Here is a 44700-nt window from a genome sequence, read left to right as displayed (position 1 = left end):
CTCGCTGATTCGTTACAGTGCTGCCGGCTGCGCTTCGCAGCGCGACCTGGCTGGCACCGTCTTAAGAAATTGACTGCGGTTTCCGCAATCTAGCTTCTTCTTGGGCTTGCTATTTGGTTTTCAAAGACCGAGCCGCTTGTCTTGCCGGCGACTTCTTGCTACCATTCTCTTCGTTGCTGCCTCGCCGTCTTTTCTACCCGGCGGGGTGTCAGCTTCTATTTCAGTTCGGCGTCTTCTGTCAAGCTGCTGTTTTCGCCGTCCTGCTGGCTTCCGGACTCTTCAGCGCCGCCCAGTGGCTTCCGCTGATTTCCTCCAGAGGGGCGCGGCTTCTACCGCTTGGCCGCCCTCCCTGTCAACCGCTGCTTCGTTGACTCCCTCGACTCATCCGCCCTTTCTTCCGGGCTTCTTCGTCGGGGCGCGGCTTCTACCACCACCGCGTCTCCTGTCAACTCGCTGCGTTGACTGCCGTATTCCGTATTTTCTTACCGACCCACTCAAAGCGGATCCGCGCCAATGCGCGGGCTTCTTCGTGAGATTCAGGGCTTCTACCACCACCGCCCCTGGGATCAACTTTCTGAGTCGAGCCCTCTATTCCTGCTGCTGCTCCGTCGAGGTGCTTGGATCAGCCACCCGTCCGGAGGGGCGCGGCTTCTACCACCGCCGCGTCCAGGGTCAACAATCCTCATCGACCCTTTTATTCTGCTGTCAGCTCCCCGCCCGGATCTGCGTCGGGCGGGGCGCGGCTTCTATCCCTGCGACGCGCGACCTGTCAACCACCGTTCCGTTCGCTCCCACACATTCGTAGGCAGCGGATCCATCAGGCTCAGCCGCCGGCGACTTCTTGGAGTGACGCTTCCACTCCGGACAGCAGCTCCTCGAGCGCCTCGTCAGAGATAGTCAGTGCCGGCGCGATGTACACGGTGTCTCCCATGGGCCGCAGGTAGAGCCCTCGGCGACGCGCGGCCTCGTACACTCGCCACCCTCCCCGAGCGAGGTAACCACCACCGCCCAGGTCCACCGCGCCTACCATTCCCACGGCGCGGGGGCGAACCAGGCCCGGAATCGAGGCGGCCATCCGCTCGAAGGCGGCTTTCACGCGGGGGGCCTTTCGAGCCACCTGCCCCATCACATCCTCGTCCCGGTAGACGGCCAGCACTTCCCGGGCGATGGCGGCGCCCAACGGGTTCCCACAGTACGAGTGCCCGTAATACAGCGCCCGGTTCGACGCCCCGAGGAAGCCGGAGAAGACGCGCTCCGAGGCCAGGGTGGCGCCAAACGGCAGGATTCCTCCCGAGAGGGCCTTCGCCAGACACAGCATGTCCGGCACCACGCCCGCCAGGTCCACCGCGAAGCGTGCGCCCGTGCGCCCCAGCCCCGTGAAGACCTCGTCGGCGATGAGGAAGGTATCCACCTCGCTCGTGGCCTCACGTACCGCCCGGACGAAGTCTGGCGAGTACATCACCATGCCCGCCGCGCCCTGCAGCACCGGCTCCAAAATGACGCCCGCAATCACCTCCGGGTGCGCCCGCAGGGTGGACTGGACTTGCTCGAAGGCGCGCGCCCAGCCCCCCTCCTCCGCTGGAGAGGGGACGTGCACCACGTCGAAGAGCAGCGGGCCGAAGACCTCCCGGAACAGGGGAACGCCCCCCACGCTGGTGGCGCCCATCGTCTCGCCGTGGAATGCCCCCGACAGCGTGATGAAGCGGGTGCGGCGCGGCTGGCCATTCTGCGCCCAGTACTGGGCCGCCATCTTGATGGCCACCTCCACCGCCGTGCTGCCGTTGTCGGAATAGAAGACGCGGGACAGCCGCTCGGATGAGGGAAGGCCGGGGCGGTCCGAGCCGGGGGCGATGGCCGCCAGCTCCGACGCCAGCAAGGCCGCCGGCTCGTGGGTGATGCCCGCCAGGGAGACGTGTGGGAGTGCGGCGGCCTGCTCGGCGAGCGCGCGCATCAAGCGCGGGTGACGGTGGCCCAGCGTGGACACCCACCAGGAGCCGTTGGCGTCCAGATAGCGCGTGCCGTCCGCGTCATGGAGGTACGCCCCTTCCGAGCGCACCACCACCAGCGGATCCGTCTCCGCGATGTAGGCCTCCATCGCCGTGTAGGGATGCCAGACGTGCGCCTTGTCCAATCCGACGATGTCCGCCCGCTTCACGCGTGTACTCCTCTCCTGGAGCTCCGTACCCCTCCGTACCGGAAGAGTGGGCCGCGCCGCCGCGCGTCATGTCATGCCACGGCGCGTTCTACTGATGGCCCCCTGAAGCGGAGCGAGCGGGCGTGTCGCCCCGTGGGGCAGGGCCGCCGCTCTTCCGCCCCGCGTGACGCTGCCATGACATGCCCGGTGTTAGCCCGGTTCAGTCACTGACCAGGGAACTCGAATGGCCGTCCTCATCTTCTTCGTCTCGCACTGGCTGCTCTGCGTGTTCTTCCAGAGCTTCTTCCAGCACCGGTACGCGGCCCACCGCATGTACACCATGGGGCCGAAGACGGAGCGGGTGATGCACCTGCTCACCTACCTGGTGCAGGGCTCGTCCTACCTGTCACCCAAGGCGTACGCCATCCTCCACCGTGAGCACCATGCCTTCTCCGACACAGAGAAGGACCCGCACTCGCCCCACTTCTTCAAGGATGTGGCGCGGATGATGTGGCACACCAAGGCGCGCTACGACGACTACGCGGCCGGCCGCGGTCAACCCGAGGCCCGCTTCCTGGGCGGCTACCCGGAGTGGCCGCTCGTGGACACCACGCTGCGCACCTCATGGTTCGCCACCCTGGGCTGGGTGGCCTTCTACTCCGCCTTCTACGTGATGTTCGCCACCTCGCCCTGGCAGTTCCTGCTGCTGCCCCTGCACTTCCTCATGGGCCCGGTGCACGGCGCCATCGTCAACTGGTGCGGCCACAAGTACGGCTACCGGAACTTCGACAGCACCGACAAGTCGCGCAACTCCCTGCCCATGGACTTCCTCTGCATGGGGGAGCTCTTCCAGAACAACCACCATAAGTACGGCAGCAGCCCCAACTTCGCGGCGCGGAAGTTCGAGCTGGACCCCACGTGGCAGGTGATGCGCGTGCTCGCCCTGCTGCGCATCATCCACATCGCCACCCCGCAGCGCGCAGTCTGGCCGGAGGCCCGCGAGGCCGCACGCACCGGGGGCGCTGCTCGGGCCGCCTGACGGGCAGGCCAGCAACACACGGCGGGCACGTGCGGGGCGCGTTAAGAGTGCCCCCGTGCCCGCCGATACCCCGCTCCGTCTCCGCATCCTCGAAGCAGTGACTGATGCCCCGGCCGAAGGCTGGGACGCGCTCGTGGGCCCTGACGCCCCGCCCTTTGTCCGGCACGCCTGGCTGGCGGCCATGGAGGAGAGCGGGAGCGCCACCGAGGAGACGGGCTGGGCGCCGCATCACCTCACGCTGTGGCGTGGCCCCAAGCTGGTGGCCGCCGCGCCCGCGTACCTCAAGTTCCACAGCATGGGTGAGTACATCTACGACTTCGGCTGGGCGGATGCCGCCGCCCGCCTCGGAGTCGAGTACTACCCGAAGCTCGTCGTGGGCGGGCCGCTGTCCCCCGCCACCGTCCCCCGCTTCCTCATCGCCCCGGGCGAGGACGTCCCCGCGCTGCGCCGGGCCCTGCTTGCCGCCGCCGCCGGGAGCGCCCAGGAGGCGGGCTGCTCCTCCGTTCACGTCCTGTATCCCACGGGGGACGAGGCGGACTTCCTGGAGGCCGAGGGGCTCGCCCGGCGCATCACCCTTCAGTTCCACTGGAAGAACCCGGGCTACGGCAGCTACGACGACTACCTGGCGCGCTTTGACTCCAAGCGCCGCAACCAGCTCAAGCGCGAGCGCGGGGCCGCGGCCACCCAGGGCATCTCCCTGCGTACGGTGCGCGGCGAGGGGCTCTCCCAGGCGCACGCCCGGCGTGCCTACGGCTTCTACACCTCCACCTGCGAGCGTCACGCCTGGGGGCAGATTCAGCTCACCCCCGACTTCTTCGCGCGGGTCTTTCGCACGATGCCGGGCTCGGTGGAGTTGGTGGAGGCGGTGCGCGGCCAGCAGGTCATCGCCGGCGCCTTCAACCTGGCCACCCCGGAGCGCCTCTATGGCCGCTACTGGGGCGCCTTCGAGGAGCACCCCTTCCTCCACTTCCACGTCTGCCTGTACCACTCCGTGGAGGACTGCATCCGGACCGGCCGCAAGGTGTTCGAGCCCGGCGCTGGGGGTGAACACAAGGTGTCTCGGGGCTTCGAGCCCACCGCCGTACACAGCGCCCACCTCATCTTCGACAAGACACTGGACGGCGCGGTACGGGGCTTCCTCCGCCGGGAGCACGCACGGCTGGCGCCCGCCGTGGAGGAGGCCGAGCGCATCTGCGGGCTGAAACCCTGGCCCCTGGCCGCCTCCCCGGGCACCCAAGGGGCCACCGGCACCTGAACGCCCCCCGGACTGTCAGCCTGAAGAGGCCTCTCCGCGACTTGAAGTTGTGAAACCGGGGTGAGCCTCTAGAGTGTCATCGCCATGAAAGCCCCGGAGACGGACGAAGACTTCATCCAGTGGTACGAGGACTGCTGGGCGGACCGCGACGAAGTCGAGTATCCGAAGATGTTCGGCGCCATTGACGAAGGCGTCTTCACGCTCGACCAGACAGATGCCATCCAAGCGTGGATGGAGAGTGAGCTGGCCCAGGTCCAGGAAGCGGACCCCAACTGGGGTCCCATGGGCGTGCGCGTCTCCCCGCCCAGCGAGAGCTACCCCTACTGGACCTATGTCACCAGCGGACTGTCCAACCCCTTCACCGTGGCGCCCGGCGAGGACATCCCCGACGGCGCGCCCAGCGGGCTGGGCTACGAGATGGTCATCCACTCGCCCGAAGAGGCGAAGTGGCCGGTGTTCCGGCTGCTGGACATGATGGCCTACAACCTCGTGTCCCTGCGCGCCTTCGCCATGGGCCACCGCTACCCGGTGGAAGGCTCCCTGGACGGTGGCGAGTCCAAGCTGAGCGGCTTCGTGTTCGTCCGGGACCCGTCCCGGCCCGACCACTTCGTGCTCCCCAGCGGCAAGGTGCAACTGCTCACCCTGGTGGGCGCCACCCGCAACGAGATGGCCTTCGCCCGCTCCAACGGCATGGACAAGCTGATGGCCAAGCTGGTGGCAGCAGGCTCCGGCTACATCACCCAGCCCGACCGGGAAGAAGTGAAGTTGTAGTCACACCGCTTCCGAGTCGCGCGCCGGCCGCCCTTCTCAGGGACCGGCGCGCGGCGGGGCGTCCTCCACCAGCGCGTGCAGGACGCCCAGCTCGAACGGCTTTTCGATGCGCGGCACCGGCACCGACTGGAGGAAGGTCCGTGCTCGCTCGGAGAAGCCTCCGCCCGTCATGAAGACGAAGCGCGCGAGCAGCTCCGGCTGACGCGAGGACAGCGCGTCGTACACGTCCATCCCCGTCAGGTCCCCCATCATCAAGTCACAGAAGATGCGGTCGAAGTCCGCGTCGCGCGCCAGCGTGTCCAACGCCTCGCGCCCGCTGTGGACCACCACCACCTCGTGACGCACGCCGAGGATGCGGCCCAGCACCGAGGCGAGCAGCGGCTCGTCATCCACCACCAGCACCCGCTTCCGTCCGGGAAGGTCCGTGTCCTCCGCCACCCGCACGGCTGGCGCGTCCGCGTCGGTGGTGGGCAGCCGCACCTGGAAGACACTGCCCAGGCCCGGCGCGCTCGATGCCGACAGCTCGCCTCCCATGCCTCGCACCAGGCCCAGGCTGGTGGACAGGCCGAGTCCAGCGCCCTCCCCCAGGGGACGGGTGGTGAAGAAGGGCTCGAAGGCGCGCTCCAGGACCTCGGGCGCCATGCCGTGGCCGTTGTCCGCCACCTCCACCACCACCGTCGCGCCGTCCCTCCAGGTGGAGAGCGTCACCTGGTAGCGCGCCACGTCCCCTTCCGGGATGGCCTGCGCGGCGTTGACGAGCAGTTGGAGGAACACCTGCCCCAGCCGCGTCTCGTGCGCCATCACCGTGGGCACCGGGCCCAGGCGCTTCTCGACGCGGGCCCGGTGGCGCAGGTGCGGCATCGCCATGGAGAGGCCGAACTCCAGCGCCGCGTGCACGTCCACGGGCGACAGTTGCGGCTCCTCCGCTCGAGCGAAGATCTGCAAATCACGGACGGTGGTGCGGATGCGCTCGGCGCCTTCCTTCGCCTCGCGCAGGGCCTCCATCGCCTCGCCCAGCGCGCGGGCCAATGATTCACGCACCGCGCCCTGCGTTGCGAGGGGCTCGAGCTGCTCCAGCGCGAACTGCAGGTTCCCCACGACGTAGGAGAGCGGGTTGTTGATTTCGTGCCCCACGCCCGCCGCGAGCTGTCCCGCCATGGCCAGCTTCTCCGACTGCACCAGTCGCTCACGCGCGGCCATGAGTTCGCGGGTGCGCTCGTGGACCAGGGCCTCGGCTTCCAGGCGGCCCGAGTGCTCGCGCGACAGAAGCACGTCCCGCTCCGCCTCCGCCTGCTTCCTGGCGGTGACGTCCCGCCCGAAAATGGACACGTTGCCGTTGGCGCCCCAGGCGTGCACCTCATGCCAGCGTCCAGGCGTGGCGCGCCATTCGAAGATGGTGTGGCCCGCGCCGCTCGCGACCCGGCGCAGCTCCCGCTCCATCCGCGTGCCCAGCAACTCCGGGCACGCCTGCCACAGAATCTGCCGGAAGAGCTGCTCCTGCGAACGCCCGCTGAGGGCCGCGGCCTCGTGGTTCACGAAGGTGATTCGCCAGTCCGCATCCAACGTGAAGAACGCGTCGGGTGTGGCCTCCAGCATGCTCCGCACCCAGTCCAGGGTTTCGCGGACGCTCTCCTCCAACCGCAGGGCGCTGGTGATGTCACGCAGGCGCAGCAGGACACCGTCCCGGAGCGGCACCGCCGTTCCCTGAAGCCACACGTCCCCTTCCTGGAAGCTGTCCGCAGCCGGCCGGCCCGCCTCCACCACGTTCCGGAGCAGGTCCACCCGGGAGGCCAGACCCGAGCCCGGCATCAGCTCGCGCAGCCGCCGGCCTCTCAGCAACTCCGGAGCGGCGTGCCCCAGTGCGCGCGCACCCGCGGGATTCGCCCAGGCCCACTGGAAGTCGACGAGCGCTCCCGCCGCGTCCCGCACGGCGTGCAACACCATGCAGCCCTCAGGCTGGTGCCGCTCCGCTTCCTCGAGCGCCACCAGCAGCACATCCATGTCGGGCGCCGGAGCCGCCTGGAATCGGTCGTTCAGAATGGCTCCATGTCGACACGAATACGTGGCCGTCACAAGTACACGCGGCAAACATGTATCAGTATCAGTTCCCATGTGTCTGTCGGCCAACCGCCGCTTGACCTGGCTCGCGCGCGCAGGGGACGCCCGGGCGGCTAGGCTCCTCGGCCGCCCATGACGCCCACCCTCATCACCGCCGTCCACTTCGAGCCGCTGCACCTCCCGCTCACCGAGCCCTTCGCCATCGCCACCGGCGCGCAGTACGCCGCGGAGAACGTCCTGGTGCGACTCACCCTGGCGGACGGCTCCGAGGGCCTGGGCGAGGCCGCCCCCTTCCCCGCCGTCAGTGGAGAAACACAGGCCAGTACGCTGGCCGCCCTGGAACAGGTGCGCGCGGGGCTGGTGGGACGAGACGCTCGCGCGTGGCGGCCCGCCTCCGAGGCGCTGGGGGATTCACTCGCGCTGGCGCCCTCCGCCCGGTGCGCCGTGGAGACGGCGCTGCTCGATGCGCTGGCTCGGCACTACGGCGTTCCGTTGTACGTGATGCTGGGCGGCGCGCAGTCCGCGCTGGACATCGACATGACGGTCACCGCGGGAGACGTGGCCCATGCGCGAAAATCCGCGCAGGCAATCCTGGCGCGGGGCATCACCACGCTGAAGGTGAAGGTCGGGGCGCTGCCGCCCGTCGAGGACGCGGCACGACTGGTGGCCATTCATGAAGTCGCGCCCCAGGCCCGGCTCTTCGCGGATGCCAACGGTGGCTATGACGTGGCCGAGGCGCTCGCCTTCTTGAAAGAACTGGCGCGCGCGGACGTCCCCCTGGCCCTCTTCGAACAACCCGTGCCCGCGCATGATGTGGCCGGTATGGCGGAGCTCACGCGCCGCTCGCGCGTGCCGGTGTGCGCGGATGAGTCGGCGCGCTCGGCGAAGGACGTGCTGCGACTCATCCGGGAAGGCGCCGCGCACGCCATCAACATCAAGACGATGAAGTGCGGCGTCGTCGAGGCACTGACGATGTGGAGCCTCGCTCGCGCAGCGGGCCTGGAGCTCATGGTGGGCGGCATGGTGGAGAGCGTGCTGGCCATGTCCGCCTCGGCGCACCTGGCCGCCGGCTTGGGGGGCTTCACCTACGCCGACCTGGATACACCGCTGTTCATCGCGAGCCACCCCTTCCAAGGCGGCGCCCGATACGCGGGCGCACGGCTGGAGTTGCCAACGGATGCACCCGGGCACGGCGTCACGCTGGCCTGAGCCGCGCTCCGCCGCACGGGCTGCGGTCCTGCGAACCCGGCCCGCTGCCTCCACCCGCCGGGCCGTCGTTGCCATGAATGGTGGCGATGTGAATCTGGTTCCAGCCCGTATGCGAATGTGACGCGTTGGCCGCGGGCACATCGTGGAAACCAACGAAGGCGGCGGTGGCCATCCAACCAGCCAGCACCCAACGCGGAAAGCGCTGGCGGGGGGCGAGCGACTGTTCATCCATGGGGCGTCTCCTGAGGGGTGCGCTGCGGGTGTCCCGAATGGGACGCGGCGAGGCATTGCAGCGGCTGTGCCGCGTGCCTCCGCCCCGGAGCGCCACGCCACCGCGTGGCCGGAACCGGTCACCTGACGCATGGAATGACCATGAAGTGGTCACCCGCGAGCGGACTGTGAGGCTTAGCGGGCCGCTCCTCGTGGGGCATTCGCGCTAGGGTAGGCGCATGACCCTGGCCGTCTGCGTGCGGTGTGGCAACTCGAAGGTGGGCGCGTTCACCCCCTGCACGGGTTGCGGACTGGCCCCCGCCGCCCACGGCACCGAACGGGAACTCCAGGCACGCAGCCTGCTGCTCACGGAGCGCTACCTGCCTGGGGGTGAGTTGGAGGAGATAGGCCGGAAGATTCGCAAGGGCGAGCCCGTAACCTACGACGCAGGGCTGCTCGCGCAGATTACCGAGGACCTCCGGACACAGAAGCTGCCCATCGTCTCGAAGTCATCCCCTGGGTGCTCCGTCGCCTTGTGGGCCGTGGTGGGCGTGCTCCTCGTGCTCGCCGTGGGCTTCCTGCTCATGTCGCGGCTGCGAGGCCCCTGAGCGCACTGGGACAGCGTCGGCCGCAGGGGCCGGTTAGTGAAGCAGTTCCGTGCTGGCCGCATCCACCTCACCGCTCCGGTTGTTCCTCGTCTCGGAGGACCCGCTCGCCCGGGGGGCGCTCGCCCGGGCGCTGGGGGACCAGACAGGCGTGCACTTCGAGGTGGCGGCCGGGACGCAGGTGGACCTGGAGTCCCAACCCGGCGAGCCACCCGACGCGGTGCTGTGGGACACGGGCCTGCGCCCGTCCAACATGGAGGGTCCCGACCTGGGCGCGCCGGTGCTCGCGCTGGTGGTGGATGAAGCCGCGGGCGAGGCAGCCCTGGGCGCGGGGGCGCGGGGCCTGCTGTTCCGGGACGCGGAGCCCTCCGCCCTGGTCGCCGCGCTGCTCTCCGTGGCACGGGGACTGACCGTGTTCGACCCCGCGCTCGCGGAGCTGCGCGCCACGCCGCGTGCCTCGCTACCGGCCCAGGCCACCGCGCCGGACGCGCTCACGCCGCGGGAGCGCGAGGTGCTCGGGTTGCTCGCGGAGGGGCTGTCCAACAAGGCCATCGCGGACCGGCTGGACATCAGCGAGCACACCGCCAAGTTCCATGTAAATGCCGTGCTCGCCAAGCTGGGCGTCCAGCGGCGCACGGAGGCCGTGGTCCGCGCGGCGAAGCTGGGCCTGGTCACCCTGTAGGCATCGGGCCGCCACGCGACGGTGCTACGTCGCGTTTCCCCTGGGTGATAGGCTCCGGCGCGCATGGCCAACCAGGACTGGGTGACGCGCCTGCTCACCGGGCGCGCGACGGCGGACAAGCAGCTCAATGTCCACCTCTCCGAGCGCGACGGCGGCAGCCTCCACGACAAGATGCGGCAGGCGTATTGGTGGATCACCAACAACGCCGTCATCTGTCCCTACTACGACCTGGAGTTCGGCTCGTCCGCGTCCCTCAAGACGCCTGCGGGTGACGAGCTCCACCTCCCCGAGGACACCAGCTACAGCTCGTTCGTCCTCATCCCCCTGCTCACCCTCTTCACCTGCCGGCGCGCGCTGCTGGTGGGCGGACCGGGACGCGGGAAGACGACGTCCGCCATCCTCATGGCCCTGCTGTCCGGCATGGGCCGCGACGAGGTCCACCGCGGCATCCAGCGCGGGCACCCGCAGCTCTCCATCGCGGACCTGCTGGGCGCGCCGCTGCCCTCCGACATGCTCAAGGCGGAGGACCTGTCCGCGGTGAAGGTGAGCTGGCGCAAGTGGATTGGCCAGCGCGTCAAAATCATCGACGAGTACAACCGCATCCCCACCAAGACGCAGTCCGCGCTCCTGTCCCTCATGGCGGAGGGCTACGCGGAGATGATGGACCAGTACGTCTACGCGGGCCGCTCGTCCTGGTTCCTCACCGCCAACGACGACCAGGGCGGCGGCACCTTCCAGGTCATCGAGGCGCTGAAGGACCGCATCGACGTGGTGGTGCGCGCGGTGCCCTTCAACTCGGGCTTCATGGACCAGCTCCTCCAGCGCCTGGAGGCCGACAAGTCCCCCGAGGAGCTGCTGCCCAAGGAAATCGTCTTCACGCCTGGCGAGTTGGAGCGCGCCTACGCCGCCATCCTGGAAGTGGAGGTGCCCAAGGACGTGTTGGAGCGCATCGCCTTCTTCCTGGGGCAACTGGACTTCTGCCGCATGGCCTCGCCGCGCTTCGAGTTCAAGCACAAGGACACGCTCAAGCTGGCCGGGCAGACGGTGGCCGCGGTGTGCAACGAGCAGTGCCCGCTGGACAAGAAGGTCCACCTCTGCACGCAGACGGAGAACGGCGTCAGCGTGCGCGCGTACCAGACCATCCTCCACTTCGCGAAGGCCATGGCCTTCTTCCGCGGCCACAGCGCCGTGGAGCTGGAGGACTTCCGGCAGATTGCCCCCTGGGTGCTGCACGAGAAGCTGGTGCCCAACCCGCGCAGCGCCTTCTTCGAGGTGAAGGGCCACCGCATGCTCCTCCAGGACCGCGTGGCCTGGCTGCGGAACATGTTCGACATGGCCATGGGCCACTACGACACGCACGCGCCCATCCGGCGCAAGGTGACGACGCTGCGCCATGAGCTGGACAAGGGCCTGTCCGGCGTGGACCTGCGCACCACCGAGAAGCGCATGAATCAGGTGACGGTGCTCATGAAGGAGCTGCTCACACGGCACGAGCTGTCCGGCCCCGTCTACGAGGACGTCATCCACCTCAAGTCCCTGTACAGCCGCTACCGGAACTACGCGACGTGGCTGAAGGAGAACCCGGGCGGTCGCCCATGAGCACCTTCACCGACGAGCTGGAAGCCAATGCCCGCGCCCGGTTCGTGCGCTGGGACTCCGCCCTGTGGCGCGAGCTCACCGGCGGCGCAGCGCAGCGGCTGGGACAAGCCCTGTTCGAGGCGGGGACACCAGCGGCGCAGGGCGAGGAGCTCTTGCGCGCCTACCTCCAGTTGGGCGCGGAGGCCATTGGCCTGGGCTACCTGTACCCCACGAGCGCGGGCCGGCAGAACTTCTTCACCCTCGCCTGGTCGGACCTGATTCCCCGCCTGCTGGCCGCCGTGCCCTCGGCGGAGCGCTCGCAGGTGTTCGCCCAGTTGTGGAACCTGGGGGAGAACCTGGAGTCCGCGCCGCCCTGGGTGCAGCGCATCTTCTGGCGCGTGGGCCGGGAGCTGACGTCGCTCCAGGACATCGAGGCGCGGCTGCGTGAGACCTCCTCCGTGGCCCTGGAGCCGCCCGACGCGCCGCTGGCCGCGCGGGCCCAGGCGCACTGGGTGGACCTGTCGAAGGAGGACAGCCGCTTCCTCCCCGGCCCGATTCACTTCCTGTCCCCCACCGTGGTGTGCGTGCATGACCGGCACCGGCAGGCCGTGGCGGGCCGCGACGCGGCCACGCAGGGCATCTGGCTGGCGGAGACGCCCGTCCGCCTGGGCGCCATGGGCTGCCGCGAGGTGCCGGAGCAGACCCACGTGGAGAGTCCCCACCTGGACGAGGCACTGCGGGAGGACCCGCGCGCGGACGCGTGGTTCGCCACCCTGTCCAATGACTGGCGGGTGGTGGCCACGCTGCACACCTCCCAGCACGTGCTGGTGTTCGTCCCGGAATGAGTCCGTCTCAGAAGCACATCACCCCTGAGGACGTGGCCACGGGCTGGCGCGACGCGCTGGCCCTGTGGGACGTGCGCGTGCAGCTCAGCCCACCCGAGCCGCACGTGGACTTCCACCCCGACGCCAGCCACGCCCAGGAGCCGCTCGCATACATCGACCTGGTGAAGCGCCAGGTCTTCGTCAACTTCAAGCTCCTGGAGGCCATGGAGGCCACGGGCAGCCTCACGGCGGTGCTGGCGCATGAAATCGGCCACCACGCGCGCTTCCCGCACACGCTGGGCTGGGACGCGGAGCTGCGCGTGCAGGAGCAGCGGCTGGTTCCCGGCCTGAAGCAATCCCTCACCAACCTCTTCTATGACTTGCAGGTGAACGAGGTGGTGGGCCGCACGTACGCGGAGGCGCTGTGCGCGGTGTACCGGGGCTTCCAGCGCGTGCAGGGCGGCGAGATGTCGCCGCTGTTCTTCTTCTACCTGGCCATCTACGAGGAGCTGTGGGGCCTGCCCCCTGGGAATCTGGTTCCCGCCGCGCAGCTCGAGCCGATGGAGCAGCGCTACCCCGGTGTTCGCGCCGAGGCGCGCATGTTCGCGCAGACCTTCTACGCGCTGCCCAGCGGCAAGCTCCAGTTCCTCTACTTCTGCGCCACCTTCATCCGCTACATCGAGAAGCCCGCGGACCTGGAGTTCAGCCTGCCGCTGGGCGGGGACGTCTCCGTGCCGGACGTGGACGACCTGGATGCCGCCATCCACGGCAGCAGTCGCTGGGACGACGCGCTGGACGAAGCGGAGGAGCGGGGCTGGCTGGCCCCCTTGAGCACCCGCTCGAAGGAGAAGGACGAGCTGGACTCCATCCACCGCGTCACCGAACACCTGCCCGGCAAGCAGGGCGGAAGGCTGCGACAGGCCCTGGTGGCGAAGCACTATCGGCGGCTGGTGGACCAGCACATCCTGAAGCTCCCCACGACGCCGTCCCAGCCGGAGCCCTACCTGCGCACCACGCCCCAGGCGTGGGAGTACGGCGATGACCCGTCCAGCATCGACTGGACGTTGACGGTGCTGTCCCAGGGCCACCTGGCCGCGGTGTCACCACTGCGCCGCGAGCTGGAGGCGGACCTGCCGCCCCCGTCCGAGCTGGGCGCGCCGTCCGTGGAAATCTACCTGGACACCAGCGGCTCCATGCCCAATCCGGAGCTGAGCCTCAACGCAATGACGCTCGCGGCCCAGGTGCTGTCCGCCTCCGCGCTGCGGAAGAAGGCCACGGTGCGCGGCATCGTGTACTCGCACGGCAACCCGCAGGTGTCGCCGTGGATGTACGACGAGGAGAAGGCGCGCGACTTCCTGCTGAGCTACATCGGCGGAGGCACGCAGTTCCCCTTCGACGTGATGGACGCGCTGTCACGCGAGCGGCCCGATGCGCTGCGCATCATCATCTCCGACAGCGACTTCCTCGCGAACGTCACCGCGGAGAGGCCCCTGGCGCCGGTGCTGGAGTCCATCCGGCGCTCGCGCCTCGTGGTGGCCATCCTCGCTCTTCCCGACGAACTCCGCGCCCGGCAGGCGCTGGCGCCGCTGCTGCGCGAGCGCCGTTTCCGGCTGGTGGTGGTGCGCTGGCCCTCCGACTTCGCGAAGGCGGCCGCCGACCTCGCCCAGGCATTGCTGGAGAATTGAGCCCCATGGCTTTCGACATCCGCGAGATTCAGACGCAGCTCGAGGCAGCCCCCATCGTGTCGCCGTATTCGCATGACCTGGCTCTCGCCATCATCTGCGACACCTTCCGGCTCGCGAAGGTCCGCCCCCCGTCCCGCGCGGACTGGGGCGCCCTGGAGGACCAGGCCCGCTCCCCGCTGTGGCGGGAGCAGGTGGTGATGCTCGCGCACGTGCTGGTGTCCTCGGCGCTGCGGCAGGAGACGGTGCAGGCGCTGAACAAGAACGACGACGCGACGACGCTCCTGCAGCGCTTCTTCCAGGACGTGGCCCCGCTGACGGCGGAGATGATTCGCTCCAACACCTTCCGCCGCGAGGAGTTCATTCGCAAGTGGGTGCGCGTCGTGGGCGGCGAGTGCAAGGGCGAGTCCCCGAAGGGCTCCGTCGCGCGAATCGAACAACTGGACTACCGCAAGGCGGAAGCGGAGATGCGGCGCGCGGAGGAGGCCCGGAAGAAGGAGGCGGACAAACGCCAGCAGGCCCTCCGCGAGGCGGAGCAGCGCGCCACGGAGGCGCGTGGGTGGCGGGAGTGACGGAAGTCCTGCCCGCGGACCTGCGCGTCGCGCCTCGCGCGAACATCCGCCGGGACACCTCCTCGCAGCGCCCCCACATCCCCTGGGCCGAGTCCATCGCCCAGGGACTGGCCCGCTTCGCGTCCCTGGCTGACGAGGACGCGGCCCGCGCGGACCTGGACGCCCGGTTGTCCTTCCTGCGCGGTGCGCTGCGGGACTCGCCGTACCACGCCCGGAGGCTCCACGCGGCGGGCATCCACCCGGGTGACCTCCAGACGCTGGACGACCTGAGCCACCTGCCCTTCCTGGACCGCGGGGCCCTGGCCGCGAACTGGGACGCGGTGCCCACGCTGCCGGCGGACGCCGATGATTGCGTGGTGGTGAAGAGCTCCGGGTCCACCGGAGCGCCGGTGAACGTGGTGAGGGACCGGCGCGACTGCCTGCACATGTGGGCCGTGCTGCGGTTCCTCGTGGCGCGCGCGGGAGCGGTGCTGCCCTCGCATCCCCGGGTGGTGCTACTGGACGCGCTGCCGGGCGGGCTGGAGTACTCGGTGCGCCTGCCCATCCTCCACGACGGCGCGCTGCACCGAATCTCCGTCCTTCGCGAGGACGCGCTCCAACGCCTGCGCCGCGTGCGGCCTGCCGTGCTCTTCTCCGACCCGGAAGGACTGCGGTGGCTGGCGGCCCAGCGCGACGTGCCCTCGCCCGAGCTGGTGCTCACCTCCGCGCAACACCTGCCCGCCGGCCTGCGCGCAGAGCTGGCGAACGCGGTGCCCGCGCCTGTCCTCAACTACTACGCGACGACGGAGACGGGACCGCTGGCCTGGGAGTGCCTGCGGCCCGAGGCTCCTGGCCGGTTCCACGTCCTGGCTCCGGATGTCTGGTTGGAGCCCGAACAGGACGAGGTGGTGGTGACGCGGCTGCGTCCCAGCGTGCTACCGCTGCTGCGCTACCTCCCGGGCGACGCGGGCAGCGTGCGGCGTGACGCCTGCGCTTGTGGGTTTCATGGATGGACGCTGGAGCACTTCGGCGGGCGCGGAGCCAGCCACTTCGCCACGCCTTCGGGCCGGGAGGTGGATGCCTGGGCGCTGGCCTGGGTGTTCAAGCACCATGCGCTGCGTGGCTTCCGACTGACACAAGTGGACGTCTCGCACTTCCAACTGGAGCTGGCGGGAGCGAGCCATGCGGACGTGGCGCCACTGCGCGAGCGGCTCACCGGCGCCTTGCGGAACCTGGGTTGGACGCAGGCGCGCCTGGACGTGTGTCACGTGGAGGTATCGGCGCTGGCCGTGGGCACCAAGCCACAGCCGTTCCGCCGGCTGCGCTGAGCAGCCTTGCATGACAGCGCGGCGAGCAAGATGTCATGCAGTGGGTTCCGGTGCTTACCTGAGAAGTGCGCGGCTCCTCCCCAGCGGTATGCATGCAGCCGGCCGGGAGCCCGCCCCTGACCATGCACGCTCGTCCGGAACGACATCACCCACTCTGGGCTTCACGCGCCGGACGTTATGGCGTCGCGCTCCTCGCCTTCGTCGCGGCGTGGCTCATCCAGGCGGGCACGATGTCGTTCATCCCAGCCACCCCGTTCCTGTTCTTCTTCGGCGCGGTGATGGTGTCCGGCTGGTGGGGTGGCTGGGGCCCCGCCCTGGCGACGACGCTCCTGTCGGTGGTGGTGGTGGACTTCTACTTCCTGGAGCCACTGCTCAACCTGATGCCGGGCACGGGAGGGGCTGTCTCGCTGGCGGTCTTCGTCGTGCTCGCGCTGCTGATGACGAAGCTGAACGTCATGCTGCGCAAGGCCAACGCGGAGCGGGCGCGACTGCTGGAGCGGGAGCGGGCAGCCCGAAGCGAGGCGGAGGCCGGGCAGGCACGGCTCCACGCGCTCTTCCGGGACGCGCCCGCCGCCATCATCCTCATGCATGGCCCCCGGCACATCTATTCCTTCTCCAACACGATGAACAACACACTGATGGGGACGGACACGCTGGTGGGCCAGGAGGCGAGCAAGGCCCTGCCGTGGGCGGAGTCGCGAGGCTTCATCACCCTGCTGGACGAGGTCTACCGCACCGGCGTCCCTTTCACGGGCAATGCGGTGCCGTTCCCTCGCAAGCCCCCCCATGACGAGATACAGGAGACGTATCTCAACATCGTGTATCAGCCCACGCGGAACGAGCAGGGTGAGGTCGACGGCATCGCCGGCTTCGGTTTCGACGTGACGGACCTGGTCCGGGCCCGACAGCGCGCCGAGGCCCTGACGCACGAGCTCCAGCTCGCCGAGGCACGTGACTGGCTCCTCGCGGAGTCGGGCGCGGTGCTGGCGTCATCGCTCGACGACGAGACGACGCTGCGGAACATGGCGAAGCTGGTGGTGCCCACGTTCGCGGACTGGTGCCTCGTCGACGTGGCGGAGCCGGATGGGACGTTCCGGCGACTGGAGGCGGCACACTTCCGGCTCGAGGACGACGCGCTGGCCGAGGACATCCTCCGCTTCGGAATGCAGCCCAGCGGCAATCCGGGGCATCCCCCCACGGGCGCCCTGCTGAAGGCGGAGACGGTTCACGTCGAGCGGTTGACCCGGGAACGGATTCACGAGCTCGCACACGACGCGGAACACGCCCGGGTGCTGGAAGCGATAGGGCCCGTCTCCTTCATCGCCGTGCCCTTGATTGCACGCGGACAGGTGTTGGGGGTGCTCAGCTTCATCCACGCCCACTCCGGCCGGCATTACTCGACGTCAGACCTGGCGTTCGCCAAGGAACTGGCACACCGGGCCGCGCTCTCCCTGGAGAATGCCCGGCTCTATGCGGAGGCTCGGGAGGCCATCCGCCTGCGCGATGAGTTCATGTCCATTGCCAGCCACGAACTGAAGACGCCGCTCACCCCGCTGAGCCTGAAGCTCCAGGCGCTCTCGCGGGAGCTGGCCCGCCACCCGGGCCCGGTTCCTCGCAACCTGGTGGAGAGCTACGTGGCGGTGGGCGCACGGCAGGTGCAGAAGCTGGCGGAGCTGGTGGGCGACCTGCTCGACGTGTCGCGCATCTCCGCGGGGCGGCTCTCGCTGGAGTTGGAGGAGCTCGAGCTGGGGTCGCTCGTCCGGGACGTCGTCACCCGGTATGAACCCCAGGCCGCGCGCACCGGCTCCCCCTTGCAGTTGGAGGCGGGAGACTTCGACATCGTGGGCCGGTGGGACCGGCTGCGTCTGGAGCAGGTCATCACCAACCTGGTGGACAACGCCGTGAAGTACGGCAACGGCAGGCCCATCCACGTGCGCCTGGAGCCGCATGACGGCGGAGCGCGGCTGACGGTGCGGGACGAGGGCATCGGCATCGAGCCCCAGCATCTGCCCCGCCTCTTCGGCCGCTTCGAACGCGCCGTGTCCGAGCGCAACTACGGGGGCCTGGGCCTGGGCCTGTACATCACCCGCACGCTGGTGGAGGCCATGGGCGGCCGGGTCCACGTGGAGAGCAGGCTGGGGCGAGGCTCCACCTTCACCGTGGAGCTGCCCAGCCACCTGGGCGCGGAGCAGGCCCGTCAAGCCCCCTGACTGTCGTTTCCAGGCTCGAAGGTCATGCGAAGCCGGGAGTCTCCAGTTAGAGGGGCGTCACCACGAGGAAGGAGCGAGGGACATGGAGACTCGGAAGCTGGGAAGGCAGGGCCCCACCGTTTCGGCGCTGGGCCTGGGCTGCATGGGGATGTCCGACTTCTACGCGGGCAGGGATGACGCGGAGTCGGAGGCCACGCTGCTGCACGCGCTGGAGCGGGGCATCACCTTCTTCGACACCGCCGACATGTACGGGTCGGGCGCCAACGAGACGTTGGTGGGCCGGGTGCTCAAGCCGCACCGGGCGAACATCGTGCTGGCAACGAAGTTCGGCATCGTCCGCGACCCCACGGACCCGCAGAAGCGCGGCATCAACGGGCGGCCGGAGTACGTGAGGCAAGCTTGCGAGGCCAGCCTGCGCCGGCTGGGCGTGGATGTCATCGACCTGTACTACCTGCACCGGCTGGACGTGCAGACGCCCATCGAGGACACGGTGGGCGCCATGGCGGAGCTGGTGCGCGAGGGCAAGGTGCGCTTCCTCGGCCTGTCGGAGGTGGACGCGGACACGCTGCGCCGGGCCTCGAAGGTGCATCCCATCACCGCGCTCCAGAGCGAGTACTCCCTGTGGAGCCGTGAGCCGGAAGACGGCGTGCTCCAGGCGTGCCGCGAGCTGGGCGTGGGCTTCGTTCCCTACAGCCCGCTGGGACGCGGCTTCCTCACGGGGCAAATCAAGCGCTTCGAGGACCTGGCGCAGGACGACTACCGCCGCTTCTCGCCTCGCTTCCAGGGGGAGAACTTCACGCGCAACCTGGAGCTCGTCGGCCACATCGAGCGGCTGGCGAAGGAGAAGGGATGCACTCCGGCGCAGCTCGCGCTCGCGTGGGTGCTGGCACAGGGGAAGGACCTGGTGCCCATCCCCGGCACCAAGCGCCGCAAGTACCTGGACGAGAACCTCGGCGCGCTGGAGGTGACGCTCACGGACCAGGACGTGGCCGCCATCAACGCCGTCGCGCCTCCGGGCGTCGCCGCGGGTGGGCGCTATCCTCCGTCCATGCAGTCCTCGCTGCCCAAGGCGTCCCAGCCGCGCGGCCAGTGAGATGAAGCGAGGCTGGGGGGTGCCCCTTCAGCTTCGAATACGAGGAAGCTGGGCGTGCGGCTGCCATGCGCCGTCGCCGCCCAGGCAGTAACGGCAGGTGGCCAATGGCGTCTCCCGTTCGAGGTAGCCGAGCATCTGACCCAGCAAGTCCGGCGTGTCGAGCGGCACGCCATCGACCTCGCCCAGCGCGGGCATCTCCGGGTACGTGCCCCCGAGCACCGTCGCCACGTGCGGTGGACGCGTGCAGGCGTAGAAGCGGCCCGCGTGGACCAGGTGACAGCGGACCTTCAACCAACAACGCGCGTGGATGCCTCGCACGGCGTCTTCGGAGTCGTGCGGCGCCGCCGGCGTGAGTTGCTGGAAGGCGTCGATTCGCTTCACCGTGAGGAAGACGCAGTGCTGCTCGCAGCGCTCGGTGATGCGGGCGATGGAGCGCTCCGGCAGCGGCGCGGAGGTGTAGACGGACAGGGTCATCCGATCCAGGCGCTCGTAGACCGCATCGGGGGCGCTCTGCGCGAGGAAGCCGTTGGTGGTGACGGACACCTGCGGGGAGATGCCCGAGGCGCGCACGGCGTCCAGCACCGCTGGCAGGTCGGGGTGGAGGAAGGGCTCGCCGCCAGTGAGCTTGAAGACGTTGGGCCGGAGGGCTCGGGCCAGTTGGCGCAAGTCCTTGCCCAGGGCAGCGGGGTCCACGGACCAGGCAGGCAGGTGCGGCGACAACGGGCAGCACTGCACGCAGCGCAGGTTGCAGTGCGTGGCGACATGCGTCTCCAGGGACCAGGTGAGGATGCGTCCGTCTTGGAGCTCGTAGCGCACGGCGGGACTATACGAGGTTGCCCGGGGCCCCTGGCGCTTGTCACAGTACCCGCGTGTCTCACGCTTCCGGCGGAATGCTCGCCACCCTGCCCCACTACCAGTCATTGGCGCGCCTGGCGCCGTCTGTGTGGCGGCTGAATCCCCCGGGGCTGGCACCGGAGGCCGTCGCTGCATTCCTGCGCCACGCGCTGCCTCCCGACGAAAGCGTTTTCCAGGGCGTGCGCCGGGTTCCGGGCGCATTGCCTCGCGTGCGTCGGAGCGAGGGGACTCCGGAGACACGTGAGGATGAAGACAGGCTGGCGGAACGGCTCGTGGCCGCGCTGGCGGACAGCGTGGGCAAACACCTGGCGGCGGGCGCGGTGGACGTGAGCCTGAGCGGCGGCGTGGACAGCGCCGCTTTGTGCGCCCTGGCCGCGCGGCAGGCGCCCGGGCGCGTGCGCGCCTGGACCATGGATGTCCACTTCGCGGATGCCACGGAGCGACGGAATGCCCGGACGGTGGCGAACACAGCCGGAGTCGAGTTGGTCGACGTGTCCGTTCCGGACGCGGTGCTGCCAGAGCTGTTCGAGCCCGCCGTCCTGAGCCAGGAGACGGCCATCCTCAACGCCCGCGCCGTGGCCAGCCATGCCTTCTACGCGGAGGCCCGAAGGCAGGGCGCCTCCACGTTGCTGAGCGGCGCGGGCGCGGATGAGGTGCTCATGGGCAACCCGGCGGCGTTCGCGGGTGCGGCGGCCCGTGTGACGGAGGACCGGCGCCTCGTGCATAAGGTGCTGCACCCAGGGCCTGTGGACAACTTGGGGGTGGATCTGCGGGTACTTCGCCTTCCCTGGGACGCGGAGCTGGCTTCCGGTGACGAGGATCACCCCGAAGAGGTCCGCTACGCGGCCTGGGTGCTGTGGGAGCTGGTGCTGCCTCCCGAGCTCCGGGGTGCGAGCGCACATGGCGTGAACGTGTGCACGCCCTACCTGGACGCGGACTTCGCTGACGTGGCGCTGGGACTCCCATTGGGCGTGCTCGCGCGGCACGGGGCCGGCAAGTGGCTCTTCCGGCATGCGGTGCGCACGCTGGTACCGGATGAGGTCCGGTTGGCCCGGAAGACACCGCGCTATGCGCACACCGCGCTCTCCAGCCCCGTTCGTGCGCGTTGGCTGGAGCTGTACCGGGAATGGCTCACACCGGCCCGGCTGGCGCCGTTGGAGTGCATCGACGCGGGCGCGACCCGGGCGCTACTGGAGCGCTACGCACGTCTGGCCGCCGACGCTCCCGAGGCGAGTGCCATGGACCGGCTGTTGATGCGGTTGTGCTCCCTCGCCATGCTCCACGCCCACGCCAGCGCCCGCCCCCCATGTCCCGAATCCTGATTGCCACCTCCCCCGAGAAGGGCCACCTCAACCCCATGGCCGGTGTCGCGCAGTGGATGCGCCGCATGGGCCACCACGTGGGCTGGCTGTGCATCCCCGAGCCCGCGCCGCAGCTCGAACGGCTGGGCGTGGAGGTGCTGACGTTGCCCCACGCCGAGGCGCCCGTGCCCGCCATCGAGACGGGAGGCGAGGCGCTCGCGCGGTTGGTGCTCGATGAAGCGGCGCTGGGGCAATGGATTCGCGGCCTGCTGATTGACGCCGTGCCCTCGCTGCTGGCGCCGGTGCGAGAGGCCGTCGAGCGCTTCCGTCCGGATGTCATGGCCCTGGACGGCATGCAGTACGCCGCCGTGCTGGCCGCCCATGCGTTGCGAATCCCCTGGGCGGGCGTGTCCTCCGCGCTGTCATTGCTGGAGCCGCCCATCGATTACGGCCTGCGCCGCAACGTGCGCGCGCTGGCCGATGAGCGACAGGCTCTGTTTTCCCGCCACGGCTTCGATGCCCGCTTCCGCAACTGTGAGTGCCTGTCACCGGACCTCAACGTCATCTTCGCCACCGAGGCCTTCCTGGGCTCCGACGCAGGACTGCCTCCCGCCACACACCTGGTCGGGCCGTCACAGCCTCCGGAGGCGCGCGGTGACGAGGTGGACTTCCCGTGGGAGCGGCTGGGCTCCAAGCCCGTGGTGTACGTGTCTTTCGGCAGCCAGATTTCGTGGCAACCCGATTTGTTTCAGACGATGACCGAGGCCGCCGCGCCCCTGGGCGTCACCGTGGTGCTCAGCGCGGGTGAGTTGGCTGATACAGATTTTGTTCACAGCCTTCCCGGGGACGTGGTCGCCGTGCCATACACACCTCAGCGACAACTGTTATCACGAGTCTCCGTGCTCGTGTCTCACGGCGGCGCCAACTCCGTCATGGAGGCGCTGACCGAAGGCGTTCCGATGCTGCTCCTGCCTGTCTGCAACGACCAGCCCATCCAGGCGCACTTCCTGGCGAAGTCGGGCGCGGGGCTCGTGCGGGCGCCGCGCTCGCTCTCCGTGGAGGACTGCCGCGAAGCGCTGCGACAACTGCTGGAGCCGGGCACGGTGCTGCGACAGCGGGTGGCCGGCATCGCCGCGTCCTACCAGGCGCGTGACGGCGCGAAGGACGCCGCTGAACGCATCCTCCGACTCGTGGCGTGAGTGATTGCATGCGTGATTGGGACGTGTGGCGTCTGGTGCTACCGGGTGTGTCGCCGCTGGAGGTGTGGAACCTGCCCGTGATGGGTCGCGAGCTGTGGGAGTTGCTCGGGGCGCCTCGCGTGGATGCGGACCGTCGCGCGGGGGTTCCCGAGCCGGCGCTCGCGGGCCGACTGGGCCCGGCGCTCGCGGTGGCGCTGTCCACGCTGGTGAAGCGGCACGCGGTGGATGCCGTGTGGCTCAGTGGCGGATTGGTGTGCCTGGAGGGCTTCGGTGCCATGCTCTCGAGTGTGTCCACCGCGCTCCCCTGCCCTGTGTACGTGGCGGAGCATCCACTCTTCGCTCCGGCCCTGGCGGGACTGCGCCTGCTGGCGCCGCTCGCGCCCGCGCATCCGGTGGCGCTCGACGTGGGGCAGACGGGCATCAAGTGCGTGAGCCCCACAGCGGCCCCGCGCATCTTCGAGCGCGACGCCGCGCTGTTGCCCCGGTACTTCATCGGCATGGCGCGGCCTCCGGACAGGCGACATGTGAAGGCGGCGGTGGCGTTCATCGCCAGTGCCCTGCGCGTGTTCTCGGCTCGGCTGCCCGATGCCTTGTGCCTCGCGCTGCCGTGTCCGCTGGACGCGTCGCTGGTCCCCGGGGGCTGCACCTACGGCTGGGAAGGCCACGAGTCGCTGGTGGCGGACATCCTCCAGGCGGCCATGGGGAACGAGGGCCGCGGGACCGCGCTGGTGCTCAATGACGCGGAGCTGGCCACGGAGGCCGCGCGGGGTGATTCGCGGCTGGCGAACCACTCGCGCGTGTTGTGTCTCACACTGGGCTTCGGGCCGGGTGGCGCGTTGCTGGAACGGCGGTAGCCGGGGGCTCGCCCAGGCTCAGTGCAGGTCCAACTCCTTCTTGGGCGCGATGTCGGGGCGCTGCTTCGTCACCAACGCCTTCGCGGTGCTGAAGAGCACCTTGAGCTTTCCGCCTGCCGGGTGGACGTATTCAGCGTGCTCGGGCGTGAAGCGCAACAGGGCGATGTCACCCTCATCCGGGCCCTGTGGGAACCAGGGCTTCCAGCCGGGCTCCCACAAGTCATGGATGGCCCTCCGGTCGCGGACGACTTCCGCCACACCCGACACGGAGAGATACGTGGCGCTGTCCTCCGACGCGTGGAAAGCGAGCGAGCAGTGCGGGTCCGACTCCAGGTCCTGCACTTTCTGCGTGTCCGCCCAGGTGGCGAACCAGAGCACGGTGCCGGACTTATGCTTCTTCGCCACCGCCATGGGCCGCGTGTGAAAGTGTCCGTCCGCACCCCGGGTGGTGAGGAGGGCGGTGTCATAGTCCTTCAGCAGTTCCTCGAACTCCCGGCGGTCTCCCTGGACGACACCCTGCGGCTGTCCCATCGTGCGCTCGCCTGTCTCTTCCATGAGGCTGACCTTTCGTTCGCCATCGTGAAGTTCCAGGAGAACGTAGGGACGCGCGGGCCAGGGGGAAGCAGCAGGACTGGAGTTGCGTGGACCGCTCCCTTGGCGGGTTGGTTGCCACAACAGGCAGCTGTCCGCAGCCAGATAGCAAACGTGAGAATCCGGTCTTCCGCCCTGCCTCTCCGACGCGGTCGTACACCGCGCTGTTCGGAAATGTCGGAACATTTGGGGTGCCCCCGACATTTCCGAACAGCAAGTTCCCAGCTCGCATCCCCCAGGGTCAACCCAGTCGATAAGGACTTCGACGCACTTAGAACCTTGGCAAGGACAGCAAGTTGTCGACCGTCGTGTTGTTCGGACTCGACCGCAGATACGGCGGATCTGCCCGAACAACCTCGACCTTCGACTCACTGTAACCAACCTGGACGCGGGCTTCGTTTCCTTGGTCAATCCAAGCAACGATTTGAGCCCGTGTGCTTGAGCCACTTTCGCTAGTGGCCCGATTCTCCCACTTCAAGTCCGTGATGTGCTCAAGCCTGTTGCCTCCCGACAGCCTCACCGCAGTGATGTAGATCATGTTGCTACCTCCTCATTGAGCAGCGGACGCGTTCCGTTGCTTGATGAAAGATGCATGGAGGCACGCGCCTTGTATGTACCTCGCCAGAGGTACCCGTGAGCCCTTGCATCCGCCCCGGACCTGGTAGCCTGGCGGGGTTGACGAACCAGGACCTCGACTGGCCCATCCGGGTCGCCGCCATGAACGCGCTGCAACACCTGGTGCGCCAGCATGGCGAGGTGCTGTCCTGGGACGTCATTGCACGAGGCTTCACGTACCAGGGCGAGACGCTGAACTTCGCCAACCGCGCACGCGGCATCTTCTGGCCTCGACACATGCGCGAGACGGCGCTGTCCATCAAGACGACCGTGCCTCGCCAGGGCCGAGAGGCGCGCTACGACGACCTCCGCTCGAACGAGGGATTCCAGTACCGGTTCCAGGGAACGGACGTTGCGTCTCGTGACAACCGGCGCCTCGTGCGCGGCATGGAATGGGATGTCCCGCTCATCTACTTCTACGGTATCGAGCCGGGCGCCTATCGGCCCATCTGGCCCGTCTACATCTCCGAGGCAAACCCAGCCGAGCTGAGCTTCACCGTCGTCTCCGCCGCACCGGATGCGGAGGTGCTGGCGCCGGGGCTCCACGCGGCGGACCCGAAGCTCTTGAACCTGGAGCGCCGCTACGCCACGGTCCAGATGAAGAAGCGGCTCCATCAAGCCGCCTTCCGTCAGCATGTGCTGCGAGCCTATTCGCAGCGGTGCGCGGTATGCCGGTTCCCCCGGCCGGAGCTGCTGGACGCGGCGCACATCCTCCCGGACCGGGACGAGCGTGGCAGGCCGGAAATCTCCAACGGCCTCTCGCTCTGCAAACTCCACCACGGGGCCTTCGACACGGACCTGCTGGGCATCCGCCCTGACGGCATCATCGAAATCGCGCCCCGGCTGCTCGCCGAGCGCGACGGCCCCACGCTGGAGTACGGGCTCAAGGGCTTCGCCGGAAAGGCGCTGAGCATCCTGCCGGAGGCTCCTGCCCACCGGCCGCGCCGTGAGTACCTGGAAGCGCGCTACGAGCGTTTCCGCATGACAGGCTGAACCAAAGACGAGGTGACCTCCCCGAATGGGGAGGTTCCCGACCTGACCGGTCCGCCGATGTGGCGCCTTTTCGAGGCCTTTACCTTGTGCCTCGAAAGGAACACACCATGTCCACCGGCCTCCTCCAGTCGCTGTCCCACTCCCTCGCCTCCATCGTCGAGCGCACCGCGCCTGGCATCGTCCGCGTGGAGACGCGGCGCAGGCGCGGCACCACCGGCATCGTCTGGGATGCCGAGGGCCACATCCTCACCACCAGCCAGGCCGTGGAGCACGAGGGCCGGCTCCCTATCGGCTTGCCGGATGGCCGCACCGTCTCCGCCGAGTTCGTCGGCCGCGACGCCAGCACCGACCTGGCCCTGCTCAAGGCCGAAGCCACCGGCCTCGCGCCGCTGACCTCCGCGCCGTTGGATGACGTGAAGGTCGGTCACCTCGTCATCGCCGTGGGCCGCCCTGGCCGCACGGCTCGCGCGACGCTCGGCATGGTCAGCACCCACGGCGAGGGCTGGCGCACCCATGCCGGAGGCCGCGTGGAGCGCTACCTGGAGACGGATGCCGACCTCCCGCCCGGCTTCTCCGGCGGCGCGCTGGTGGACACCGAGGGACGCCTTGTCGGTCTGCTCACCGCCGCCTTCTCTCGCACCGCCGCCGTCGTCATCGCCACGGACACGCTCACGCGCGTGATTGCATCGCTGAAGGAACACGGGGGCATCCGGCGTGGCTACCTGGGCGTGGGCGCCTACCCCGTGCGTCTGCCCCCACACCTGGGCACGGGGAACGAACACGGCCTCATCTGCCTCTCCGTGGACCCGAACGGCCCGGCGCATGACGCGGGTCTGCTGCTCGGAGACGTCCTGGTGAGTCTGGGAGGTCAGCCCCTCCACGGCGTGGAGGACCTGCTCGGAGCCCTGAGCGACGAGAAGGTGGGCACCACCCTCCAGGTCCGCGTGCTGCGCGCCGGAGAGGTTCGCGAAGTGCCCATCACCGTGGGCAAGCGCTCGTGAAGGGAGGCCACCGTGAAACTGCTGCAACACTTCTCGGATGATTTGGAGTCGCTGGTGGCGCGTGCCTCGCCCGCCGTCGTGGGCGTGGAGCACGCACGCGGCCACGGCACCGGCCTCTTCCTCACACCGGACGGCTACGTCCTCACCAACCGCCACGTGGTGGTGCGCGGCTCACGCAAGCTCACCGTCCAGCTCTCCAACGGAGAGGAACTGCGTGGCACCCTGGTGGGCAGCGACGCCCCCACCGACCTGGCCGTGGTCCGCGCGGAGGGCGGTGACTTCCCCACCCTGCCGCTCGCCGAGCCCGAGTCGGTGCGCGTGGGCCAGCTCGTCATGGCCATTGGCAACCCGTTCCACCTGGAACAGTCCGTGTCGCTGGGCGTGGTGAGCGCCATCAACCGCAGCATCAGCCTGCCCGACGGCGTCATGCTGGAGGGCATGCTCCAGACGGATGCCGCCATCAATCCGGGCAACTCCGGGGGGCCGCTGCTCAACATGCGAGGACAGGTGGTGGGCCTCAACACGCTGGTGTTGCCCTACGCGCAAGGTATCGGCTTCGCGGTGAGCGCCACCACGGCGGCGTGGATTGCCAGCCTGCTCATCCAACGCGGCAAGGTGGACCGGCGCTTCCTGGGCATCGCCGCGACGGCGGTGAGCCTGGACGCACGACTCACCCGGGAGAACGGCCAGTCCCGCGCGGTGAAGGTGCTCCGCGTGCAGGACGGGACACCTGCCCACGAGGCCGGACTCCAGGTGGATGACTTACTGCTGGCCATCAACCAGCGGCCGGTGAACAGCGTGGACGACCTCCAGCGGCTCATGGCGCTGGCCACGGAGGACGAGGTGACGCTGGACCTGCTGCGCAAGGGCGGTGGCCGCAAGACGGCCCAGGCACGGACGCGACCGCGCATGGAGCCCGTGGCCGCCTGACTCAGGCCACGCCGCCCGGCGTCCGCCCCTGCGCGTCCGGCATCTTCCCCTGGAGCAGCAGGTTGTCGCCCCGGCAGAGGCTCTTGTAGGACCACACGCAGAACGAGTCTCCAGGACGTGACTCCTGGAGATACTCGTCCAGCACGTCGGCATCGTCACAGATGAAGCGGTGCGGGGCGCGCGTCTCCCGGTAGAAGCGGTGCTCGATGATGAGCGGGCTCTTGTTCGCCAGCATCTCGCGCAGGCGGCTCAACGTGTCCGGGTCGGTGATGCGTGAGCCTTCGAGTGTCCACGCGTCCATGGTGCGGTGCCGCGCCTTTCTTCCCACGAGCTGAAACGGGCCCGGAGGATGATAGCGGATGACGGCCCACGTCATAGCCGCGCATCGTGCGATGGCGCCGGACGGTGCTCGGTGAAGAGTTCGTCCTCATAGCACCAGGCCCACTCCTCCCCCGGCTCGAAGGACTGGACGACGGGATGCGCCGACTGCTGGAAGTGCTTCGTCGCATGCCGGTTGGGCGAGGAATCACAACATCCCACATGGCCACAACTCAGGCAGCGACGCAGGTGCACCCAGCTTGCGCCCATGGCCAGACATTCCTCGCAGCCTCGCGAGCGCGGAGGCGGGTCTTCGGCCTGTCGGATGTGCTCGCAAATCGGCTCCATGTGACACCTCTCTGTGACTGGGGCGACCAGTGCCCTCTACAGCGTAGGCACTGGGTGCGAGGACCTTCAGTGAGCACCAGCCAGGATGGCGAGCCACTGGAGGCACGTCCCCACCCCGCAGCAGCGGATGGCACGCGCGGAGCCCCGGGCGCACGGTAGAGCCACATGCCCACCAACGCCCCCGACACCACCGTCGCCTATGACAGTCCTCGCGGCCGGGGTGTGCTGCTCGCCAGCGTGCTGGGCAGCGGCATGGCGTTCCTCGATTCCACCGCCGTCAACGTCGCCCTGCCCGCCATGGGCCGCGAGCTGCACACGGGCCTGTCCGGCCTCCAATGGGCCGTGGACGCGTACCTGCTCACGCTCGGCTCCCTGGTGCTCACCGGGGGCGCGCTCGGCGACGCGAAGGGCCAGCGACGCGTCTTCCTGCTGGGCATGCTCGCCTTCACCGTCACGTCAGTGCTGTGCGGCCTGGCGCCCAACACCTGGACGCTGGCCGCCTTCCGCGCGGCGCAGGGTGTGGGAGCCGCGCTGCTGGTGCCCGCGAGCCTCGCATTGCTGCGCACGTCGTTCCCGCCTCAGGACCGGCAACGCGCCGTGTCCGCCTGGGCCGGACTGTCCGGCGTCACCACGGCCGTGGGGCCGCTGCTGGGTGGGTGGCTCGTGGACGCAGGCTCATGGCGCTTCGTCTTCTTCCTCAACGTGCCCCTGGCCGCGCTCACCGCGTGGGCGGCGCTGCGCCACGTGCCGGACATCGCGCCGAAGACAGGGGCGCGCGGGTTGGACGTCGCGGGCTCGGTGACGGCGGCGCTCGGGCTGGGTGGCCTCATCTACGCGCTCATCGAAGGCCCCGCCCACGGCTGGCCCCTGGCGGCCATCGGCGCCGCGGCCGGAGGCGCCGTCCTGCTGGCCGCGTTCTTCGTCCTGGAGGCACGGCAGCGGGAGCCGATGCTTCCGCTCACCCTCTTCCACTCGCGCACCTTCTCCGGCGCGAACCTCACCACGCTCGTCGTGTACTTCGCGCTCGGAGGCGCCACCTTCCTGGTGGTGCTCGCCCTGCAGCAGCAGCTCGGCTATTCGGCGCTCGGCGCGGGAGCAGCGCTGCTCCCCATCACGCTGATGCTGCTTCTGTTTTCACCTTCGGTGGGGCGGCTCGCGGGGCACATCGGCGCACGTCCGTTGATGACGGCGGGGCCGCTGCTCGCGGGCGTGGGGCTGGCGCTCCTGACGCGCATCCAGCGCGGTGGTGACTACGTCAGCACCGTGCTGCCTGGCATCCTGGTGCTGGGACTGGGGCTGGCGCTCACCGTAGGCCCGCTCACGGCGGTGGTGCTCGGCGCCGTCGAGGACCGCTACGCGGGCATCGCCTCTGGCGTGAACAACGCCGTGGCCCGCCTCGCCGGCCTGCTCGCGGTGGCGCTGCTGCCGCTGCTGGGCGGCCTCGCTGGCGACACCGGCATGGACTTCCTGGTGGGCACACGGCGCGCGCTCTGGGTGTCCGCCGGCCTGTGCGCCGTGGGAGCGCTGTGCTCGCTGCTCACGATTCCACGCGAGGCCGGGCGCACGACCTCCGCGCAATAGGAGCACGGGACCAAGCGCACCGCGTGGGTCCAACAAGCGCTCATGACGTCGTCGCGGGATGGCGCCTCGGCCCCCGGCTGGCTTCTTCGCGGCCTTGCCGGCGTGCGGGCTGTCCCCAGGCCCGCATCTCAATGACGTCCGTGGTCGTCACTCAGCGGAGGTGCCTCGCGCGCCGGCTCGGTGCCCTTCTGAGCGCCGTAGCCGCCAATCCCCTTCTGGAGGATGCGGTCTTCGCCCACGTCTTCGTCCGTCACGTCGCCTCGCACCGGGCCTTTCTGGTGCCGCGCCTCGCGCTCCAGTTCTTCCGGGCGCGTCGTGTCCATCCGCTCGTCGCCCCGTACCGGACTGCCCTTGTTGTCGGCCATGGTCATTTCCCCTTTCAGAGGGAAAGGTCCGAACCGCCCTCGCACCGGACAAGGCACCTGCCATGGCGCCGTCGCCTGCCGCCCAAGCAGAAGGCCCCCGCCCCAGCAGGGACGAGGGCCTTCGGGAATCCACACAGCCGAACCAGCGCTAGCTCTTGTACTTCACCGAGCAGCCGTAGGGCGTGGTGGTGCTCGCCGGGACCTGCTGGCCACCCACCACCGCGTCCACCGCCGTCTTCACATGGTTGGCCGGCTTGGCGTTCTTGCCGCGCGGGTCATCGTCGATGGCGCCCGCGTAGCGGACAACGCCCGTCTCGTCGATGACGTACATGTGCGGCGTCGTCTTCGCGCCATAGGACTTGCCTACCGTGCCGCTCGCGTCCTGGAGAACCGGGTAGGGGAAGCCCTCATCCTTCTTCCACGCCGCGGACTTCTCCGGGGTGTTGTGCGCGGTGGAGTCCACCGCCAGCCACACCACCTTCTTCGCGTCGAAGCCCTTCAGCGTGGTGACCATCGTGTCGTTCTTGTAGTGCCGCTGAACGAAGGGGCACTCGGGGTTGGTCCACTCCAGGACCACGACCTTGCCCTTGTACTGCGCCAGCGTGTGCTCCTTGCCGGACTCGTCCTTCAGCGTGAAGGTCGGCGCGGGCTTGCCAACTTCCGCGTCGGCGAGGGCGGGCGCCCCGATGAGTAACGTGCCCAGCGCGAGTGCGGTGAAGACCTGCTTCATGGCGTTCCTCCAGCGTTTTGGGGACTGCGGGGAAGACAGCGCGACTTCAGTGACTCGGGAAACCCGCGGCGCAGAGGACGTTCGCGCCGTTGCCCAGCTTCGAGGGTGCACACGCCGCCGCGCGCGTCACGGCGTCCGTCACCACGCCCGGCGTGAGCAACTCCGGCAGCACCTCCGGCTTGTCGGGGGCGCCCGGGCTCAGCACCAGGTACATGGGCACACCGGCCCGGCCGTGCTCGGCCAGCTTGGTGGTGATGCTCGCGTCCCGGCGCGTCCAGTCCGCGATGAAGAAGGCCACCTGGTGCTTCTTGAAGGCGTCCCGCACCTCGTCGGTGGACAGCACGGTGCGCTCGTTGAACTTGCAGGTGAGGCACCAGTCCGCAGTGAAGTCGATGAACACCGGCTGGCCCGCCGCCAGCGCCGCGTTCACCGCGTCCGCGCTCCACGGCTGCGCCTGCGCCACCGTGGACCCGACCCGAGGCGCCTCCACGGGGTCCTGGTCATCGAAACGCAACGTCAGCAGCCCTGACGCCACCAGCACGCCCGCGGCCACCGCCACGGTGGCCAGCTTGCGCACACCGTCCTGCGCCTGCCCCTGACCGTACAGCCACGTGACGAGCCCCACCGCGACCAGGAACGCCAGCAGCCGCGCCATGCCGTCCACGCCGGCCAGCCCGCCCATTACCCACACCAGCCAGACAGTGGTGGCCAGCAGCGCGAAGCCCAGCACCTGCTTGAAGCGCTCCATCCACGCGCCCGGCTTGGGCAGCTTCTTCGCCAGCCCGGGCACCAGCACCAGCACACAGAAGGGCAGCGCGAGCCCCAGGCCCAGCGCGGTGAAGACGGCCAGCACCGTCATGGGGCCCGCCGCGAAGGCGAAGCCCACCGCGGTGCCCAGCAGCGGCGCCGAGCACGGCGTGGCCAGCACCACGGCCAGCACGCCCTCGCCAGCGCTGTGCATCAGGCCGTGGCTCTGGTCCACCTTGCCCGCCAGCGCCGTGCCGTCCAGGCCCACGTTGAAGACACCGAAGAGGTTGAGCGCGAAGGCGACCAACACCGCGCACACACCCGCGACGAAGAGCGGCTCCTGGAACTGGAAGCCCCAGCCCACGCTCGCGCCACCCGCGCGCACCGCCAGCACGACGCTGGCCAGCAGCAGCATGGTGCCGATGATGCCCGCCGCGTAGGCCGCCGCATGCGCGCCGACGCGGCCCTGCTCCTGCTGCACCATGCGCGTGAAGCCGTAGGCCTTGAGCGCCAGCACGGGGAACACGCACGGCATCAGGTTGAGCAGCGCGCCACCGAAGAAGGCGAACACCAGCGCCAGCCCCAGGCCCATGGACGACTCGGCCGCGGGCGGCGTGGCGATGGCGGCGCCCACCGGCTTCACCGCCGCGATGCTGTCCTTCACCGACGGCGGCTTCACCACGGCCGGCGTCCCAGCCGCGCCACCGGCCGCCACCAAGGGGGCCAGCGGCGCCGTCACCTCGAGGTACTGGTAGCCCGTGGCCGCCGTGCCCAGGCGCAGCACGCCCGTCAGGTCCGGCGCCGACGCCTGCGCGTCCGGCTCCGCCTTGCCCTTGAGTTTGAAGCGGCCCGGACCGTCCGAGGCCAACCCCACGCGCACGACGCCGGGGATGCGGTCGGCGACGAAGAAGTCACCTTCCACCGCGGGCACCGCCGCGCCGCCCGGGGCCGTCAGGGTGAGGGTGCCGGTGAAATCCTGGCCCGCGGTGAGCTGCGGCGCATCCAGCGCCACCGTCGCCGCGGGGCCGCTGTCCTTGGCGGGACGGGGCACCTTGGCCAGCTCGGTGTCGAAGACAGCCGCTGTCTCGGCGTCGCGCACCGTCTGGGGACCCAGGGGGATGGAGCGCGTCAGCATCAGCTCCGCGGGGATGCAGTGCACCTCGCACACCAGCGCTTCCACGGCGGCGGACACCGTCAGCAGGCCCGTGGAGGGCCCTTCCACGGCCTTCGCGTCGGCGATGAGGATGGCCTCACCGTCATAGCCATGGGTGGTGATGAAGCCGTCGGGCGTGCGGAACGTCTGCGGGAAGGGCCACTGCAGCGGCCCCACGGTGACGCCGGGCGTGTCCCACGCCACTTCCGTCTCCAAGCCGGAGTCGCCCGGGTTCTTCCAGTAGACGTGCCAGCCTGGATCCAACCGGAAGCGCACGCCCACGCGGAAGGTGTCTCCCGGCTTCACCTCGGTGGCGTCCACCAGGAGGGCACCCTCGATGCGAGGGTCGCCTTCGTCCGGCGCGCTCGATGCCACCGCCGACGCGGGCAGGTCCGCCCACGCGACCGCCGCCACCAGCAGCAGTCCGATTCCACCAACAACGCCGAGCCTCTTGGACTGCTGATGCGTCATGCGACTCCCGTTAACCCAGAGGAGGCCGGCCCGCCAGCGGCAGACACGTGCCTCCGAGCACAGTGAACCATCCGGGCAGGCGGGCATTCCCCTCGCATGACGCGCCACGCCCACTCCCAGGCGGACAGTCCGAGCAGGAGGGGTTACAGCGTCACAGAGGTAACGTCATGAACCCACAAGGGCAGCCGAGCGACGGGCGTCAGTCCTCGGTCTTCCAGGGCAGCAGCGCGGGCGCCGCGGGGCCCACGCGGCTCATGGTGATGCGGGAGACCTCGGAGTGCGCGCGGCGCATCACCAGCGCGGGGAGCTTGTTTGCCCGGCGCTCTATCACCCGGCGCAGGTCCGCCAGCCGCTCCACGTGGCGTTGCGCGGGCACCTCCGCCGAGCCGAGCCGCGCGAGTTTGTAGAGGGCGACGTCCGCGGCCTCCAGCGCCCGCTCAGCGGCGTCCTGGTGACGGCGGCCCAGGGCCTTCCACGCGGCGGCTTCACCGGCGACCAGGTCCAGCTCGGCGGACACGGCGCGCACGAAGCGGCCCGCGTCACTGTCGGGCAGCACACGCGTCACTGGCACGCTGATGCGCCGCGTATCGCCGCGCTCGGAGTAGGACGTGGACACGCCCAGGTTCCACTCCGCATCCCCCAACATGCCCGAGAAGAGGACGCGGCGCGGGAAGGCCTGGGAGATGGCGCCCAGGGTGGCGCTCATGGCGTCGCCCTCCACGCGCGAGGGATAGCGGTGACGACAGCGGACGTCGGCGAAGCCCGTGGGCAGCACGTGCACGCGCGCGTCGGCGACGACTTCACCGAAGAGCTCGGCGCCCAGTTGGCCCACGGCCATGGGCAAACCTTCCGGGTCATCCACGTGCACGAAGCCCGTGCCGGAGGGACTGGTGAGGGCCTCCAGGATGTCGGGCAGGTAGTGGCGGCCCAGCCCCAGCGCGTGGAGCATGACGCCGGACTCGGCGATGCGGGCGCCCTGGGTCTTGAACTCTGCGAGCTGCGACGGGCCTACCGAGGGCTCGCCATCAGTAAGCATCAGCACCTGGGGCCGGGCGCCGGGCACGAGCACGCGGCGGGCGGACTCCGAGGCGCGCTCCACGGCCTCGTGCAGGGCGGTCCCCTCGCCGGACTCCAGGCGCGCGAGCACCTTGAGGAGCTGCGCCCGGGCGTTGGGGTCCATGGCGCGCATGGGGAGGACCTGCTCGGGCTCGGCGTCGAAGGTGAGCAGGCCCAGGTAGTCGCGTGGGCTGGCGCGCTCCACGAGCGCCTGGGCGGCCTGCACCGCGGCGAGCAGCGGCACGCCCCGCATGGAGGCGCTGCGATCCAAAGCGAGGTTGATGGCCACGGGCGCGCGGGGGGCGTCGGCGTCGGCTTCCAGGGTGACGAGGAGGAGCACCTCGCGGCCATGTTCGGCGTCACGCTCCACTGCCCAGGCCGTCTGCTTCATACGTACTCCCCCGTGGTCGCACGAGGCATTGTGCCGCGAATCAATCTGCGGGAGCGGACCGCCCCCGATGCCGGACGTCTCATGGGCCACAACGCACGGGAGCGGGGGACGCTCACGGGCAGGCTGCGGGGTCTGAGAATGTCGGGAGTCGTGCTTTGGAGCAAGGGGGCCCGGGGGCTCACCCTGAAGGAGCCACCACGCGGGTATCCATTGCCCCGGTTACCGCTAGTGCCCCCGCGCGTCCACCGGCCGCGGGGGCCGCGAATTACTCGGCCGCAGCCCAGCCGCCCCACGACTCCTCGGAGTAGCCCCAACGGCGGCCGGGCGCGCCCTCGTCGGCCTCAGAAGACTCCGCGCCACCGTCCTGCCGCGGATCCACATAAGGCAAACCTTCATCGTCCATGTACGTGGTGTCGTCGTGAACCATCGCCGGCTCCTCTGGAGGCCACCCAGGTGAAGGGGGGCATCCCGCTTCGGTCGACCCGGGCTCGCCCCATGCGAGGCCCGCTCCATTAATCGTTGACCGATTTACCGACCATGTTGGAGATGTCGCCTCGCGTTGTAAAGCCCTTGGGGTCTCAAAGTTCTGGGGGCCGTGTAGCCCGTCTGCCTACCTGCCTGCTCTCCAACGAAGAGTGTTCGTAGTTACAGGCAGTTACGAACAGTCAGACGTCAGACAGTGCCCGTGGTAATCGCACAAGGTAAGCCCTGGGCCCGAGAAAGGAACCCCTACAGCGGTTTACTTCCGGGTATTTTCAAAGGGTGCCTGCCTGCCGTCCGCCACTGGTAAATCCGTGCGATGGCCGCTCACTCCCCAGAGGACCCGGGCCGCGTTCTCCAGTGAAGGACACCTGGGGCAGCAGGGTGCTTGATTCGAGAATCACCCCTGTTAGGGTTGAAGTGCACTCAAGAATTGCCGCGACGCGGCAGCCCGGGCCCATCCGCCGCGCCCGAGAGGTCCTCGGAGTCCCATGAGTCCCATCATCACCGGCCTGTTGCTAGCCCTCGCCATTCCCATCTTCGTGATGACCATGTCCGGTCGCGTGGGCGTCCTGCTCGCGATGAAGAAGGAGAACCGGCTCGACAACATCCCCTTCCGCGTGGCGCAGTTGGTGCGCTTCGGCCTTGGCCAGAAGCGACTGGTGGATCCGGAGGAGTTCACGCCGGGCCTGTTCCACGTCCTCATCTACGCGGCCTTCATGGTGCTGGCCCTGCGCACCGTCATGCTCTTCGCCATGGGGTTTTCGACCACGGCGCTGGACGTGCTGACAGACCTGGGCCACCCGTTCTGGGCGGAGCAATCCGCGCTGCTCTTCGTCTACAAGGTCTACCTGCTGGCCAAGGACGTGGTCGCCGCGCTGGCCCTGCTGGGCGTGGCCTACTACATCTGGGTCCGCTGGAAGGTGAAGCCGGACCGCCTGACGCCGTCGTGGGAGGCGTACCTCATCCTGTGCTTCATCGGCGGGCTGATGGTCTCCGAGTTCCTGTTCGGCGGCAGCCACATGGTGGCCGCGCACGCCGCGCAGGCGCAGGTGGGCGCCGCGCAGGTGCCCCAGTCCCCCGCCGCGCTGGTGTGGTGGGAGCCGTTCACCAGCCTGACGGGTCTGGCGATGATGCCGTTGGGCGCCACCGCCGCGCACGTGGTGGGCGCGGCTGGCTTCTGGGTTCACCTGGTCATCATCCTGGCGTTCCTGAACTTCCTGCCCATCGGCAAGCACTTCCACATCATCACCGGCCTGCCCACCGTCTTCTTCCAGCGCACCCACTCCACCGGCAAGCTGCCCACGCCGGACCTGGAGAAGGAGGAGTTCGGCACCGCCACGGTGAAGGACCTGACGTGGAAGCAGGGCCTGGACCTCTACTCCTGTACGGAGTGTGGCCGCTGCCAGACGCACTGTCCGACGTACATCACCGGCAAGCCGCTCACCCACAAGGGCGTCAACCAGGACCTGAAGCATTGGATCTGGGGCAATGAGCAGTGGGTGGAGGAAGGCTACGGCCCCAATGGCATCAAGGAGCCGCTGCCCGAAATCGTCGGCAGCGCGCTGTCGGCGGAGACGGTGTGGGCGTGCACGAGCTGCGGCTGGTGCGAGCAGGCCTGCCCGGTGTTCATCGAAAACGTGCCGCGCCTCATCGACATGCGCCGCTACCAGGTGCAGGTGAAGGCGGAGTTCCCCCCCGAAATCCAGCGCGTGTTCGAGGGCATCGAGCGCCAGGGCAACCCCTGGGGCCTGGGCCAGGACCGGCGCGACGAGTGGGCGGAGGACCTGGCGCTCCCCACGTGGGGTGACGACGGCGGTCCCTACGAGTACCTCTTCTTCGTGGGCTGCGCGGGCAGCTACGACGACAAGCAGAAGAAGGTCAGCCGCGCGCTGGTGAAGATTCTGCGCGAAGCGGGCGTGAGCTTCGCCACGCTGTCGAAGCAGGAGATGTGCAACGGCGACTCCGCGCGCCGCATGGGCAACGAGTACCTGTTCCAGACGATGGCGAAGACGAACGTCGAGACGTGGAACTCGATGGGCGTGAAGGCCGTCATCACCCAGTGCCCGCACTGCTTCAACACCATCAAGAACGAGTACCCGGAGTTCGGCGGCGAGTACCGCGTCATCAACCACACGCAGCTCATCAACGAGCTGCTGAAGGAGAAGCGCATCAAGCTCTCCGCGGTGATGAACAGCAAGCTCACCTACCACGACCCCTGCTACCTGGGCCGCCACAACGGCGTCTACGACGCCCCCCGCGAGGTGCTCAACAGCATCCCAGGGCTCGAGGTGGTGGAGATGCAGCGCAGCAAGCGCGAGGGCTTCTGCTGCGGCGCCGGCGGCGGCCGCATGTGGATGGAGGAGCACATTGGCACGCGCATCAACCACAACCGGTTGAACGAGGCCGCGCTCACGCTGAAGCACGCCGAGGACCCGAACACGCCCTACCCCAACGCCGCGGACAAGAAGAAGCCGGGCCAGGTGGGCGACTACAAGGAGAAGGGCGGCAGCGGCATCGTCGCGGTGGCGTGCCCGTTCTGCTCCACGATGCTCTCCGACGCGGTGAACGACACCGGCCGTGAGGAGAACATCAAGATCAAGGACATCACCGAGCTGGTCGCCGACGCGCTGGAGACCAAGAGCGGCGCGGTGGGCACCGTGGCCCCCAGCGCCACGGTGAGCGCCAAGCCGGAGTAGTACCAGTGGTGCGGCGGGCCCGCAGAAGGGCCCGCCCGCTGCTTCGCTTCACGCAAGGGCCCGGAGGCTTCCACCGTGAAGCCCCGGGCCTTCGCCGTTTCAGGGCTTGCGCTGCTTCTCCGAGCGCAGGACGCGCTCCAGCCGCTTCGTGGCGCCGTCGTCTCCCAGCTTGCCGGAGACGTACGCCCCCGCGGAGGCGAGCTTGCGGCGGAAGCTGTTGTCCTGCGGAGGCGGCGCGTCCAAGCGCAAGTCAGTGATGCCCAGGCCGGAGAGCAGCGTGCGGGCCAGGTCCTGGTCATCCGCGCGCGCGTGAGGCATCAGCCACTGGCAGACCTCGGTGTGCCCGTGCGCTGCGGCCATGATGAGCGCGGACTCGCCGATGCTGTCCGTCAGCTCGGGGTCCGCTCCCGCATCCAGGAGGCGTTGCACCAGGTCCGCTCGCCCCGCGCGGGCCGCGGCCATCAGCGGCGTGCGCCCCTCCTCGTCGAAGGGGTTCGGGTCCGCTCCAGCGGACAGGTGGGACTCCACGGCGTCACGGTCGCCCGCCAGCACGGCATCGAAGAGGGACATCGTCAGACCTCCGCGCGGCAGCATCGCGCCTCGCGCACTGGGACGCCAGTTGCCCCCGGGCGCTCGGCGCCCTGGCTCACAGCACGCTGCTCGGCAGGGCAACTGCGCCCCCCGCCCTTCGGCGGCCCATGCCGCGTCGTGTTGGACGTGGCGTCCACGCAGGTCGCCTTACGTCCGGAGCGTCAGTTGATTTCGACCGTGCCGCCCTTGATACGGTGGGTGCCGGAGGCGCGCGACTCCAGGTAGGTGCCTTTCACGATGACCTTGCCGTTGCGGCGCAAGGTGATGCTGGCCTCACCGCACTTGAGGACGACTTCGTCCTGGCCCTCGATGACGACGCGCTTGCCGTCGACATGGGCCTCTGTCGGGCGCAGCGCGGCTTCTGGGGGGGGGGATTCCAGCAACGCGTCCAACAGCGGCGTCGCGCTGGGCTCCTGGATGAGCCCCATGACGAAGGGCAACCGGGCGTCTCCATTCTCGAAGAGGAGCACCGCCTTCTGCCGCTGGGCGACGGCGGCCTGGAGCGCCTTCGGTTCCACGACGACGGCGAGCCGCGCGGCCACCGGGCCCGAGGTGTTCCCCGGAAAATCCACGAGCACCGCGCCACTGGCATCGAAGCCCACCAGACTACCGGCCCGGCTCCCCAGGATGGGCTCCTGGGATTGCGCGCCAGAGGCAAGGGACTTGCTGTCGGGTGACTCGCTCATGCCGGCATCTCCATGCGTCAGGCTACCGCAGGCGCCCCCCACGGCGCGAATCCGGCCCGAACCGCCTCCCCTCAGATGCCCGGCGGGCGGCGCTGGCGCCACCCCACCGGGTCCGAGGTCAGCGGCTCCAGGTCAAATCGGCCCGTAGGACGGTTCCGTGGCGCTGGGCACCGCCAGCGACACCGAGCCCGTGCTCAGGTTCGCGCGGTAGATGCCCGTGTCGCTCCCGCCAGCGCTGATGAGGAAGCCCAACTGACTGGCGCCCGTCCAGCTCGGCCACGACTCCTCGCCCGCCCCGCCGATGGTGACGCGCTGGAGCGCCCCCACGTTCGAGCCCGACAACTGCGCCACGAAGATGCGCGTACCACCGGAGGACAGGCGTCCATCCAGCGCCACCTGGGAGCCGTTCGGAGACACCGCCACGCGGTTCTCCACGAACTGCACGCCCGCGCTCAGGGAGGAGTAGGTGATGGTGCCCCCGTTGAGCGGCACGTGCGCAAGCTGGTCGAGCTGGTTCAGCCCGCTGCCCGCGCCCGCCAGCACCGCGCCCCCATTGGGCACGAAGGACGGCGCGCCATAGGCGATGACGTTGTTGGGCGTGAGTTCCTGGAAGCCGCTGCCGTCCGTGTTGATGCGCGCCAGCGCCGTCTGGGAGCTGTTGCCGGGCGAGAAGACGAAGACGACGCTGCGCCCGTCCGGACTGAAGGTGGGCGTGCGGAAGTTGGAGCAGCCGCGCGCGCACGTCGAATCATTCGCCCGGAACAGCGTGGAGGGCGTGCCGCCCGAGGTGGGCACCGTCAGCAGCGTGGTGGTGCCGCCGCTGCGCTGGACGAACACCACGCTGCGGCCGTCGCGCGACACGGAAGGCCAGTAGGCGCCGCCCACGTTGGTCAGCCGCTGCGGGCTATTGGCGTCGCCGCCGTCGTCCACCACGTAGACGTTGCGGTCGTCCTCGCGCACGAAGGCGAAGCCGCGGGTGAAGAGGACGCCCCCGATGCCGCCGCCGCCACCGTCGTCCAGGGGCTCGCAGCCCCCCAACATCCCCACCGCCAAGACCGCTCCGAGGAACCTCCGCTTGCCCGTCATCGTCATCACTCCGCTTCCCGGCCGATAGAGAGCCCCGTACTACAGAGCGCACCGGGACTGACGTCAACGCGCCACGGGTGATTCAACGCACGGTCAATGTCAGCGGTTGAGCTTCTGGAGCTCGTTGCGGCAGAGGTTGCAGAGCGACAGTTGCTTGCGGTCGCAGTCCTGCGGCGTCTGCGCGAAGAACATCACGCACCGAGGGTCCTCGCAGTAGGACAAACCGAGCAGGTGTCCTGCCTGGTGCACCACCTCCACCTGCGCGCGGCGCCGCAACATTTCGCTGGCGGCGCCCTGGGCCAGGCGATGGAGGCTCATCACCGCCGTCTTCGACTCGCGGTCCGCTTCCCCGAAGACGAAAGGCGAGTCCGGGACGAAGAGGTCCACGTCGGAGATGCCCAACACGGCGAACTGGCCGGGCTCCTGCATCGGCGTCAGCCGCCGCATGATGGCGTTGCAGTGGTACTGGCCACGGTCCTTGTTGAAGGCGTAGGCGGGCGTCGGCAATACCGTCTTCGACACCACGGCCGCGACACCCATTTGCGCCGCCAGCGGGTCCTGCAAGTCCCTCAAGAGAGAGGCTGGCGGGCTACCCACGGAGACCAGAAGGAGTGTCTTCTGCGGCATCGGCCCACCGTCCTTCATGCACGGGACGGACGCATGGCTACCGCGTCCCCCCGGAGCGGAGTGGCTGGGGCGCAAGGATTCGAACCTTGATACTCAGAGTCAAAGTCTGATGTCCTGCCATTAGACGACGCCCCAGCAGGTTCTCTCGTGTACTTCTGGTGTCCGAGTGTACGGCATCCCGACGGGTGCGGGGAACTCCCCTGACGCGGTTCTCTGCAATGTCAGCCACTGGACCCCTCGCCCGGGCCCCGATGACGGCTGGAGCCGGGCGCATTGTCGCTCTCCCTATACACCCGGAGTAAAGCCGCCCCCGGATTTTCGCCAGGAGCGGCCTTCCCGGTCAGCCCTTGAGGACGGCGAGCGGTGTCAGGCGCAGGAGCGGCCGGACGAGGTCGGCCTCGTCCTCCAGCACCTCGGTGATGTCGCGGTAGGCGGCGGGTGCCTCCTCTACCAGGGCGGCGGCGCGCCCCTTGTCGTACACCACGCGGCGCAGCACGTGCTCCAGCGCCGCCGGGCGGATGCGCGCCCGTGCCTCCGCCCGGGTGAGGACGCGGCCCGCCCCGTGTGAGCAGGAGCGGAAGGCACGCGGCTCGCCCCGGCCCTCCGCGACGTAGGACGCCGTCCCCATGGAACCCGGGATGAGCCCGCGTTGGCCGGATTGGAGCCCCACCGCGCCCTTGCGGTGGACCCACAACAGGCGGCCCCCGTGCTCCTCCTGGGCGACGTGGTTGTGGTGCACGTCCACGACCGACGTGGGGTCGGCGGCCACGCCCAGGGCTTCCTCCAGGACGTCCAGCGCGCGAGCGGCGATGGCCTCCCGGTTGGCGAGCGCGAAGCGGCAGGCCCACTGCGTGTCGGCGAGGCAGGCGGCGCCCTCGGCGGTGTGGATGTCCAGGGCCGGCAAGCCGCCCTCCCCGAGCGCCCGGGCCACCCGCCCATGGTGGTCCGCGATGGCCGCGCCGACGCCCCGCGAGCCGGTATGCAGCAGCAGCCAGAGGGCCCCGTCCGCATCCCGGTCCAGTTCGAGGAAGTGGTTGCCGCCCCCGAGCGTCGCCAGGTGCCTGGGCGCCAGCCGCTCCCAGGCATGGCGCAGCTTCTGGGTGGACAGGGGCGGTGACTCCAGCGCCGGGGGCAAGGGCAGCCCCCGGCCCCGGTGGACGGCGTCACCTACGGGGATGCGCTCGGCCAACTGAGACAGCACGCGCTCCAGCACGTCCCGTCCGGGAAGGCCCGAGGTGAGCGGGAAACGCCAGGCGCTCACGCCGCAGCCCAGGTCTCCGCCCAGGGCCCCCGGTACGACGTGGTGCTCCGTGGCGAAGACGGTGCCCACTGCGATGCCGGAAGCGACGTGGAGGTCCGGCATGGCGGCCACGTGCTCCACGACATAGGGCTGGGAGGCGATGTGACGCAGTTGTTTCTCCGCGCCGGGAGGCAGCGCTCGGGCCCAGACGAGGATGGGCCTGCAGCCCGGCGCGGGCGGAAGGAGACGGGGCATCATGACTCGCCCTCCTCCGCCGCCCCGGGCGTGTGCTCCGAGACGCCGATGTAGATGAAGCGAAGCTGCGGCACGCGCTTGAGGTCGAGGTGCTCCGCGAGCTGCGAGCGCAGGTAGCCGCTGGCGCCTTCGAGCGCCGCCTGCAGGGGACGAAGGCCGGCAGCCGCGGCTTCGGGCGTGACGGTGTAGCCGATGCGAACGAGGCGGCCGTCCGGCGACAGCTCGAAGGACGTCAGCGCGACGCCTTCGAGCCTCGGGTCGGACAGCTCCCCCCGGAAGGTGCGGGAGACTTCTTGGGACAGATGGGACTGCACGCGCAGATGGCGCGATGCCGAGGTACGGCGATTCCTGGAAGAGGACATGAGAGGACGAACGGTTCCCAGAAGGCCGCGCGTGCCCCTCGTGCGCTCCCGGCTTCAAGCCGTCAGCGATGCACGAGACACACGCCGGCCCATTGCACGGAGGCAAAGGCTCCGCGCACATGCCGAATCCAAGGCCCTGGAAGCGCGCTCCGTCCCGCTCAGCGAGGGAGGCGGCCCACCCGGTTCAGCACGTTCAGCGCGGAGCGACCCGAGACTCCATTCAAGACACGTCCCATGGCACACCTCCCGCCGCGTGCGTGACTCCCGCGCGGACCGTGATGCTGCGCAAGCAAGATGTGACCACCACCCAGCCCGCGTCAAGCGACAGCCCCAGACGGCAGGACGCGGGCAGGCCTGACAGCCAACCACCCCTCGGGCCCGTGCCCTGTGTCCGGTGTCGGCGGGTGACCACCCTCACTTTCCAGCAGCGGACGTGCGTCTCAACGCGACCGTGGGCATGGCCCGCCGCCGCGCTACGCAGCGGGCACGAGGTGAAGGCACATGGCGGAAGCGTTCGACGTGGTGGTGATAGGGGCAGGCCCCGCGGGTGAGGTCGCCGGTGCGCGCGCCGCGGAGGCCGGGCTGTCAGTGGCGTTGGTGGAGCATGAGCTGCTCGGCGGCGAGTGCTCATACTGGGCCTGCATCCCCAGCAAGGCCTTGCTGCGCCCGAGCGAAGCGCGGTGGCTGGCGGAGCATGCCGCCGGCGTGCGCGAGAAGCTCCAGGAGGGCATCGACGCGCGTGCGGTGCTGGCCCACCGGGATTCGATGGTCAACAACTACCAGGACGACTCCCAGGTGAAGTGGGCCGAGAATGCGAAGCTGAAGGTGGTGCGGGGCACCGGCAAGCTCACTGGCCCTCGCAAGGTGCGTGTGGAGGACAAGGACGGCGCCGTGCGGGAGCTGGAGGCCCGAAAAGCCGTGGTGCTGGCCACCGGCAGCCATCCGCGCATCCCGGACATCCCGGGGCTGAAGGACGCCCAGCCCTGGGACAACCGCCAGGGCACTGCGGCGAGGCAGGTGCCCAAGCGGCTGGTGGTGCTGGGCGGCGGCGCGGTCGGGGTGGAGCTGGCCCAGGCGTGGCGCTCGCTGGGCTCCGAGGTGACGCTGGTGCAGCGCGGAAAGAGATTGCTGTCCCGCGCGGAGCCCTTCGCCGGAGAGCAGGTGGCCCAGGCGCTGCGAGATGCCGGCGCGCGCGTGCTGCTTGGAATGAACGCGACGCGCGTCCAGCGGCCCGGCGGCAAGGGCGAGGTGACGGTGACGCTGTCCAATGGCGAGCAGGTCGTCGCGGACGAAATCCTGGTGGCCATGGGCCGCGTGCCCCGCACGGAAGGAATCGGGCTGGAGACGGTGGGGCTCGTGGGCGGCAAGCCCGTGGAGGTGGATGACCAGCTCCGCGCGAAGGGCGTGGACGGCGGCTGGCTCTACGCGTGCGGCGACACCAATGGCCGCAACCTCCTCACCCATATGGGCAAGTACCAGGCCCGCATGGTGGGCGACGTCATCGCGGGCAAGCAGGCAAGGGCCTGGGCGGACGCGAAGGCCACCCCGCAAGTCGTCTTCACCCACCCACAGGTGGCCAGCGTGGGCCTCACCGAGGCCAAGGCACGCGAGGCCGGGCTGCCGGTACGCACGGTGGAGCAGCAACTCCAGGACGTGTCCGGCACCTCGCTGGTGGGCAAGGGCCTCACTGGCACCGTGAAGTGGGTGGTGGACGAGAAGCGCCGGGTGCTCGTGGGCGCCACGTTCACCGGGCCGGAGGTGGGAGAGATGCTCCATGCGGCCACCATCGCCGTGGCGGGGGAGGTGCCGCTCGACACGTTGTGGCACGCGGTGCCGTCGTTCCCCACCATGAGCGAGGTGTGGTTGAAGCTGCTGGAGGCGTACGGCCTCTAGCGCGCCGCCCCCTCCGTTGCGTGCGCGGGGGTGGGCGTGGAATGGTGCCGCTG

41 protein-coding genes and 1 tRNA gene are annotated in these 44700 nt (G+C 69.4%); 22 read left to right on the top strand and 20 right to left on the bottom strand.

The genetic code is table 11. The features are described from left to right. Positions 1 to 823: 823 nt before the first annotated feature. Positions 824 to 2155: an adenosylmethionine--8-amino-7-oxononanoate transaminase gene (gene bioA / locus FMQ63_RS27150; protein ID WP_011550462.1), complete on the bottom strand. Its 1332-nt coding sequence runs from the start codon at positions 2153 to 2155 to the stop codon at positions 824 to 826. A gap of 223 nt (positions 2156 to 2378) precedes the next feature. On the opposite strand from bioA, the gene FMQ63_RS27145 reads away from it, so the two are divergent. The 3 genes from FMQ63_RS27145 to FMQ63_RS27135 all read left to right on the top strand — a co-directional run bounded on the left by FMQ63_RS27145 (position 2379) and on the right by FMQ63_RS27135 (position 5199). Further along, a complete protein-coding gene (locus FMQ63_RS27145) occupies positions 2379 to 3173 on the top strand; it encodes an acyl-CoA desaturase (protein WP_011550461.1) in 795 nt (264 codons plus the stop codon). A 55-nt stretch (positions 3174 to 3228) separates the two neighbouring features. Next, positions 3229 to 4428, top strand: a complete 1200-nt coding sequence (locus FMQ63_RS27140; protein ID WP_011550460.1) for a GNAT family N-acetyltransferase — start codon at positions 3229 to 3231, stop codon at positions 4426 to 4428. Between the two features lie 84 nt (positions 4429 to 4512). Continuing rightward, positions 4513 to 5199 (top strand): suppressor of fused domain protein, encoded by a 687-nt coding sequence (locus tag FMQ63_RS27135; RefSeq protein WP_011550459.1) that lies wholly within the window; start codon positions 4513 to 4515, stop codon positions 5197 to 5199. A 36-nt stretch (positions 5200 to 5235) separates the two neighbouring features. Here the strand turns inward: FMQ63_RS27135 and FMQ63_RS27130 are convergent, their stop codons facing one another. Then, positions 5236 to 7311, bottom strand: a complete 2076-nt coding sequence (locus FMQ63_RS27130; protein ID WP_011550458.1) for an ATP-binding protein — start codon at positions 7309 to 7311, stop codon at positions 5236 to 5238. Between the two features lie 78 nt (positions 7312 to 7389). Between FMQ63_RS27130 and FMQ63_RS27125 the strand changes: the two genes are divergently transcribed. Then, a complete protein-coding gene (locus FMQ63_RS27125) occupies positions 7390 to 8466 on the top strand; it encodes a dipeptide epimerase (protein ID WP_011550457.1) in 1077 nt (358 codons plus the stop codon). Here the strand turns inward: FMQ63_RS27125 and FMQ63_RS27120 are convergent. Next, positions 8453 to 8698 carry a hypothetical protein gene (locus FMQ63_RS27120; RefSeq protein ID WP_020477904.1) on the bottom strand — a complete coding sequence of 82 codons (246 nt, stop codon included), beginning with the start codon at positions 8696 to 8698 and terminating at the stop codon, positions 8453 to 8455. The genes FMQ63_RS27125 and FMQ63_RS27120 overlap by 14 nt on opposite strands. Positions 8699 to 8915: 217 nt before the next feature. On the opposite strand from FMQ63_RS27120, the gene FMQ63_RS27115 reads away from it, so the two are divergent. From FMQ63_RS27115 to FMQ63_RS27075, 9 genes are all read left to right on the top strand, one after another. Continuing rightward, positions 8916 to 9284: a hypothetical protein gene (locus FMQ63_RS27115; protein WP_011550456.1), complete on the top strand. Its 369-nt coding sequence runs from the start codon at positions 8916 to 8918 to the stop codon at positions 9282 to 9284. Between the two features lie 49 nt (positions 9285 to 9333). After that, positions 9334 to 9963: a response regulator transcription factor gene (locus FMQ63_RS27110; protein ID WP_011550455.1), complete on the top strand. Its 630-nt coding sequence runs from the start codon at positions 9334 to 9336 to the stop codon at positions 9961 to 9963. 63 nt (positions 9964 to 10026) lie between these two features. Continuing rightward, positions 10027 to 11562, top strand: a complete 1536-nt coding sequence (locus FMQ63_RS27105) for an AAA family ATPase (protein ID WP_011550453.1) — start codon at positions 10027 to 10029, stop codon at positions 11560 to 11562. Continuing rightward, positions 11559 to 12386, top strand: coding sequence for a hypothetical protein (locus FMQ63_RS27100; RefSeq protein WP_171452333.1), 828 nt, complete (start codon positions 11559 to 11561; stop codon positions 12384 to 12386). The genes FMQ63_RS27105 and FMQ63_RS27100 overlap by 4 nt, the downstream gene beginning before the upstream one ends. Continuing rightward, entirely contained in the window at positions 12383 to 14050 is a 1668-nt protein-coding gene (locus tag FMQ63_RS27095) for a VWA domain-containing protein (RefSeq protein ID WP_011550451.1), read from the top strand. The genes FMQ63_RS27100 and FMQ63_RS27095 overlap by 4 nt, the downstream gene beginning before the upstream one ends. 5 nt (positions 14051 to 14055) lie before the next feature. Beyond that, positions 14056 to 14619, top strand: coding sequence for a hypothetical protein (locus tag FMQ63_RS27090; protein WP_171452332.1), 564 nt, complete (start codon positions 14056 to 14058; stop codon positions 14617 to 14619). Then, positions 14607 to 15926, top strand: coding sequence for a phenylacetate--CoA ligase family protein (locus FMQ63_RS27085; RefSeq protein WP_011550449.1), 1320 nt, complete (start codon positions 14607 to 14609; stop codon positions 15924 to 15926). Before FMQ63_RS27090 ends, FMQ63_RS27085 begins: the two co-directional genes overlap by 13 nt. Before the next feature lie 122 nt (positions 15927 to 16048). Continuing rightward, a complete protein-coding gene (locus FMQ63_RS27080; RefSeq protein WP_216609278.1) occupies positions 16049 to 18136 on the top strand; it encodes an ATP-binding protein in 2088 nt (695 codons plus the stop codon). Between the two features lie 82 nt (positions 18137 to 18218). Beyond that, positions 18219 to 19229 carry an aldo/keto reductase gene (locus FMQ63_RS27075; protein WP_011550447.1) on the top strand — a complete coding sequence of 337 codons (1011 nt, stop codon included), beginning with the start codon at positions 18219 to 18221 and terminating at the stop codon, positions 19227 to 19229. A gap of 27 nt (positions 19230 to 19256) precedes the next feature. Here FMQ63_RS27075 and FMQ63_RS27070 read toward each other — a convergent pair whose 3' ends face one another. Further along, entirely contained in the window at positions 19257 to 20045 is a 789-nt protein-coding gene (locus FMQ63_RS27070; RefSeq protein WP_011550446.1) for a radical SAM protein, read from the bottom strand. A 53-nt stretch (positions 20046 to 20098) separates the two neighbouring features. On the opposite strand from FMQ63_RS27070, the gene FMQ63_RS27065 reads away from it, so the two are divergent. Genes FMQ63_RS27065 through FMQ63_RS27055 form a run of 3 tightly spaced genes read left to right on the top strand, consistent with a single transcriptional unit; the run spans position 20099 to position 23438 of the window. Next, positions 20099 to 21406, top strand: a complete 1308-nt coding sequence (locus FMQ63_RS27065; protein WP_011550445.1) for an asparagine synthase C-terminal domain-containing protein — start codon at positions 20099 to 20101, stop codon at positions 21404 to 21406. Continuing rightward, complete coding sequence (locus FMQ63_RS27060) at positions 21391 to 22584, top strand: glycosyltransferase (RefSeq protein ID WP_011550444.1); 1194 nt, start codon at positions 21391 to 21393, stop codon at positions 22582 to 22584. Before FMQ63_RS27065 ends, FMQ63_RS27060 begins: the two co-directional genes overlap by 16 nt. Before the next feature lie 8 nt (positions 22585 to 22592). Continuing rightward, positions 22593 to 23438, top strand: a complete 846-nt coding sequence (locus FMQ63_RS27055; RefSeq protein ID WP_216609276.1) for an ROK family protein — start codon at positions 22593 to 22595, stop codon at positions 23436 to 23438. Between the two features lie 18 nt (positions 23439 to 23456). Here the strand turns inward: FMQ63_RS27055 and FMQ63_RS27050 are convergent, their stop codons facing one another. Together FMQ63_RS27050 and FMQ63_RS27045 are read right to left on the bottom strand one after the other, a co-directional pair. Next, entirely contained in the window at positions 23457 to 23993 is a 537-nt protein-coding gene (locus FMQ63_RS27050) for a pyridoxamine 5'-phosphate oxidase family protein (RefSeq protein WP_020477905.1), read from the bottom strand. 307 nt (positions 23994 to 24300) lie between these two features. Continuing rightward, on the bottom strand, positions 24301 to 24567 hold the full coding sequence (locus FMQ63_RS27045; protein ID WP_020477906.1) for a DUF3892 domain-containing protein: 267 nt from the start codon (positions 24565 to 24567) through the stop codon (positions 24301 to 24303). Positions 24568 to 24662: 95 nt separating this feature from the next. Between FMQ63_RS27045 and FMQ63_RS27040 the strand changes: the two genes are divergently transcribed. From FMQ63_RS27040 to FMQ63_RS27030, 3 genes are all read left to right on the top strand, one after another. Beyond that, complete coding sequence (locus FMQ63_RS27040; RefSeq protein WP_225909692.1) at positions 24663 to 25637, top strand: HNH endonuclease; 975 nt, start codon at positions 24663 to 24665, stop codon at positions 25635 to 25637. Between the two features lie 107 nt (positions 25638 to 25744). Beyond that, positions 25745 to 26638: a S1C family serine protease gene (locus FMQ63_RS27035; protein WP_026114290.1), complete on the top strand. Its 894-nt coding sequence runs from the start codon at positions 25745 to 25747 to the stop codon at positions 26636 to 26638. A gap of 12 nt (positions 26639 to 26650) precedes the next feature. Further along, a complete protein-coding gene (locus FMQ63_RS27030) occupies positions 26651 to 27568 on the top strand; it encodes a S1C family serine protease (RefSeq protein WP_011550439.1) in 918 nt (305 codons plus the stop codon). 1 nt (position 27569) lies between these two features. Here the strand turns inward: FMQ63_RS27030 and FMQ63_RS27025 are convergent, their stop codons facing one another. Then, positions 27570 to 27896, bottom strand: a complete 327-nt coding sequence (locus FMQ63_RS27025; protein ID WP_228556504.1) for a hypothetical protein — start codon at positions 27894 to 27896, stop codon at positions 27570 to 27572. A 44-nt stretch (positions 27897 to 27940) separates the two neighbouring features. Further along, positions 27941 to 28234: a UBP-type zinc finger domain-containing protein gene (locus FMQ63_RS27020; RefSeq protein ID WP_011550437.1), complete on the bottom strand. Its 294-nt coding sequence runs from the start codon at positions 28232 to 28234 to the stop codon at positions 27941 to 27943. 165 nt (positions 28235 to 28399) lie between these two features. Between FMQ63_RS27020 and FMQ63_RS27015 the strand changes: the two genes are divergently transcribed. Continuing rightward, positions 28400 to 29815, top strand: a complete 1416-nt coding sequence (locus tag FMQ63_RS27015) for an MFS transporter (RefSeq protein ID WP_011550436.1) — start codon at positions 28400 to 28402, stop codon at positions 29813 to 29815. Positions 29816 to 29943: 128 nt separating this feature from the next. Here the strand turns inward: FMQ63_RS27015 and FMQ63_RS27010 are convergent, their stop codons facing one another. The 5 genes from FMQ63_RS27010 to FMQ63_RS37605 form a co-directional block, all read right to left on the bottom strand. Beyond that, positions 29944 to 30180, bottom strand: a complete 237-nt coding sequence (locus tag FMQ63_RS27010; protein ID WP_090490897.1) for a hypothetical protein — start codon at positions 30178 to 30180, stop codon at positions 29944 to 29946. Between the two features lie 148 nt (positions 30181 to 30328). Continuing rightward, a complete protein-coding gene (locus tag FMQ63_RS27005) occupies positions 30329 to 30910 on the bottom strand; it encodes a thioredoxin family protein (protein WP_011550434.1) in 582 nt (193 codons plus the stop codon). A gap of 46 nt (positions 30911 to 30956) precedes the next feature. Then, positions 30957 to 33281: a protein-disulfide reductase DsbD gene (locus FMQ63_RS27000; protein ID WP_011550433.1), complete on the bottom strand. Its 2325-nt coding sequence runs from the start codon at positions 33279 to 33281 to the stop codon at positions 30957 to 30959. Positions 33282 to 33480: 199 nt separating this feature from the next. Then, positions 33481 to 34728 (bottom strand): VWA domain-containing protein, encoded by a 1248-nt coding sequence (locus FMQ63_RS26995; protein ID WP_026114289.1) that lies wholly within the window; start codon positions 34726 to 34728, stop codon positions 33481 to 33483. Between the two features lie 265 nt (positions 34729 to 34993). Beyond that, positions 34994 to 35155: a hypothetical protein gene (locus tag FMQ63_RS37605; RefSeq protein ID WP_011550431.1), complete on the bottom strand. Its 162-nt coding sequence runs from the start codon at positions 35153 to 35155 to the stop codon at positions 34994 to 34996. A gap of 544 nt (positions 35156 to 35699) precedes the next feature. On the opposite strand from FMQ63_RS37605, the gene FMQ63_RS26990 reads away from it, so the two are divergent. Further along, positions 35700 to 37907 (top strand): (Fe-S)-binding protein, encoded by a 2208-nt coding sequence (locus FMQ63_RS26990; protein ID WP_011550430.1) that lies wholly within the window; start codon positions 35700 to 35702, stop codon positions 37905 to 37907. A 99-nt stretch (positions 37908 to 38006) separates the two neighbouring features. Here FMQ63_RS26990 and FMQ63_RS26985 read toward each other — a convergent pair whose 3' ends face one another. The 7 genes from FMQ63_RS26985 to FMQ63_RS26955 form a co-directional block, all read right to left on the bottom strand. Beyond that, complete coding sequence (locus FMQ63_RS26985) at positions 38007 to 38477, bottom strand: ankyrin repeat domain-containing protein (protein ID WP_026114288.1); 471 nt, start codon at positions 38475 to 38477, stop codon at positions 38007 to 38009. 182 nt (positions 38478 to 38659) lie between these two features. Continuing rightward, on the bottom strand, positions 38660 to 39184 hold the full coding sequence (locus FMQ63_RS26980; protein ID WP_011550428.1) for a DUF6484 domain-containing protein: 525 nt from the start codon (positions 39182 to 39184) through the stop codon (positions 38660 to 38662). Between the two features lie 132 nt (positions 39185 to 39316). Further along, a complete protein-coding gene (locus tag FMQ63_RS26975) occupies positions 39317 to 40279 on the bottom strand; it encodes a PD40 domain-containing protein (protein ID WP_011550427.1) in 963 nt (320 codons plus the stop codon). A 90-nt stretch (positions 40280 to 40369) separates the two neighbouring features. Further along, positions 40370 to 40897 (bottom strand): non-proteolytic archaemetzincin-like protein, encoded by a 528-nt coding sequence (locus FMQ63_RS26970; protein WP_011550426.1) that lies wholly within the window; start codon positions 40895 to 40897, stop codon positions 40370 to 40372. A 61-nt stretch (positions 40898 to 40958) separates the two neighbouring features. Continuing rightward, positions 40959 to 41032, bottom strand: a tRNA-Gln gene (locus FMQ63_RS26965). A 205-nt stretch (positions 41033 to 41237) separates the two neighbouring features. After that, the gene (locus FMQ63_RS26960; protein ID WP_020477908.1) at positions 41238 to 42395 is read right to left on the bottom strand and encodes an RtcB family protein; all 1158 of its coding nucleotides are present in this window, start codon (positions 42393 to 42395) and stop codon (positions 41238 to 41240) included. Then, the gene (locus FMQ63_RS26955; RefSeq protein WP_011550424.1) at positions 42392 to 42754 is read right to left on the bottom strand and encodes a ribosome-binding factor A; all 363 of its coding nucleotides are present in this window, start codon (positions 42752 to 42754) and stop codon (positions 42392 to 42394) included. The genes FMQ63_RS26960 and FMQ63_RS26955 overlap by 4 nt, the downstream gene beginning before the upstream one ends. Before the next feature lie 501 nt (positions 42755 to 43255). Between FMQ63_RS26955 and FMQ63_RS26950 the strand changes: the two genes are divergently transcribed. Continuing rightward, on the top strand, positions 43256 to 44647 hold the full coding sequence (locus FMQ63_RS26950) for an NAD(P)/FAD-dependent oxidoreductase (protein ID WP_011550423.1): 1392 nt from the start codon (positions 43256 to 43258) through the stop codon (positions 44645 to 44647). Positions 44648 to 44700 lie beyond the last annotated feature (53 nt).

The organism is Myxococcus sp. CA005 (assembly GCF_006518205.1).
GTDB classification, from domain to species: domain Bacteria; phylum Myxococcota; class Myxococcia; order Myxococcales; family Myxococcaceae; genus Myxococcus; species Myxococcus xanthus.
This window is presented reverse-complemented; position numbering and strand designations above follow the sequence as displayed.

Bases quoted from the DNA above. Each gene is read 5' to 3' on its own strand.
- FMQ63_RS27080 (WP_216609278.1), top strand. From the start codon at position 16,049: ATGCACGCTCGTCCGGAACGACATCACCCACTCTGGGCTTCACGCGCC.
- FMQ63_RS26980 (WP_011550428.1), bottom strand. From the start codon at position 39,184: ATGAGCGAGTCACCCGACAGCAAGTCCCTTGCCTCTGGCGCGCAATCC.
- FMQ63_RS27100 (WP_171452333.1), top strand. From the start codon at position 11,559: ATGAGCACCTTCACCGACGAGCTGGAAGCCAATGCCCGCGCCCGGTTC.
- FMQ63_RS27115 (WP_011550456.1), top strand. From the start codon at position 8,916: ATGACCCTGGCCGTCTGCGTGCGGTGTGGCAACTCGAAGGTGGGCGCG.
- FMQ63_RS27005 (WP_011550434.1), bottom strand. From the start codon at position 30,910: ATGAAGCAGGTCTTCACCGCACTCGCGCTGGGCACGTTACTCATCGGG.
- FMQ63_RS27010 (WP_090490897.1), bottom strand. From the start codon at position 30,180: ATGGCCGACAACAAGGGCAGTCCGGTACGGGGCGACGAGCGGATGGAC.
- FMQ63_RS26955 (WP_011550424.1), bottom strand. From the start codon at position 42,754: ATGTCCTCTTCCAGGAATCGCCGTACCTCGGCATCGCGCCATCTGCGC.
- FMQ63_RS26985 (WP_026114288.1), bottom strand. From the start codon at position 38,477: ATGTCCCTCTTCGATGCCGTGCTGGCGGGCGACCGTGACGCCGTGGAG.
- FMQ63_RS26950 (WP_011550423.1), top strand. From the start codon at position 43,256: ATGGCGGAAGCGTTCGACGTGGTGGTGATAGGGGCAGGCCCCGCGGGT.
- FMQ63_RS27120 (WP_020477904.1), bottom strand. From the start codon at position 8,698: ATGGATGAACAGTCGCTCGCCCCCCGCCAGCGCTTTCCGCGTTGGGTG.
- FMQ63_RS37605 (WP_011550431.1), bottom strand. From the start codon at position 35,155: ATGGTTCACGACGACACCACGTACATGGACGATGAAGGTTTGCCTTAT.
- FMQ63_RS26990 (WP_011550430.1), top strand. From the start codon at position 35,700: ATGAGTCCCATCATCACCGGCCTGTTGCTAGCCCTCGCCATTCCCATC.
- FMQ63_RS27095 (WP_011550451.1), top strand. From the start codon at position 12,383: ATGAGTCCGTCTCAGAAGCACATCACCCCTGAGGACGTGGCCACGGGC.
- FMQ63_RS27055 (WP_216609276.1), top strand. From the start codon at position 22,593: ATGCGTGATTGGGACGTGTGGCGTCTGGTGCTACCGGGTGTGTCGCCG.
- FMQ63_RS27045 (WP_020477906.1), bottom strand. From the start codon at position 24,567: ATGATCTACATCACTGCGGTGAGGCTGTCGGGAGGCAACAGGCTTGAG.
- FMQ63_RS27000 (WP_011550433.1), bottom strand. From the start codon at position 33,281: ATGACGCATCAGCAGTCCAAGAGGCTCGGCGTTGTTGGTGGAATCGGA.
- FMQ63_RS27090 (WP_171452332.1), top strand. From the start codon at position 14,056: ATGGCTTTCGACATCCGCGAGATTCAGACGCAGCTCGAGGCAGCCCCC.
- FMQ63_RS27050 (WP_020477905.1), bottom strand. From the start codon at position 23,993: ATGGAAGAGACAGGCGAGCGCACGATGGGACAGCCGCAGGGTGTCGTC.
- FMQ63_RS27015 (WP_011550436.1), top strand. From the start codon at position 28,400: ATGCCCACCAACGCCCCCGACACCACCGTCGCCTATGACAGTCCTCGC.
- FMQ63_RS27105 (WP_011550453.1), top strand. From the start codon at position 10,027: ATGGCCAACCAGGACTGGGTGACGCGCCTGCTCACCGGGCGCGCGACG.
- FMQ63_RS27020 (WP_011550437.1), bottom strand. From the start codon at position 28,234: ATGGAGCCGATTTGCGAGCACATCCGACAGGCCGAAGACCCGCCTCCG.
- FMQ63_RS27035 (WP_026114290.1), top strand. From the start codon at position 25,745: ATGTCCACCGGCCTCCTCCAGTCGCTGTCCCACTCCCTCGCCTCCATC.
- FMQ63_RS26960 (WP_020477908.1), bottom strand. From the start codon at position 42,395: ATGATGCCCCGTCTCCTTCCGCCCGCGCCGGGCTGCAGGCCCATCCTC.
- FMQ63_RS26970 (WP_011550426.1), bottom strand. From the start codon at position 40,897: ATGCCGCAGAAGACACTCCTTCTGGTCTCCGTGGGTAGCCCGCCAGCC.
- FMQ63_RS27145 (WP_011550461.1), top strand. From the start codon at position 2,379: ATGGCCGTCCTCATCTTCTTCGTCTCGCACTGGCTGCTCTGCGTGTTC.
- FMQ63_RS27075 (WP_011550447.1), top strand. From the start codon at position 18,219: ATGGAGACTCGGAAGCTGGGAAGGCAGGGCCCCACCGTTTCGGCGCTG.
- FMQ63_RS26995 (WP_026114289.1), bottom strand. From the start codon at position 34,728: ATGAAGCAGACGGCCTGGGCAGTGGAGCGTGACGCCGAACATGGCCGC.
- FMQ63_RS27125 (WP_011550457.1), top strand. From the start codon at position 7,390: ATGACGCCCACCCTCATCACCGCCGTCCACTTCGAGCCGCTGCACCTC.
- FMQ63_RS27135 (WP_011550459.1), top strand. From the start codon at position 4,513: ATGAAAGCCCCGGAGACGGACGAAGACTTCATCCAGTGGTACGAGGAC.
- FMQ63_RS27060 (WP_011550444.1), top strand. From the start codon at position 21,391: ATGTCCCGAATCCTGATTGCCACCTCCCCCGAGAAGGGCCACCTCAAC.
- FMQ63_RS27130 (WP_011550458.1), bottom strand. From the start codon at position 7,311: ATGGGAACTGATACTGATACATGTTTGCCGCGTGTACTTGTGACGGCC.